37 protein-coding genes and 1 tRNA gene are annotated in these 41,423 nt (G+C 47.1%); 16 read left to right on the forward strand and 22 right to left on the reverse strand.

The window, feature by feature from the left end; translation table 11 throughout:
* Nucleotides 1–67: 67 nt before the first annotated feature.
* From A3750_RS17535 to A3750_RS17555, 5 genes are all read right to left on the reverse strand, one after another.
* A complete protein-coding gene (locus A3750_RS17535) occupies nt 68–820 on the reverse strand; it encodes a transporter substrate-binding domain-containing protein (protein WP_068454652.1) in 753 nt (250 codons plus the stop codon).
* Nucleotides 821–973: 153 nt separating this feature from the next.
* On the reverse strand, nt 974–1,744 hold the full coding sequence (locus A3750_RS17540) for an ABC transporter ATP-binding protein (RefSeq protein WP_068464953.1): 771 nt from the start codon (nt 1,742–1,744) through the stop codon (nt 974–976).
* Between the two features lie 86 nt (nt 1,745–1,830).
* The gene (locus tag A3750_RS17545; RefSeq protein WP_068454059.1) at nt 1,831–3,189 is read right to left on the reverse strand and encodes a D-arabinono-1,4-lactone oxidase; all 1,359 of its coding nucleotides are present in this window, start codon (nt 3,187–3,189) and stop codon (nt 1,831–1,833) included.
* Between the two features lie 31 nt (nt 3,190–3,220).
* Entirely contained in the window at nt 3,221–3,583 is a 363-nt protein-coding gene (locus A3750_RS17550) for a cytochrome c5 family protein (RefSeq protein WP_068454056.1), read from the reverse strand.
* Between the two features lie 85 nt (nt 3,584–3,668).
* Nucleotides 3,669–4,601 carry a class I SAM-dependent methyltransferase gene (locus tag A3750_RS17555; RefSeq protein ID WP_068465781.1) on the reverse strand — a complete coding sequence of 311 codons (933 nt, stop codon included), beginning with the start codon at nt 4,599–4,601 and terminating at the stop codon, nt 3,669–3,671.
* Nucleotides 4,602–4,735: 134 nt separating this feature from the next.
* On the opposite strand from A3750_RS17555, the gene A3750_RS17560 reads away from it, so the two are divergent.
* Entirely contained in the window at nt 4,736–6,253 is a 1,518-nt protein-coding gene (locus A3750_RS17560) for a methyl-accepting chemotaxis protein (protein WP_068452686.1), read from the forward strand.
* A 93-nt stretch (nt 6,254–6,346) separates the two neighbouring features.
* On the opposite strand, the gene A3750_RS17565 is transcribed toward A3750_RS17560, so the two are convergent.
* The 3 genes from A3750_RS17565 to A3750_RS17575 all read right to left on the reverse strand — a co-directional run bounded on the left by A3750_RS17565 (nt 6,347) and on the right by A3750_RS17575 (nt 9,889).
* Nucleotides 6,347–7,621, reverse strand: a complete 1,275-nt coding sequence (locus tag A3750_RS17565) for a mechanosensitive ion channel domain-containing protein (protein WP_068452684.1) — start codon at nt 7,619–7,621, stop codon at nt 6,347–6,349.
* An 81-nt stretch (nt 7,622–7,702) separates the two neighbouring features.
* A complete protein-coding gene (locus A3750_RS17570; protein WP_068452683.1) occupies nt 7,703–8,614 on the reverse strand; it encodes a sterol desaturase family protein in 912 nt (303 codons plus the stop codon).
* Between the two features lie 72 nt (nt 8,615–8,686).
* Complete coding sequence (locus tag A3750_RS17575) at nt 8,687–9,889, reverse strand: EAL domain-containing protein (protein WP_068452682.1); 1,203 nt, start codon at nt 9,887–9,889, stop codon at nt 8,687–8,689.
* 366 nt (nt 9,890–10,255) lie between these two features.
* On the opposite strand from A3750_RS17575, the gene A3750_RS17580 reads away from it, so the two are divergent.
* Entirely contained in the window at nt 10,256–10,909 is a 654-nt protein-coding gene (locus A3750_RS17580) for a PEP-CTERM sorting domain-containing protein (protein ID WP_068452679.1), read from the forward strand.
* A gap of 205 nt (nt 10,910–11,114) precedes the next feature.
* On the opposite strand, the gene A3750_RS17585 is transcribed toward A3750_RS17580, so the two are convergent.
* On the reverse strand, nt 11,115–12,362 hold the full coding sequence (locus A3750_RS17585) for an OmpP1/FadL family transporter (protein ID WP_068452676.1): 1,248 nt from the start codon (nt 12,360–12,362) through the stop codon (nt 11,115–11,117).
* A 129-nt stretch (nt 12,363–12,491) separates the two neighbouring features.
* On the reverse strand, nt 12,492–13,697 hold the full coding sequence (nhaA, locus tag A3750_RS17590; protein ID WP_068465863.1) for a Na+/H+ antiporter NhaA: 1,206 nt from the start codon (nt 13,695–13,697) through the stop codon (nt 12,492–12,494).
* A gap of 227 nt (nt 13,698–13,924) precedes the next feature.
* Between nhaA and A3750_RS17595 the strand changes: the two genes are divergently transcribed.
* The 5 genes from A3750_RS17595 to A3750_RS17615 are packed head-to-tail and all read left to right on the forward strand — an operon-like array spanning nt 13,925 to nt 17,996.
* Nucleotides 13,925–15,067 carry an S-(hydroxymethyl)glutathione dehydrogenase/class III alcohol dehydrogenase gene (locus tag A3750_RS17595; RefSeq protein ID WP_068456544.1) on the forward strand — a complete coding sequence of 381 codons (1,143 nt, stop codon included), beginning with the start codon at nt 13,925–13,927 and terminating at the stop codon, nt 15,065–15,067.
* 51 nt (nt 15,068–15,118) lie between these two features.
* Nucleotides 15,119–15,967 (forward strand): S-formylglutathione hydrolase, encoded by an 849-nt coding sequence (gene fghA / locus A3750_RS17600; RefSeq protein ID WP_068465864.1) that lies wholly within the window; start codon nt 15,119–15,121, stop codon nt 15,965–15,967.
* A gap of 53 nt (nt 15,968–16,020) precedes the next feature.
* Nucleotides 16,021–16,635 (forward strand): glutathione S-transferase family protein, encoded by a 615-nt coding sequence (locus tag A3750_RS17605; RefSeq protein WP_068456293.1) that lies wholly within the window; start codon nt 16,021–16,023, stop codon nt 16,633–16,635.
* A 33-nt stretch (nt 16,636–16,668) separates the two neighbouring features.
* Nucleotides 16,669–17,544, forward strand: a complete 876-nt coding sequence (gene yghU, locus A3750_RS17610) for a glutathione-dependent disulfide-bond oxidoreductase (RefSeq protein ID WP_068456296.1) — start codon at nt 16,669–16,671, stop codon at nt 17,542–17,544.
* Between the two features lie 5 nt (nt 17,545–17,549).
* Complete coding sequence (locus A3750_RS17615; protein WP_068456299.1) at nt 17,550–17,996, forward strand: thioesterase family protein; 447 nt, start codon at nt 17,550–17,552, stop codon at nt 17,994–17,996.
* Here the strand turns inward: A3750_RS17615 and A3750_RS17620 are convergent.
* Nucleotides 17,993–18,715: a spermidine synthase gene (locus A3750_RS17620; protein ID WP_068456302.1), complete on the reverse strand. Its 723-nt coding sequence runs from the start codon at nt 18,713–18,715 to the stop codon at nt 17,993–17,995. The genes A3750_RS17615 and A3750_RS17620 overlap by 4 nt on opposite strands.
* A gap of 194 nt (nt 18,716–18,909) precedes the next feature.
* On the opposite strand from A3750_RS17620, the gene ccoM reads away from it, so the two are divergent.
* Entirely contained in the window at nt 18,910–19,044 is a 135-nt protein-coding gene (gene ccoM, locus A3750_RS27145; RefSeq protein ID WP_255374890.1) for a cytochrome c oxidase subunit CcoM, read from the forward strand.
* A gap of 424 nt (nt 19,045–19,468) precedes the next feature.
* Entirely contained in the window at nt 19,469–20,500 is a 1,032-nt protein-coding gene (locus A3750_RS17625) for a putative solute-binding protein (protein WP_068456311.1), read from the forward strand.
* Nucleotides 20,501–20,567: 67 nt separating this feature from the next.
* Here A3750_RS17625 and A3750_RS17630 read toward each other — a convergent pair whose 3' ends face one another.
* The 4 genes from A3750_RS17630 to A3750_RS26325 all read right to left on the reverse strand — a co-directional run bounded on the left by A3750_RS17630 (nt 20,568) and on the right by A3750_RS26325 (nt 22,889).
* Nucleotides 20,568–20,795 (reverse strand): hypothetical protein, encoded by a 228-nt coding sequence (locus A3750_RS17630; protein WP_068451054.1) that lies wholly within the window; start codon nt 20,793–20,795, stop codon nt 20,568–20,570.
* A gap of 129 nt (nt 20,796–20,924) precedes the next feature.
* Nucleotides 20,925–21,905, reverse strand: coding sequence for a D-2-hydroxyacid dehydrogenase (locus A3750_RS17635; RefSeq protein ID WP_068456304.1), 981 nt, complete (start codon nt 21,903–21,905; stop codon nt 20,925–20,927).
* 49 nt (nt 21,906–21,954) lie between these two features.
* The gene (locus tag A3750_RS17640; protein ID WP_068465865.1) at nt 21,955–22,500 is read right to left on the reverse strand and encodes a heme-binding beta-barrel domain-containing protein; all 546 of its coding nucleotides are present in this window, start codon (nt 22,498–22,500) and stop codon (nt 21,955–21,957) included.
* A gap of 77 nt (nt 22,501–22,577) precedes the next feature.
* On the reverse strand, nt 22,578–22,889 hold the full coding sequence (locus A3750_RS26325) for a DUF411 domain-containing protein (RefSeq protein ID WP_197475120.1): 312 nt from the start codon (nt 22,887–22,889) through the stop codon (nt 22,578–22,580).
* Between the two features lie 415 nt (nt 22,890–23,304).
* Between A3750_RS26325 and A3750_RS17650 the strand changes: the two genes are divergently transcribed.
* Both A3750_RS17650 and A3750_RS17655 read left to right on the forward strand, forming a co-directional pair.
* On the forward strand, nt 23,305–24,441 hold the full coding sequence (locus tag A3750_RS17650) for an efflux RND transporter periplasmic adaptor subunit (protein WP_068465866.1): 1,137 nt from the start codon (nt 23,305–23,307) through the stop codon (nt 24,439–24,441).
* Between the two features lie 14 nt (nt 24,442–24,455).
* A complete protein-coding gene (locus A3750_RS17655) occupies nt 24,456–27,572 on the forward strand; it encodes an efflux RND transporter permease subunit (RefSeq protein ID WP_068465867.1) in 3,117 nt (1,038 codons plus the stop codon).
* Nucleotides 27,573–27,737: 165 nt separating this feature from the next.
* Here A3750_RS17655 and A3750_RS17660 read toward each other — a convergent pair whose 3' ends face one another.
* Nucleotides 27,738–28,568, reverse strand: coding sequence for a mechanosensitive ion channel family protein (locus tag A3750_RS17660; RefSeq protein WP_197466227.1), 831 nt, complete (start codon nt 28,566–28,568; stop codon nt 27,738–27,740).
* 148 nt (nt 28,569–28,716) lie between these two features.
* Nucleotides 28,717–31,086 carry a hypothetical protein gene (locus A3750_RS17665; RefSeq protein WP_156492323.1) on the reverse strand — a complete coding sequence of 790 codons (2,370 nt, stop codon included), beginning with the start codon at nt 31,084–31,086 and terminating at the stop codon, nt 28,717–28,719.
* A 493-nt stretch (nt 31,087–31,579) separates the two neighbouring features.
* Between A3750_RS17665 and A3750_RS17670 the strand changes: the two genes are divergently transcribed.
* On the forward strand, nt 31,580–32,053 hold the full coding sequence (locus tag A3750_RS17670) for a peroxiredoxin (RefSeq protein WP_068453987.1): 474 nt from the start codon (nt 31,580–31,582) through the stop codon (nt 32,051–32,053).
* Nucleotides 32,054–32,156: 103 nt separating this feature from the next.
* Here the strand turns inward: A3750_RS17670 and A3750_RS17675 are convergent, their stop codons facing one another.
* Nucleotides 32,157–33,209 (reverse strand): hypothetical protein, encoded by a 1,053-nt coding sequence (locus A3750_RS17675; protein WP_068453985.1) that lies wholly within the window; start codon nt 33,207–33,209, stop codon nt 32,157–32,159.
* Between the two features lie 143 nt (nt 33,210–33,352).
* Complete coding sequence (locus A3750_RS17680) at nt 33,353–34,270, reverse strand: DUF808 domain-containing protein (RefSeq protein ID WP_068453984.1); 918 nt, start codon at nt 34,268–34,270, stop codon at nt 33,353–33,355.
* A 246-nt stretch (nt 34,271–34,516) separates the two neighbouring features.
* Between A3750_RS17680 and A3750_RS17685 the strand changes: the two genes are divergently transcribed.
* On the forward strand, nt 34,517–35,368 hold the full coding sequence (locus tag A3750_RS17685; protein WP_068453983.1) for a S1 RNA-binding domain-containing protein: 852 nt from the start codon (nt 34,517–34,519) through the stop codon (nt 35,366–35,368).
* Between the two features lie 9 nt (nt 35,369–35,377).
* Here the strand turns inward: A3750_RS17685 and fabR are convergent, their stop codons facing one another.
* Nucleotides 35,378–35,998: an HTH-type transcriptional repressor FabR gene (gene fabR / locus A3750_RS17690; RefSeq protein ID WP_068453982.1), complete on the reverse strand. Its 621-nt coding sequence runs from the start codon at nt 35,996–35,998 to the stop codon at nt 35,378–35,380.
* Between the two features lie 268 nt (nt 35,999–36,266).
* Between fabR and A3750_RS17695 the strand changes: the two genes are divergently transcribed.
* The 3 genes from A3750_RS17695 (at nt 36,267) to A3750_RS17705 (ending at nt 39,860) form a co-directional block, all read left to right on the forward strand.
* Complete coding sequence (locus A3750_RS17695) at nt 36,267–37,442, forward strand: flavin reductase family protein (RefSeq protein WP_068490242.1); 1,176 nt, start codon at nt 36,267–36,269, stop codon at nt 37,440–37,442.
* Nucleotides 37,443–37,619: 177 nt separating this feature from the next.
* On the forward strand, nt 37,620–38,744 hold the full coding sequence (locus A3750_RS17700) for an acyl-CoA desaturase (RefSeq protein WP_068465868.1): 1,125 nt from the start codon (nt 37,620–37,622) through the stop codon (nt 38,742–38,744).
* Nucleotides 38,745–38,783: 39 nt separating this feature from the next.
* Nucleotides 38,784–39,860 carry a hypothetical protein gene (locus A3750_RS17705; RefSeq protein ID WP_068457321.1) on the forward strand — a complete coding sequence of 359 codons (1,077 nt, stop codon included), beginning with the start codon at nt 38,784–38,786 and terminating at the stop codon, nt 39,858–39,860.
* Nucleotides 39,861–40,048: 188 nt separating this feature from the next.
* Here the strand turns inward: A3750_RS17705 and A3750_RS17710 are convergent.
* Nucleotides 40,049–40,125: transfer RNA gene (locus A3750_RS17710), tRNA-Met, on the reverse strand.
* Nucleotides 40,126–40,239: 114 nt separating this feature from the next.
* Entirely contained in the window at nt 40,240–41,334 is a 1,095-nt protein-coding gene (gene ychF, locus A3750_RS17715) for a redox-regulated ATPase YchF (RefSeq protein WP_068457320.1), read from the reverse strand.
* Nucleotides 41,335–41,423 lie beyond the last annotated feature (89 nt).

The raw sequence follows: 41,423 nt of genomic DNA on the forward strand, positions 1-41,423 counted from the left end.
AATCGATCATGTGTGTTGTCCGTTTTGTTGAAAAATGGAGGCCAGAGGCCTCCATTTTCGTCGTTACTTAAATCTTGATGCTGTAAGCGAAGTACTTCTTCATGATCTCATCATAAGTACCGTCTTCTTTCAGCTTTTTAAGTGCAGCGTTGAATTTCTCCGCAAGCTCTGTATCGCGCTTACGAAACGCTACGCCAACACCATCACCAACTTGCACGTTTTCGCCAATCGCTTGGTAGCTTTCGTCTTTAAGGATGGTTGACTCACCAACAGGGAAATCTAGGAAAACTAGATCTACACGGCCGCCTGTCAAATCAAGAACTAGATCGTCAGCAGTCGTGTATCGCTTGATATCAACAACATCAGCGCCAACTTGGTTAGTGACGTAATCATCTTGAAGTGTTCCTCGCTGAACACCTACACGCTTGCCCTTAAGCGCGTCTTTGTTCGTAACGTCTAGATCCATGCCTTTCTTACCGAACCATGCGGACGGCGTATTGTAGTAACCGTCAGAGAACAATACTTTTTCTGCACGCTCTGGAGTGATCGACATAGAAGAAAAGATAGCGTCGTATTTACGCGCTAGAAGGCCGGGAATGATACCGTCCCAAGCTTGAATAACCCATTCGCACTCTGCTTTGATTTCAGCACAAACCGCGTTGCCCAGATCAATTTCGAAGCCAGTGAGTGTGCCATCTGGCGCTTTGTATTCGAAAGGCTCATATGGGACATCAACAGCCAGTTTAAGTTTGTCTGCAGCGAAGCCAAGACTGCTTGTTGCAGCTAGGACACAACCTAGAAATAGCGATAGTTTTTTCATGAGGATTTCCCCTTATTGTTTATAGTGACTCTTTACGAGTTCCGTTAATGACTCTTGATTACTTCCGTTAATGACTCTTGATTACTTCCGTTAATGACTCTTTACGAGCTCAGTCAATGACGCTTGATGAGGTCAGTGATTGTGTACTGATAACTAGTACTTCGGTTGAAGAAACTGTCTCACACGTTCGGAGTCAGCATCTTCAAATACTTTTTTAGGATTACCTTGTTCTTCAATGCGGCCTTCATGCAGAAATACGACCTGTGATGAAACATCGCGGGCAAAGGCCATTTCGTGGGTTACCACAATCATGGTTCTCCCTTCGTCGGCCAAGCTGTGCATGACTTTAAGAACTTCACCAACAAGCTCAGGATCGAGCGCTGATGTTGGCTCGTCGAATAGCAATACCTCAGGTTCCATAGCCAATGCTCGCGCTATAGCGGCCCTTTGTTGCTGGCCTCCGGACATCTGGCTGGGATAATAATCACGGCGTTCGTAAATTCCGACTTTATTGAGAAGCGCAGCGGCTCTTTCGGTGGCTTCCTTTTTAGAAACGCCTAGGACGTGTACAGGCGCTTCGATGATGTTCTCCATGACCGTCATATGCGACCAAAGATTAAAGCCTTGAAATACCATCGATAGCTTGGAGCGCATTCTTTCCACTTGCTTTACATCAGCAGGTGTCCGCTCGCCGTGTTTGTCTGTTTTGAATTTAACGGTTTCCCCGTGAAGAGCAATTTCACCAGCACTCGGTGTTTCAAGCATGTTGATGCAACGAAGGAAGGTACTTTTTCCTGAACCGGACGAGCCGATCATGGAAATAACATCGCCTTTTTGTGCTTCGAGTGAGACACCTTTTAATACTTTGTGGGCATTGAAATTTTTGTGAATGTCCGTCACCACTAAAGGTGCAGCTTGACTCATATCGGGCTCCGTTGCCGACGAAGGGAAATTACGTGAGCTCTAAAAATAAACCAGTCTGTTACCTGAAGCAAATTTATGTTTAAGGATTATGAATCCTTGAAAACCGAGGCGAGATACGCATTCAACAATTGGTTTTTTGGATCCATTTCTTGGCGAATTTTTTTAAAATCATCCCAGTGCTCGTAAGCGTCTCTGAATTGTTTGCCGGTAAAACTGTTAAGTTTGCCCCAATGTGGTCTCCCACCATACTTTTGAAAGATTGGTTCGATCGCTGAAAACAGCGGTTTGTGGTCTTCCTCAAAGTAACGGTGTACCGCGATTGAAATGCTATCTCTTTTGTAGAATGGCGAGAGCCAGCAATCATCCGCTTTTACAAAGCGGCATTCGAAAGGGAAGAATACCTGCGGAAACTCTTTTTCAATCAATACCTTAATTTCATCGAGAGCTTTTAGTCCAATACTGGCCGGGAGGTGGTATTCCATCTCATTAAAGCGCACGTTTCGCTCTGTCGCATAAATCTGATGGCTATGGTCGATGTTCGTTTCGGTATTCAGCGTTTTCATGTATGTGCCAAGCACTAACTCGCGCAGCTCGTTATTCCAGCCTAAATAATCTCGAGCAAGTTTCAAATCCATCAACCCATCGTTACCGTCTAGCTCTTCTTTCACCGACGGCGCTTCTGAGGTTTCGTCGAGGGCATCACTCAAAATCATTCCGGTGAAGGGAATAACATAAAACTCAAAATTACGGTGTTGCTGCGCTAAAGCCTCGGCTGCTGCTAAACCCTCCGAGTACTTATGCCAGCGAGCGAGGCGTTTTAAACGGAAGGGTTCTCGGTTGCGCATACGGATTCGGGTCATCAAGCCAAGGCTACCTAAGCCTACTTGCGCGGCTTTGAACAGCGCTTGATTGTCTTGCTCGTTGCAAACGAACAGCTCCCCACTCGGCGTAACGAGTTCGATCTCGCTGACATAGGCCGACAAGCATTGCAGTGTTTGCCCTGTGCCATGCGTCGCGGTGCTGATGGCACCTGCCATTGTTTGACGGTCGACATCGGGCATGTTGATCATCGCCTGACCCATATCATTCAGAGCAGGGCCAATGGCGCTTAACTGCGTGCCAGCGCCAATGTCGGCCTCGTACTTGCTGCCAGAGACGGCGCTCACCCCGCGGATATAACTGGTACTGATAAGCGTATCGTTGGTTGGCACTAGCGCAGTGAAAGAATGACCCGAGCCGACCGAGCGCATTTTTCCAGAGTTATTCCGCATCCATGCCTGAACATCTAAAGTTGACTTTGGGGCGACGCGTTGGCTTGGAACGCACCGTTGGTTGCCGGACCAGTTTTGCCATGGCAGTGGCTTTGACCCAACGGCAATGTTTGGGACAGAGCTTGCCAGACATGCGGCAACGATAGATTTGAGAAGATCTCTACGATACATCATGGCGTTTCTTATTATCCGTTTAGTTTGTGCCTTAATTTTTGGGCGTTGCTAAATAGTAGACGAGGGATTCCAAGTCTTGTTGATCGCAGTCAAAACATTGTCCTAAGGGTGGCATGCCCTGATAGCCGTTAACGACTTTGTTGATAATGTCGTCAATAGGCTGAATGAGTATGGCGCTCCATGCTTCAGTGTCTCCGCGGAGCGGGGCGCCAGCACCTTCCACTTCGTGGCACGCTTTGCAGCTCGCTTCGTACTTAGCGAGTTGGCTCTCGCTAAGATTAACACTTGGGATTTGAGTGTTGCTGTCCGGCTTGCTGGTGCAGGCGCTGAGACCTGCTATTGCGAACATTGTCATCATGATCAACAAAGCGTTGCTTATTTTTCGGTGGCTCATGTTTTACTACGTCGCTATCTTTTCGCTAATGAATAGCTACTATATTTACACTCGTGCTTGCATCCCTAGTGCAAAATGGCCATTTTCAGGGTCTTACTGCGATAAGTTTCAAACCTTTTGAGTTATCCAGCTCTTCTATCTCTGGCGCACGTTCAATTACTTCCAGATCAGCATGATCTCCGAAGTGTTGGCTAAGATCATGCTTGAACTCATCAATGCTGATCTGCGGGTTGTTTAGGCAGCAGAGCATGGTTCCATCTTCCGCTAAGGCATGACGGCTGTGGTCAAGTAACTTCAAGTAGTCCTTCCAGCCTTGAAATGCTTTCTTCTGATAGGGCGGCGGATCGAGAATGATTAGATCATAGGGCTCACGACTTTCAAACCAACGTTGCGCTTTCAGAATATCTCTTTTGTAAAATGCTGAGCAGCCATCATGCAACTGATTACTTTGATGATTTTTTTGCGCGATTTTTAAGACGTTTGCGGCCATGTCTACGTTGTCGACTCGACGTGCACCGCCATGCAGAGCAAACAGTGAAAATACTCCGGTGTAAGAGAACAGATTGAGCACTCGCTTGTTGTGCGAATGGGCTTTTACCCAAAACCAGCCGGCACGCATGTCTAGAAAAACACCGGTGTTACGGTTCTTACCGAGCTTAATTTCGCAATGGAGTCCATCATCTATCATTCCAGGGAAAATTAAAGGCAACTCGAGCGGGTTGCGCGAGGCAAAAACGCTGGTGACAAAATCGGGCCACTCGCGCGATTGAATGAGAATAGCCTCAACAGTATCAAGCGCATCGAACACATGCTCGAGAGCGATGCGCAGTTGCTCTGGTAGTGCGTCACCAAAATTCTGGACAAACAAATAAGGCGGGTACCATTCAATATTAATCCGTTCTAAAGCTTCGTAACGCTTGCCCCTGCCGTGAAGAACGCGTTGGCACAAAGAATTTGTGTGGATTCGTTGTTTGATGAGCTCGAATAACTCATCTTCTGAGGTGGTTATGGGGTGCATCGTAACTCCTGTAAATTTCCGCGCATCGTATCAGCTTAGCCGCGTAAGCGTAAGTTTTTACAGGGGTTTCTTGTTGTTCTTGAATGAAGACCTATTCTTAGAATTGAGACACATTTTTTGGAAGAGCATTCACAATGAAGTTAAAGCTTTCTGCCCTCACATGGGTGAATACCGCGTTACTCGCATCGGTTGTTGTTAGTTTGTTGTTCGCCGTATGGTGGGGGTTGGCAGAGCTTCGCAAGCCTTACGATAACATGCGGAATTTTATGACGCTCGAGCGCCTTGTCGAAACGGAGCTGATGCAAACGGTGACGAACTTTCTGGATGAAGGTGAAGATTTTCATCTCGAGCGAGCTCAGCGGGAGGTTGTCGGAATCGGTGATTTGGTAGATCAGCTTGCGGCTGATCCACAAAACGATGTTCAGGCAGTGGCAGATAAGCTTTCGGGTATTCCCCAGTTAATTGATGAGGCGCTCCAAAACGAAATGCGAGCGTACGCGCTGCGTGGAGAGGTTGAGGCATTCAAGGTGACCGTCGCTGAGCACAGATCTCAGGTAGACGGGCAGATAGAATTAGCATTTTCGACGGTCCAAAGCATATTGCTGATGACGGTTGCCATTGTCATTGTTGTCGCGATCGTGGTGGATTTGATGCAGCGTATGGTTGTTAATCGTCTGCGTGATTTTGTCCCCGTGTTTGGCCGTTTTGCGAAAGGTGATTACAGTCAAGAGGTCAATATTAACGCTCGAAGCGAGGAGCTTCAGGTTCTCGCAGCATCCGCTAACGGAATGCGAACAGGCGTCGCTGGACTTGTCGGAGAAATGCAAACCAAGGCGGGAGAGGTAAGTAACGTTAGTCAGGAGTTGCTCGGTCTGGCGCAAAGTCTAAATACGCAAAGCGAATCGCAGTTTCAGCAAACCTCGTTGATTACGGTGGCGATGGAGGAGATGACGGCCTCTTTTAGAGAGGTTGCCGAGAGTGCAGCTGGCGCAGCGGTTGCGACGTCACAGGCGAGCAATTCTGTCGCAGAAGGCAATTCATTGGTGCAGAGCTCAGTATCGAGTGTGAGAAACCTTGTATCGGAAGTGCAACGAACATCCGAAAGTGTGGATGCACTCAGCCTCGATGCAAACAATATTGGTGAGGTTGTTACGGTGATCGAAGGGATTGCAGAGCAGACAAATCTTCTTGCCTTAAATGCAGCGATTGAAGCGGCGCGCGCTGGGGAAGCTGGTCGTGGGTTTGCGGTTGTAGCGGATGAAGTGCGGAGCCTGTCAGTCAGAACCTCTGAATCAACCCAGGAGATTAAAGATATTATTTCACGGCTTCAGAGCTCGTCGAAAAATTGCGTGAGCGTAATGGCGGAGCAGAGCGGTTCCGCAGAGCGTGTGGCAGAGCAGACGGCAGTCGCGGGAGAGCGACTGGATGAGATTGTTGCTGCTATTGCGAATATTCAAGACTTAAGCGCAACCATTGCATCGGCAACCGAGGAGCAGGTATCGGTAGTGAATGAGGTTGCTCAGAATATCAACAGTATTCGAGAGTTGAATGAGACGAGCAATACGATTGCTCAAAAGACGGATGAGACTGCTGAGAGCCTTAACCATGTGTGCGATGATTTGAACACCTTATCCCGTAACTTTAAGGTTTAGCACAATAAGTTTGTGGAAACGGGAGCCTAAGCTCCCGTTTTTTGTTTGCGGTGCTATCTTGTTACTGAGTTAAATCAAGCGCTCTTCGGCGTTCTAAGCCATATTGTCTGGTGCGTTTTTTAGATCCGTTGGCTGAGTTTGCTCTTCACCCGCACTGGGCGTATTTCTCATATTCTCGACGCTAAGGCTGTCGTTAAACGTAATATTGGCAAGATCTGGCGTAGCCAAGTCGATATCTTCAAAAATAGAAGCCTTATACACCGCTTGGTTTACTTTATAGGCTGTACCCATCAAATGTTTCCGTGCGGTGGCGGTGACCTTGGTGTTTGGAATGCGATTGAAGTAGAACCACATGGTGAATTCGAGCGCATAGTCGCCAGTTTGTGTCAGCGCCCATTCAAACGGCTTGTTGGTGTTGATTTGAATTGTCTTTTCGTTGCTTGCGCATTCTTCAAACGCTCTGCTGAACATGTTATCGATCTTTTTCATGAAGCTTTCAAATGCCTCGACCCGCTCGCTTCCGCTTCGACCTTCTAGCTTTGGATAGCCGATGTTGTAGCTTAGCTTGGCTCGCATGCCCTCTGTGCTAGCGATTTTTGAGAGGTTGTCGATTTTCCCTGATAGAAAACGGCTGTTCTTCACGAGTGCCCGATGATTGTTCCGCACGTCGTAGAGTGTGACATAAACAAAGGATACTTTGCTGATGATGTATTCGTTCGGGAATCCATCGATAACGACAACATCGCCATCTTCGAGCATTTGGCTGTTGAGGATAATCAGACCAGAAATAATATCGGGAGCCCAAACGGGCGCAGTAAATGCTAAAAAGCCTACAAGTATGCCCATCAACCCTGTGGTTTCTAAAAGGCTGTCTGCTCCCCAAACTTTAATGATGATGTAGAACGTACCAAACGTGGCGCATACAACAAGCAAAAGATTAATAATCCGCGTGGAATAGGTTTCAACGTAAACGGAGCGATTGTCGATAGTTTTTTCTGCGCCGAACCGCTTAAACGTATGAAAGCTCGCTAAAGAGTATAAGTAGATGGCTGAATATGTTGTGAACAGCGATAAGCCGATTTTCGATAGTAGTTGTTCGTAATTCTGATGAAAGCGAAGAAGAAATAGATCCAGCAACATCAGAATGATCACTAGAAAGTTGAGAGAACGAAACGCTTTCATCTTTAACATGGTGCTGCTGGTATTTTCGACCATGGTGAACAGTCGACCAGAAAAAATGACCATCATTGCAGACCAAAGAAGAATGGCAATGTGGCCAGTCCACTCAATGGTATTTAGGTTCGGTAGAAACCAGCCAAGAATTCGCTGACCCCATCCGGCGACAAACTCAATATATGGATCTTCCATGTGCGCGTTCCATAAAATCGCTGTGAATGTAGTCTAGGTAACTTTTTGGGTCGCAGCCAAAAAGTTTAGTTAGAAAACATGTCAGCTTTGAGATTTGCTTTGTTTTGGCTTGCTGGGAGCGGCTAAGTAGCGTTGATAGTCGAAACTGAAGAAGCGCTTCAGCGCGCTTGTCTCTTCTATCTCTGATTGACGCCATCCGTACTTCTTGGGTACTTCGGTTTCAATCACAAGCGTGCGCCATAACAGCCAATCATAGAAGGCAAACAGGTTGTGTAGATTCTTCGCTGAGTTTCGACCACGAGCATGGTGGTGATGATGCTGAGTTGGGAAGATTAGAATATGGCACAAAGCACGCATGGTTTTGCGCACCCAAGCTTGTGGATGATTTAAGAAATACAGGTCGTAATGCCAATTAACGTGGTTGTGCACAGACCACAGGCCCTTAATGGTAATGCCGATGATGAAGCTCTCATAGAGTCCTAGATAGAGCCAAATATATTGGAACCAATAATTTGGCATGACGAACCAATACGCCCAGCCTTCTACGAATGTCTGGGTCGCAGTCACTTGCCCTGCTTGCTCGTTACTTCCACTAAAATGATGAGGTCTGTGGGCGACTTTATAAAAGGCTTGAATCCGCCTTAAAAAGGGATTTTTGAACGCGCCTGTGTGACAGATCCAATGGCCAAATCCATGAAATAAATCTTCAAGTAGTAGAAAAGCGATGACCGCGAAGAACAGAGATTGCTCCTCTAGAAAATGGAGCACGCCCATCGCTTGAGGAAAAAGAAGTGTCATCGCAGCAAAGCTGAGTAAATAGACGGCAGGGCGCTGAACTAAAACCATTGCGCCGATACACAGGCCGGACATTTTCCAGTCCATGGTGGATTTTTTGTCCCGCGTCGCTCTGCCTGAGAGGATCTCAAAAATGGTCGCAGCGATCAGAAACAAAGCGACAATCGTGTTTTGAATAACTGGGGCGGATTGCTCCATGGTTGGCCTCTGTTTTTATTTTTTTGCAAGGCCCGCCAAGATGCTTGATTTACTGCATTTGGCAGGGGCTCTTTAGGCTAAAGAGTATAGGCTATTTTCAATCCAATCAACAAGCTGTTCAGCGCTGACCGCTTCGCACAAATAATGGCCTTGGAGGCACACGTTTCGGTGCTGTTCGGAGTAATGCAGTTGATTGCTGTGCTCAATACCCTCGAAAACCACTTCAGCGCCGACGACTTCGGCCATTGAAAGAATCGATTCTACGGCTACCTGACAGAAACTGTCTTCAGTAATGTTATGTAGAAGTTGTCGATCAATCTTAAGTTTGTTGAAAGGGATCGAATGTAGGTTCTCGATATTCGTATAACCGGACCCGAAATCATCGATCGCAATATCGTAGCCCCTTAGTCGAAGTATGTTGATTGCTTCGAGTTGGGCATCCTGATTAATAGGCGACTGTTCTGTTAGTTCAAAGATAACCCTCTCAGGCTTGATCTTCGCATGCTCGGTAAGCGCGTGCAGTGTGGTTGGAAAAGCGCGTGATAAAAGCTGCGTTGGCTCTATGTTCATTGCCAGTTTAACTGTGCTCGACGCGAAGAAAGGCTCGTTTAGCATGTTAAGGGCTTTGCCAAACAGTCGAAGTGACAGATTGTCTAGGAACGCCATTCCCATGAGTGGGCCGATGAATGACACGGGGCTAAGTACCTTGGTTCCATCCTCGGAAATGACGCGAGCCAGACACTCCAGCATCGTGATTTCTCGTGTCGCCATATTTATAATTGGCTGGTAAAACGGCGTAATTCGGTCTTCATCAAAAGCTCGGTGAATGGCGCTTTCATCGAGTAAAACATGGTCTGCATGCACTGCGCGACGCGAATAGGGCCCTTGTACACATCGTCTCAGCAATTCCTCGAGGTGCTCTAATGTGTAATCAGGCTTGAGTGCACCAATTAGGCGAATTCCTGAGTTGGCAGCGATATTGACGGCAGTCTGAACGATTCGTGTCTCGCACAAACTGTTAATAATCACAAACCCTTTGAAGCGATTTCTTGCAAGGTGCTGAAGAATCTCTTGCCCGCTTATATCCGGCAGCATGAGATCCAAGAACAAGACAGATTGATCATTTGCACTCGACAGGTGCTTTAGGCCATCTTCGCCCATCTCAAACGAGCGAATCTGCTCAATGCCAAGTGTGCTAAGCATCGTTTGTAGAATTGCCGATTTTGCTGGCGTATCTTCGATAATCGTCGCGGATACTGCGTTAAATTGGCTCAAAGTCCTTCCCCATTGGGATGCGTTGTGTTCATTGACGCGAGCAGAGTCTATGAAGCGGGTAAGACATCAAAGGGCTGACTTTCGTTACTTTTCATTTTTCACGAGAGTGACATTGATCAGCATATTCCTAAACTTAACAAAACGATTGTTCATTATTTGAACTTGGTATTGTTGTCTTGCCGGCTTCTATGCTTAAATAAGTGTAACGAATTGTAAGTTATAGTAACAAAGCGTTTCTTTCAACTTTTGCAACGAATTTAAGCTTTAGACGCTGTTATGTTCAAAAGTCGATGCGAACGCATTCGTAGTTTAAGAAAGAAGAAAAACGAAAGAAGAGAAGATATTCATTAAAGGGATGGTGGCAGTATGAATGTATTAACCAAAAGTGTGCTGGCGTTCGGCGCTAGCGTGTTGATCGCTGGGCAGGTTTCAGCGTATAGCTTTACTCAAGACCCGAACTGCACGGTGGCGGTAACGTCTCCAATGTATGCTGAATGTAGCGGCTCGTATGAACTTGGTAACGGAGAAAATGACGTTACCAATGGTGACGCGACGGACATCGTTAGCCATTTGTTAAACGAGGGCTTAGATAACAGCGGTGTTGGTGTTTTTGGCGAAGCGGACTGGACGTTTGCGGCGAAGCAAGATGTGAATGGCGCGAACGATTACTTCAGTATTTATGACATTGATAACACGTCTGGCAGTCTTAATTTGCTATTCGGCACGCTGAATTTAACCTCTGATTACGAGGTCGTGTTGAGTTTCAAGGCGGCGAAGAGTTTCAGCTTATATCGTTGGGACGCGCCGTTAGGAAATATCGATGCGATCAACTGGCAAACAAATGGTACAGCGACGAATTCCAGTGAAAATCCGCAAGGCCTTTCTCACGTATCTCTGTACTATCGTTCCTCCGTCGTACCGGATGATGAGCCGCCTACTGATGTGCCAGAGCCAGCGACACTTGCGTTGTTAGGTCTTGGTCTCGCAGGTTTGAGATTAGCAAGAAAGCGCAACTCATAATCTCTCTCCTCAGACACAAAAAAACCGCATATTAGAACCATGCGGTTTTTTTGTGTCTGTTAGTTGAGCGTTATTTCAAGGGCAAAGTAGAGAAGGACGTAACGATTGGTTGTGTTTGACCAAGAAGAACAAAGAGCCACCGTCGGCGTTTAAGGCGAAGGCAGCGCTTTGTGTTTATGACGCAGCTTTTCGACTTTGCGGTCAGCTAGAAGTTAGCCCCAAAGGTCAGTTCGATTTGAGACATCTCAAGTTCGATGGTTTGTTCTTGACTACCTAGCAAGGGATTACGACCTTTCACCGACTTGCTTGGTGAGTACATCAATGCGAATGCGTAATCCACATCATTCACCCCAAACTCATAGCCCGCAGTAAAGTGCCACTCCTGAACGCCTGGCGCGAGAATATTAAAAAGCACTTCAGAGCTTGGTATTGGTTGTTCACCATAGCTGACACCAAATCGATAGGTGTTGTCGCTTGCACCATCAATCGCAAACCCTAGCTCATAAACGTTCATGTCTTGCCAGCCAAAACCGGGGCCGCCATCGGTACCGAGGCTTCCTGGAGCCAGTGCGGGCAGCATTGGATTTCCGACAGATTGAATATCCGAATAATTGATTCGCTGATAATCAAATGCGACTGTGTAGTTGCTGCGTTTGAACTCCAAACCCAGGTTGTAGGTTTCAGGAATATTAAACGCGCCGTTTTCAGCGAAAAGCCCTTCGTATTTTTCGAACTCTTGGAACTTGGTTTCTGTTTGATAGCTCGCGCCAAAACTCCAGTTCTCGTTTAGACCATGCCAGACCCCAAAGCGAGCGCCATAGCCAAAGGAATAATCGTATTGGTTATCGCTTAGCTTTGTTGGGTCTTGAGAGAAGCCTGCAAAGCTGTTCAAACCGCGCGCTTTGAAACGTTGGCCTGCAATGATCGGTGCGATACCAATGTGTGTGGTCTCGGCTACCTTGTAGGCAAACGAGGTGCTGATAAACATCTGTGAAAGATCGACACCCGTCTCGCCTGCATAAAATACTGATTCGCTATAGTCGGTGTTCATTCCACCATTGGCGTACACATTGACGTTGATCGCAAAGTCTTCATCGATGATGCGGTTATAACCAAAAGAGGGGATCACAAAGTAATGGCTGTCAGACGAGGTGTCTTGTTGTTGAAGACCAAACTCAGGGGGTGCCGCTGGACCGCCACCTTCGACTGTAAAACCACGATCCGGAGCAAATAGACTCACCGCTGCAGTAAAGTTCGTGTCGATGTTCAATGCCAATGCAGGGTTGCTTGCCCCTGCCATTGCATCTTGTGCTGTTGCTGTTGAAGCGCCTCCCATGGCAATACTATTTGCGCTGTAGCCCAAGCGAAAATAGCCGTTTGTTGCATCTGCAGTCCCTGACGCAAGTGAAATGGATGCGACAAGCGTCGCATAAGACGTTTTTTTAAAGCTCATGAGATACTACCCTTATAATTTCGGTGGGCAGTATACCCACCAAAACGTAAGTAGTATAAGACTAAAAAGTTTGTCTGAAATTATTTTCAACTATAAGGCGAGCGGTTAGCCCCCAATAAGGGCTTGGTCTCATGTGCTTGCTTTTATGGCTGATTTATCCGGCTCATGTGTGTTTTTTCCGAACTTCACCAAGATAATCGAAGCTGCGATCACCGATAACAGAGAACCCACAAGTACGCCAAGTTTCACTGCGTCAATGTATTCTTTCGCCATGTTTTCGAATGCGAGCGAACCGATAAATAAACTCATGGTAAAGCCGATACCACATAGAATGCTCACGCCGTATAGTTGCACGAAGTTGGCACCTGACGGCAGCTTGGCCAGTCCGAGTTTGATAGCAAGCCAACATGCTCCAAAAATACCGACTTGCTTGCCGACAAACAGGCCAAGCACAATGCCCAGAGTAATCGGGTGGGTTAATGCTTCCATACCAACGCCACTTAAACTGACACCCGCATTCGCGAAGGCGAAGACTGGAAGAATGAAGAAGGCGACCCAGGGGTGAAGATCATGCTCTAGCTCGCGCAATAAGCTGTTTCCATTGTCATTTTTAACGTGAATAGGAATAAACCAAGCAATCGCGAAGCCGGCAAGCGTGGCATGCACGCCTGATTTAAGAACGGCAGCCCACACGACTACACCAACTAGCAGGTAAGGCCCCACCTTTTTAATACCGAGTCGATTTATCACAAAAAGAATGACAAGACCGGCACTGGCAACGATCAACGATAACTGAGACAGGTCTGATGAATAGAAAACGGCGATAATAATAATCGCGCCAATGTCATCAAAAATTGCTACGGAAAGTAAGAAAAGCTTTAACGAAAGCGGAAGATGTTTTCCAAATAAGGTAAACAAACCAAGCGCAAAGGCGATATCGGTTGCCGACGGAATTGCCCAGCCGCGCATAGTAATCTCATCACCAGAATTAATTGCGGCATAGACGAGCGCAGGGATCGCAATACCCGCTACGGCGCCGATTGCCGGAAGAACGATCTGGTCGACGGAAGAAAGATGTCCCTCGATGATCTCACGCTTTACTTCAAGACCAACCACCAAAAAGAAGATCGCCATTAAGCCGTCGTTGACCCAGAGTACCAGAGGTTTGTTAATAATGAAGTCGCCAAACGAGACTTGAATCGGAATATCCAGAGTCCCTGTGTAAAACCCACTCAGTGCCGAGTTCGCAAAGATCATCGCTATAATTGCAGCGATCACAAGCAGGATGCCGCCAGCTGCATCATGCTCGATCATTTCTTTAAATACTTTTGTCATGAAGAACGTCCTTCGAGGGTCTTAATATTTCGAATAGTGATGTTAGTTTCTACGAATGATCAGGGATAGTCGATTATTTAGAATCTAACCATCCATTTTATCGAGTGTTTAGGCTTTTAATTAGGGTAGACCGAAAATCTATGATCTTCCTTAACTTCAGTATCGTAAACTCAATCCAGAGCATGTAATCTAGATTTATAACATTAAAAAACTTCAGGAAGAAACCTATGAAAGCCTTGAATGCCAATGGTCGAATCGAGTGTAAAGCTGCTGTCGCATGGAAAGCAGGTGAACCGCTGAGTATCGAAACCATCGAAGTAGAGATGCCAAAAGCGGGAGAGGTTTTAGTCAAAGTGCTTGCCTCGGGTGTGTGTCATACCGATGCATTTACGCTCTCCGGAGAAGATCCTGAAGGCGTGTTTCCGGCAGTTTTGGGGCATGAAGGGGGTGGCATTGTTGAGGCTGTTGGCGAAGGAGTAACCTCCGTCGCTGTTGGCGATCACGTTATTCCGCTCTACACACCAGAATGTCGAGAATGTAAGTTTTGTCTGTCGGGCAAAACCAATCTTTGCCAAAAAATTCGGGCGACACAAGGGCAAGGTTTGATGCCAGATGGTACCAGCCGGTTTTCAAAAGACGGTCAGATCATTTATCACTACATGGGCACTTCAACCTTTTCCGAGTACACCGTATTACCGGAAATTTCGCTCGCTAAAGTGAATAAGGAGGCCTCACTACATGAGGTCTGTTTGCTTGGCTGCGGCGTGACGACTGGAATTGGCGCCGTCATGAATACGGCCAAAGTAGAAAAGGGTGCCACCGTTGCTATTTTTGGTATGGGCGGCATTGGCTTATCGGCTGTGATTGGTGCGAAGCAAGCTGGCGCTGCGCGAATTCTCGTGATTGATATTAACGAGTCTAAATTTGAGCTCGCTAAAGAGCTGGGCGCGACCGACTGCATTAACCCGAAAAAATACGACAAGCCGATTCAAGAGGTGATTGTTGATTTAACAGAGGGTGGCGTTGACTATTCGTTTGAGTGTATCGGCAACGTTGATGTGATGCGATCTGCGCTTGAATGTTGCCACAAAGGTTGGGGTGAATCCGTCATTATTGGTGTTGCCGGTGCGGGCCAAGAGATCAGCACCCGGCCGTTTCAGCTGGTAACCGGACGAGTTTGGCGAGGCACCGCGTTCGGTGGTGTGAAGGGAAGAACGGAGTTGCCAGATTACGTCGAGAAATACTTAGCTGGTGAAATTCCACTCAAAAAGTTCATCACGCACACGATGAGCTTGGCAGAAATCAATGAAGCCTTTGATTTGATGCACGAGGGAAAAAGCATACGTTCAGTCGTCCACTTTGACGATTAGCGGTCAAATTTTTTTCAAAATAATAACCCTGCTTGATAGAGGAGTGAGTTCGTGGAGTTACTGAGTCAGCAGTCATCGTTTGAGGGGCGATACGTGCGTTACAGGCATGCCTCGGCGGTGAATCATTGCGACATGATTTTTTCCGTGTTTGTTCCGCCTTGCGCTCTAAAAAACGAGGAAGCGTTAAAAAATACGCCTGTTGTTTATTGGCTATCTGGGCTGACGTGTACCGACGAGAATTTTATGCAAAAAGCAGGTGCGCACCGAATTGCCTCAGATCTGGGCTTGATTCTTGTTGCACCTGATACGAGCCCGCGTGGCGAGGATGTGCCCGATGATGCAGATAAATCGTATGATTTCGGACATGGTGCGGGGTTTTACGTGAATGCGACACAAGCGCCGTGGAATCAGCATTATCACATGTATGATTATATCGTCTATGAGTTGCCCGAACTACTGTCTGGCCAGCTAGGAATGCAAGGTAATGCTGCGATTATGGGGCATTCCATGGGCGGACACGGTGCCTTGACCATAGGGCTCCGTCATCCAGATCTTTACCGCTCTATTTCCGCTTTTAGTCCGATTTGTCATCCTGTAGAGAGCCCATGGGGTCAGAAAGCTTTTTCTGGCTATCTGGGAGACGATACCGAAGCTTGGGCCGAGCATGACGCAACTCTGTTGCTAGAACGAGTTGAAAGTCATTTGCCGATATTGGTGGATCAGGGCTCTGAAGACCAATTTCTCAAAGAACAGCTTGGTACGACGCAACTGCAAGCAGCCTTAAAGAGAAACAAGGGCTACTCTCAGGTCAACATGCGTGAAACGTATGACCACAGTTACTTTTTCATTGCGAGCTTCATCGAAGAGCATCTGCGTTTCCATGCAGAGCATCTCAAATAGCCGGCTTCACTTTCTTTATCAACAACAGTGCGATCAGCAAATAAGGAATAATAATGAAAATTTACGAACAGAAAATTGCTCCGAACGCGCGTCGAGTGCGCTTATTTTTAGCCGAGAAAGGCTTGCTTGATTCGGTCGAGTTTGTGGAGCTCGATTTGCAGAAAGGCGAAAACCGCAACGCGGATTTTCGTGACAAAAATATGTTTGCCAAAATTCCTGTTTTGGAGCTGAATGATGGCACGTGCATTTCTGAGTCTGTGGCGATCTGTCGTTATTTCGAAGCGTTGAATCCAACGCCAAGTTTGTTTGGTGTTGAAGCGCTAGAACAGGCGCAAATAGAAATGTGGCAACGTCGTTGTGAGATGTACTTTTTGAACATGGTGGGCTTGGCGTTTCAGCATACCTCTGGTTATTTCGCAGATCGTATGACGCCCAACAAAGAATGGGGTGAAGATTGCTTCAAAAACGCCAGCAAGTTTATGCATATGCTTGATAAGCATCTTGCTAACTCAGAATTTATCGCAGGCGACACGTTTTCCATTGCCGATATTACAGCATTAATTACAGTTGATTTTGCGCGGGTCATAAAGTTGCGTCGTGGAGAGGATCAACACAATCTTAATCGCTGGTATGACCTTGTTTCGGCTCGTCCTAGCGCGAAAGCGTAACCAATCAATTTATCATCACTAAAGAGTGAGTGTATGTCCGCTAAAAGCACGAGCAACAACGTTTACACACCGCCAAAGGTATGGACGCCCAACACGGAGAACGGGGGCAAGTTCGCAAGCATTAATAGCCCGACCGCAGGCGCGCGTGAAGAGAAAGAGCTGCCATCTGGTACGCATCCTTTCCAGCTTTACTCTTTGGCCACGCCAAACGGCGTGAAGGTGACCATGATGCTTGAAGAGTTGTTATTGGCTGGATTTAACGAAGCTGAATACGACGCCTGGCCAATCAACATCATGGAAGGTGATCAGTTTGGAAGTGGTTTTGTTGCGGTTAATCCTAACTCCAAGATTCCCGCACTGTTTGACCAAAAGTCGAATGTGAGAATTTTTGAATCAGGTGCGATTCTGTTTTATCTGGCTGAGAAATTTGGTGCATTTCTTCCTGAGTCGGGTCAGCGCCGCGCCGAGTGCATGAGCTGGGTAATGTGGCAGATGGGAGCAGGGCCTTTCCTCGGAGGCGGTTTTGGTCACTTCTACGCCTATGCGCCGGAAAAGCTTGAGTATCCGATTGATCGTTACACGATGGAGGTGAAGCGTCAGTTAGATTTGTTAGATCAGCATTTGGCCCAGAACCAATTCATGGTGGGGGATGAGTACACCATTGCTGATATGGCAATTTGGCCTTGGTATGGGGTATTGGCTCAAGGCAAGCTTTACGATGCCGCGGCGTTTCTTGATGTAGAGTCATATCGTAACGTGCAGCGGTGGACGGCCGAGGTCGCTGCGCGAGAAGCGACTGAGCGAGGTCGCATTGTTAATCGAGCATGGGGTGAGCCCTGGGAGCAATTGCCGGTTCGCCGTTCTGCTGACGATATTGATCGTAAGCTCGACTCCAAGCCAAGCGAGTAAGCGTGATGGCTCGGTTTACGCTACGTATCCGCGTTCGCTATAACGAGTGTGATGCACAGAATGTGGTCTTCAACGCGCGCTATGCAGATTATGTCGACCTCGCCTCTACGGAGTTTTTGCGTGCCGCACTTGGAGGTTATCAGGAGTTACTCGCGCAAGGTTATGAGAATCAAATCGTAAAATTGTTGATCGAATGGAAGGCGCCTGCGCGCTTTGACGATGTGCTCGATCTCAATGTCTCTGTAGGCCGAATAGGTAACAGCTCGTTTTCTCTGCACACTGAAGTGCGCAGTTCAGCTGGACACGCGCTGATTGCAACCGCTGAAGCGGTGTATGTTTTCGTGAATGCTGCTGATTTTTCTAGCTGTCCTATACCGAATTTTGTCCGCGATAAATTCGATCAAAACGGTAATTTTGGAATGATGGATCAATCTGGGACAAGCACACGCTAAGATGCAACGCACACGTAAACGGAATTTGTTTCCTCTCGGCTCCTGAAAGGATTAAAAAACGATACGATGTGCGATTCAACTTTCGGAAATACCGTGTTTAACAGTTCTTCAAACTCGGTCTCCGGCAGGTTTTGAGACCACATGGCAAATACACCATTCGGTTTTAATTGTGCCGCCATCTGGCGCAAGTTTTCGCTAGTATAAAAGTGGGCATTGGCGCTATTTAGAAACTCTGTTGGAGAGTGGTCTATGTCTAACAATATCGCGTCAAATTGCCTGCCTGGCTGTGTTGGATCGAATCCCGAGTTTGGCTCGACGGCTAGGTCAAAGAAGCTGCCACTGATATAGCGATTTCTCTGATCAGCGTTTAGTATTTTCCCCAATGGCACGAGTTCGTCTTTGTGCCAGTTAATAACCGTATCAAGCGCATCAACCACCAGAAGCTCATTTACCCGTGGGTCTTTAAGCGCTTCTACAGCCGTGTAACCTAAGCCTAGACCCCCAACCACAACATCCAGAGAGTTGCCTGTTAGTGCTGCAAGCCCGAGTGTTGAAAGTGCTTGTTCTGCATCGACGAACATACTGGACATTAAAAACTCGTCGCCAAGTTTCACTTCGTAGATGTCCCGTTCGCCAAAAGCAGGCAGACGCCGCCGTCTGAGGGAGATCTCTCCAAGTGGCGAGGTCTGACTATCAATTTCTTCGAACATTAAAGACATGGGCTTGCTTGCAAAGTGGTTAGCGAAGCGGGAAGTCTGTTCTAAGTGCGTGTAATGAGCAAGTGTGATTGCCAATTGCCGTAAAAAGCGTGATGCAATCCATAACGAACAAAGGCAACTTAGTTTGATGTATGTCAATTGCTTGAGATTAGGCTGGTGCTAATCTGGGCTCAACAATTGAGGAGGAACAAACAATGTATTTTGATGAAACTATCGCCGCTAGCTTACTCGTAATCGGTGGCACAATTGCATTTTTAGGTGGTTTTGCTTGGTTCGTTTACAAAGACCTGCAAAAGTCAAAGCAGGTGAAAGTAAAAAACGAATCCTAAGTTTACTTCTGATATGGAGGAGTATCTTCTTTGCTCTTCCTAGCGTGTCTGCACGCTTTGGTCGACGGTTTCGCCGACGCGCATAAAGTATGCGTTTTAGAGCGGATCAAGTGCTAGAGCGAGAGGCGAGGGTTGGATAGCGCGCATTCTGCACGTAAGAATCTGGTATCAGGCCTTTGTTTCACCGGCGCACTATGCGTATGGGCAGAATTTAAAATAAACCCGTTTGCTTGTCTTGCTCTGCCCTTTCATCTCTTCCTTTTTAACTAATTCTCATCCCTGTGAAACAGTGCGCTTAAATAACGCGTTAATTTCTTTTCTCGGCTGTATTTGACCGTTTTTAAAAAGAGATTACGCCTCAAAGCCAGTATGCTCTTCGACCTCGTTTATGCGAGTTTTAAAGCAATTGTCGAGAGATGTAGAGATGTATAAAAATAAGTTTGCTATTGCTGCCGTGAATGCGGTTTTTCTATTCACTTTTTTGATTGGCGGCGCGAGTATCGCAAGCGCCAATGCGAAAGCAAAAGTGCCCGTCAAGTTTTGCGTTTGGGATCCAGTGGGTAGGACCGGTCCTTTTATGAATTTTTTTAAGGGTACTGTGGCCGAGGCGTTTCGCTGGGGCTATGACCTGCAAATGGAAGCCTATACCGATGAAAGCGTCGCTGCGAATGACTTTAAGTCTGGCCAGTGCGACGCTGTGTTACTTACCAACATTCTTGCCAAAGACTTTCTACCCTTTACGGGCGCATTTGGTGCGCCGGGCGGTATTCGCTCACTCGATGAGCTAAAGACGCTCTCGGCTTCATTAAACAACCCTAAAGCGGAGCCGCTCATCACCAATCACGATTACGAGTTAGGTGGCTTGTACCCGATTGGAGAGATTTACACATTTGTCCAAGATCGTGCGAATGTGCGCATTGAAGATGTTAGTGGCCGTAAAGTCTCCATCCTCAATAATGATGTCGCTAGCATGAAGTTTGTCGATATGGTTGGTGCATCGCCGGTGCATACAAGTCTTGCGACGTGGGCAGGCCAGTTTAACAATGACAATGTGGATGTGATGTTCGCACCGGCGTTGGCCTATAACACCTTTGAGCTTTATAAGGGGCTTGGAGAGAAAGGCGGCATCATTGATCACAGTATTCTTTACGCGGTGATGGAGGTTGTCGTAAACAATAGGCGAGCACCAGAAGGGTTAGCTAGCCATATGCGAGAGCATGCGCTAACTCGTTTCAATGAGTTGCAGAATACGGTTGATCAAGCTTTTAGCGAGATTCCTGCCAAGTATTGGGTCAACATTGATGGGCCGATCAAGGAAGAATATGAAGATATGATCAAGAAGGTTCGTTTAGCACTGAGGGATGAGAAAGTGTACGACCAAAAAGCGATCTCGATTCTTTGGAAAATCCGTTGTAAATATGATCCTTCAGCCAAAGAATGCTCGGTGAAAGAGTAAGCGCTGTAACTTAAAAATAGAAGAACGAAAAAAGCGCCTCATTAGGCGCTTTTTTCGTTCTTAACACTTAGAGCTTTCTAAGTTCTTTTTCGAGTTCTCTATCAAGCTTGGCCTTTTTGCCATCTTTGTTTAGTAAAGCAGGAAGATTGCTGAACAAAAGGATGCCCGCGATACAGACGATCGACCAGATGAACTGCTCGGCCCATGCAAAATAGACACATACAGCAATGAGTAGGTGGCTGATGAGCTCGCAGGCTCTCTTGAGGTTCTTAGATGAATTTGTTGGCTCGGTCACGTGTCACTCTCCTTTAATTGCCCCTGCATTCTAGCGGATTGCCAAGCTCATGAGAGAGACATAGGCGACAGTTCTATGAGCGCAGCCTCGCTTTCGTTTCGAAAAGGGCAAAGCAAAAGTACGCGCTGCTTAATTTACAGCGTTCTTTGGGCTGCCATTGAGAAAGGCTTTGATGTTTTGGGTTACGCCATCCATTAGGCGCTGTCTGCATTCTGTAGCAATCCACGCGGAGTGCGGCGTAATGAGAAGGTTGGGTAGCTTGGCAGAAATGAGAGGGTGGTTCGTTGCCGGCGGCTCTTGTTCGAGTACATCCAGCGCAGCGCCTCTGAGGTGTTTTGAGAGAAGCGCCTCGAGCAAGTCCTCTTCATGAACAATGCCCCCGCGCGCTGTATTGATCAGCAGGGCGCCTTGCTTCATGCAAGAGAGCGTTTCTTGGTTGAAAAGGTACTTTGACTCGGGTGTCAGCGGACAGTGTATGGAAATGACATCGCACTTTTCTAAAAATGTGCTCCAGGGCGTTCTGTCTTGAGTCTGTTGATCTCTCCATGGGGGTTGAGCGACGAGCACCGTCATTCCGAGCGCTTCAGCCATCTTTGCCGCGGCTTTTCCCAATGAGCCAAAACCGACAACACCGAAAGTTTTTCCCGAAAGTTCAAATGCAGGATAATCGAGAAGGCAGAAAAAAGGCGATTTGCTCCAATCTCCGTTTTGCACGGCGGCGTTGTATTGATTGAGCGAGGTGGCAAGAGATAAGAGTAAAGCCATCGTATGTTGGGCAACGCTTGCGGCCGCGTAACCAGATACATTACATACGGTGATACCGAGCTCTCGCGCTGCATCGAGGTCAACATTGTTGGTGCCGGTGGCGCAGATACAGATAAGTTTGAGCGATCGCGCTTGCTGAAGAAGCGGCTTATCCAAGACGACCTTGTTGGTGATGATTAGCTCAGCCGTCTCCATTCTTGCCAAGGTTTGTTCAGGGCGCGTTGATGCATGGAATGTCCATGAGTCAGCAAGCGGCTCCAGCGCGGTCAAGTCTAGTTCGCTGGGCTTGATGGTCGCGGCATCTAAAAAAACGGCTTGTTTGAAGCGGGCGTTGTTAATGATCATTCATCCTTGGGCGCGGGAGGGCTTGGTTTCGCGTCATAGCCTTTCTGGACTACGCCTTTTTCGTAAGGGTCGCTTTATCTAGATGATCGAAAGTGCGTCCATAGATTTCTAGGTCCATGTCCAAGTCATAGCTGAGCGTATCGTCATGAACTTCCAGGGTCATACTCATTGAGGTGGTTCGGGCCTTTGCTTTCATGAACTCGCTCTGAGCAATTTTTCCCTCATTGTCTCTCCCTCTTAAACGCAGAATATAGCCGCCATCGACTTCCTCAACGTCGCCCTCGAGTACCACTGAAACGCCGCGAGGAATCGACAAATTGTGTATGACTTTTTGATTGGCTTTGTCCCACATCCAATAACCACACTGATCATGCAAATGCTTGCTATCTCGGATGCGATGCACGACCTGATGGTAATGAACACCAACGAGCTCTTGTTCTTCTGCATTGTCGACGTCGCCAATAGGCGTGTATGTCACAGTTTCTCTAAAGTAATTGATCTCGGTACCATCTGGTTCTGGAGAGGTGTCGATACCTTTATCTCCGGTCCATGTTCCAACCAATAACGCGAGGGGGCCCAGATATTCGTGATGCATATTGTTTGTTCCAGATTCTGTAGGTCTATTCTGTAAATCGATAACGCAAAGGACTTAACGCTTATCGAAACTTTATATTAAAACTGTTCGCGGTAGGTGTCGATGGAAGCATACTCTTCGAACTCGCCGTCGGTGCGCATTAGCCACACCTTGTATGGTTGAAAACGATCCCCATCCTCCATGCCGGCACTGCCTATTGGCATGCCTGGCACGATGAGCCCCTTGGCGCCGTCGGGTGGGTTTTGTATGAATGAATGTACGAGTGCTGGTGGCACATGGCCTTCAAAGAAATAGTCGCCCTTTACCGCTGTGTGGCATGAGCGCGCTTCGCTTGGAAGATCGAAGCGGTTCTTAATGGATGCCATGTCTGCATCTTCTAACGTCGACACGGTTATTCCCGACTTTATTAAATGCTCAACCCACGCTCCGCAGCACCCGCAGCTAGGCGATTTGTATACGGTTAATGTTTGATTGGCCTCTGATTCGGAGGGCAGATCTGTCTGCTGGTCGGCGCTTACGCTGGCCGCGATCATACTCATTAGGAAGATTGTTTTGATGCGTTCTAACATGACGTTTTTGACTCAGAAAAAAGTGGAAGAGAGAAAAATCTTAACGTTGGAACAATCATGATAGCGCGTTTGTTTCGATTCCGCATTGCGTTGTTTTCTGCGAACGAGGTGTAAATCGCAAGAGTCCGTAGACTTTGGAGTAAACGGGTTATATTCTCTGTGACGGAAAGCGCCATGTGATGGAATACGAACATCGGCGTCGGGTTTAAAATTGATCAATCTCACGGATTTTAATATGAAATCGAGTCATCTCATTCTCTCTATATGCGTTTCATTTTTGCTTGCTGCTTGCTCTGAAAAGCCCGCAGAACAGGCTGCAAATGCACCTTTACCGAAAGTAAGCGTTTATTCGGCTGAATTTGAATCGATTGTGAACAGCAACGAATTTGTAGGGATAACAGAGCCAAAGGAAGACGTTAAAATCCAAGCGCGTGTGAGTGGATATTTGGTGGAGCAACATGTTGCCGACGGCGCGCGAGTGAAAGCGGGTGACCTGCTATTCGAACTGGATAAAGACACTCTTCAGGCGGAAGTTGCAAAAGCGAAAGCAAAGCTGGCTGCAGATCAGGCAGCGCTTGATGAATCCACTCGAAATTATGGCCGTGGAAACGAGTTGATCGGCAAGGGAACCATTAGTCAGTCGCAGATGGATCAGTTGTTGAGTAAAAAGTTACAAGCGGAAGCGGCACTGCAATCCTCGAAAGCCGCACTTAAAGCCGCGACGCTCAACCTGGATTATGCATCGATTCACGCACCGACAGATGGGGTCTTAAGTCAGGCGAATGTTAGTAAAGGTGACTTTATTTCTCCCTCTACTGTTTTAGCGAATTTGGTCTTGTCAGATCCTATCTATGTCAGCTTTCAGGCGAGTGAGCGAGAATTTTCGAAAAGAAGATCTGAGCGACAAGAGAAAATTCGCAATAATGGTGAGACACCACCAGAGTTGATCGCAAAGCTCAAGTTTTCCTCGGGCAACATATACGACAAAAATGGTGTTTTTGACTTTGTCGATAATCGGGTTGATCAGTCTACTGGAACCATTAAGATTCGTGCCGCTTTTGAAAACCCAGAGGGTTTCGTGCTGCCGGGGCAGCATGTGACGATTATCGTTGAAAGTGGAGAGGCTAAATCTGCATTAGTGGTGCCCCAAAAGGCGGTGCAAGAAGACCAGGCCGGCAAGTTTTTGTTGATTTTGAATGACGAGCAGGTAGTGGAGAAACGGCCCGTTACCACCGGTTCAAATGAGGGTGTCAATATCGTCATAAAAGAAGGTTTGAACGAAGGCGACAATGTCATTATCGACGGATTGCAAAAAATCAGGGTCGGTAGTAAAGCCGAAGGCACGCCCGCTCAAATCCCTACAGCAAGCTAGCGCGGAGTTCTGACATGTTCAGCCAATTTTTTATCAGTCGCCCTAAGTTTGCGTTTGTTATTTCGATTGTTATTTCTCTTGCGGGCTTTCTGGCCCTGCAAGTTTTGCCGATAGCCGAGTTTCCGAAAATATCGCCTCCGGTTGTAGAGGTTTCTGCATCTTATCCGGGCGCAGATGCTCAGGTGGTCCAGCAGACCGTTGCCGCCCCGATTGAAGATGAGGTGAACGGTGTAGAAGGCATGCTTTATATGTCTTCCAAAAGCGCTAATGATGGTTCGTACGTTCTCACTGTAACCTTTGAAATTGGAACCGATGCCGACCTTGCCCAGATAAATGTTCAAAACCGTGTGAGCAGGGCGAATCCGTCTTTGCCTGCCGATGTGGTTAAGCAGGGTGTGAAGGTTGACAAGAAGTCGACAGAGATGGTGCTCGTCGTAAATTTGTTCTCGCCGAACGGAACCTATGACGGTTTGTTCCTCTCTAACTTTACTAATATCAACGTCTTAAGCGATATCGCACGTGTTAACGGAATCAGCGATGCATCGATTATGGGCGGTCTAGACTATGGCATGCGTATTTGGCTTGATCCGCTTCGAATGGCCTCGCTTGGCGTGACGACAGCCGATTTGCAGTCGGTGATTAACGAGCAAAATGTGCAGGTACCTGCGGGGCAACTGGGTGGTGCGCCTTCGCCTGCTGATCAACAGTTCCAATATACCTTGAAAACTCAAGGGCGTTTAGAAACGCCAGAGCAGTTCGAAAACCTTATTGTGCGCTCTAGAAGCGACGGATCAAGCATACTGTTAAAAGACATTGCCCGTATTGAGCTAGGTTCTGCTAGCTATAGTTGGTATGGGGAGCTGAATAACAAACCTGGTGTGGTGCTCGCTGTTTATCAATCTCCGGACGCGAATGCGCTACAAGTCGCGGAAGATGTTTATGCCTTGATGGATAAGCTCTCAGAGCGCTTCCCAGATGATATTGAATACGAAATTCTTTACGACACAACGCGTTATATTCAGACGTCGATTGACGAAGTAGTCACGGCTCTGGTGCAAGCTGTTCTGCTGGTGATCTTTGTTGTCTTTATCTTTCTGCAAGACTGGCGCTCTACACTTGTGCCTGCGATCGCGATTCCGGTCTCATTGGTTGGCACATTTGGTGTTATGTTGGCGATGGGTTTTTCGATCAATACCGTTAGCTTGTTTGGCTTAATTCTGGCTGTGGGCGTGGTGGTAGATGATGCCATTGTTGTTGTAGAGAATGTGCGAAGGCATATCGAAGACGGTCTAGATCCGGTTGAGGCAACGCGGATTTCTATGAAAGAGGTGAGCGGACCGGTTGTCGCGACGACGCTCGTGTTGCTCGCAGTATTTGTTCCTGTTTCCCTGATGCCAGGCATCACCGGGCAAATGTATAACCAGTTTGCGGTAACGATTTCTGTTGCTGTTCTAATTTCCTCTCTGAACGCGCTGACTTTGAGCCCGGCTTTGTGTGCAACCTTGCTCAAGCCAAGCACTGGTACGACTAATGTCTTTTTTGCCGCGTTTAACCGTTATTTTGACAAGATGACGCATGGCTACTCCCGCTTGGTCTCATTGAGTGTTCGAAAAATAGCGCTTGTTGCGCTGTGTCTCGTGGTTGTTTTTGTCTCGATTGGTGGCGTGTTCACCGTGCTTCCAAAAGGCTTTGTCCCGAATGAGGATAAGGGCGCATTTATGGTTGATATTCAGCTTCCTGCGGGAGCGGCTTTGCTTCGAACGGGTGAAGTGATGAAGCAGGTGACGGACATCGTCAACGAAGAGGCGGGTGTGAGTGACGTGATGACCATCAGCGGATTTAGCTTGATTTCAGGCGCCGTTTCATCGAATGCCGGTTTGGCGATCGTTACGCTTGATCCTTGGGATGATCGTAAGGATCCCGCTCTGCATCAGGCCGCGATTGTGAATAGTGTGCAAGCTAAATTGAGTGCCATCTCCAGTGCGAACGTTCGAGCTTTCTCTACGCCCGCCATTCCAGGACTTGGCGGTACTAGCGGCTTGGAGATGGTGCTTACGGACTTACAGGGAAGAGACTCGGCATCACTTGCCTCGGCCATGGGCGGTTTTATTCTCGCCGCGAATGCGCGCCCAGAAATTGCCTTTGCTTTCAGTACTTTCTCGGCTGATATTCCGCAGCTATACGTAGATGTCGACAGAGTGAAGGCGAAGAACCTAGGTATCCCGCTTTCAGAAATTTTTATGACGCTTCAGACCCAACTTGGTTCTCTCTATGTGAATGACTTTAATAAGTTTGGTCAGGTGTATCGTGTGATGATGCAGGCCGAGGCGCAGTACCGAAATGACGAATCAGACCTTTCCAAGCTGCACGTGCGCTCCTCTGGTGGAGAAATGATTCCGTTAAGTACGCTGGTTCAAACCAAGCCGATATTGGGGCCTGATGTTACGTACCGCTATAACACCTCAAACTCCGTCACCGTGAATATTATTCCCGCCCCTGGTGTGAGCTCGGGAGACGCAATGGCGGCGGCTGTCGAAGTGGCCAAGACGAGCTTGCCTGATGGCTACGAAGCGCAATGGACGGGTATGGCGTATCAGCAAATTCTGGCAGGTAATTTGGCGCCCTTGCTGTTTAGTTTGGCGATTATATTCGTTTACTTGTTCCTTGTTGCTCAGTACGAGAGCTGGAGTATTCCTATTTCCGTTATTTTCTCGGTGCCTATCGCCATCTTAGGGGCAGGCGTGATGCTGCTTGCGATCAATAACCCTCTCGACTTGTACGCTCAAGTCGGACTGGTGTTGTTGATTGGTCTCGCGACCAAGAATGCGATTCTGATTGTTGAGTTTGCTAAGGAGCAGCGCGAGAAGGCAGGGCAGAGCATTATTGAGTCGGCAGAAACCGCAGCGCGAATGCGATTTAGAGCCGTACTAATGACGGCTTTGTCTTTTGTTTTGGGTATTCTGCCGCTTATCTTTGCGGTGGGCGCAGGTGCTGCAAGTCGCCACTCTATTGGCTATACCGTATTTGGAGGTATGTCGGTGGCGACGGTTGTGGGTACACTGTTGATTCCGGCATTCTACGTGATGATGCAATCTCTTAGAGAAAAAGTGAAGGGTTCGAGTAAGGTGTGAACTAAGAGTTTATGATGAGTTGGTATGCCATGCTATTTGCATAGAAAGGCGTTTTCAGCGACGTCGAGCGTATCAAGACCTAACATCTATTCGACTAGCCAGATGAAGTGTCATGGCTCTGCGTATGATTGGCACGTGAGACCGAGGTGCCAATCATTGTGATACTTACGTCGGCTCTGTTTTTACAGCCGCTTGACTCATCAACACCGAATTGCGAATGACCGGCGGCAAAATTCCTTGCTTTTTGAACTCGCTCATTACTCTTAGAGTGACATCTGTCTCAAATAACTTCTCGTATTGCGTATCTAGCACGTAGGCTTTAAGGGTCAACTGCAGGGCGAAGTAGGTGTCTTCAATGTGCTGTTTTACTAATACAACGATCGGCTTAGGTAGATGAATGTAGCGGCTTGAAGCAGCCGCTTCTTGGATGATATCGCGCGCGAGAAGAATGTCTTGATCAAGACCGATATAAAAAGGAATGTTGATTTGCATATCCAACTCGCCGAAGTTCCCGCTTGTCACTACATCGCTTAAGAACTTGCTATTTGGTATGGTGATCATGTCATCCGTTAGGGTCTGCATTCGTACTGAGCGCAAACCAATTTTAACGATATCTCCATAGTGCTCTTCAAACGTAACGCGATCGCCCACCTGAAATGGGCGGTCTACCATTACTGTTAGCCCAGCAATAAAAGATGCTGCAAGATCTTTCATCGCAAAACCGACTGAGACTGCCAGTGTTCCACCGATCACTGCAAGCACGCGATCATCGACATGGAAGCTGAGCATGAAAACGATGATCGAGGTTGCGACGTAGACAAAAAACTGGAAAAACGACTGAAGTTTTTGTGCGAGCATACGGCGCTGAGCCAATTGGCTGCCAATTGAATCAACAAGGTTTTGAGTGAAACGTAGCAATGCCCAAGCAACGCCAACAACTAAAACGGATAATAATAGGCCTGACCAGCGTATCAGGCCGGAAAGGTTCTGTATCACATTAAGATCGGCTGTTGGTTCGGCGAGAGCTTGAGAACAAAAGAGTAAGCCGAAAAGAGTGATTAGAAAATGTTTAGCTGCACACCCACAATATAATGGACTGCGCTTATTTGAACTTATCATTTTAGAATTCCGCATATGTAGGCCATTACTTCACTAAAAGGTGCTGGTTGTGCAAGGTGTTCGTTACAAAGCGATACCAGTGATCTGAGATTTTTGCTTTATCATCAATCATTGTAATAAACCCTCTGTTCTGAAAAAAACGCAGAGTATTGAGTACTTCGATGTAGCTAAGTTGGGTGCATTCTGAGAGCTCCTCCGCCGACGCAAGCTCTAGTTGCACAATGGCGCGCAGCACGGCGAGCATAGGTTTTGGAAGTAGCTCTAATCCTTTGTCTTCTGGTGCTTTGAATATTCGAGCAACAACGCGCTTTTTTTCTATATCTTTAAATAAAGACATCCGGAAAAAACGTAACGCGACACTTGGGTTGCCGTCTGAATAGTTCCATAAGATTCGGAAAAAGCCATTTTGCGCTTTTGCGACTTCATCAAGTTCTTGATCATCCCATTGCTTTGGTATTTTTAAGTCGTCGAAGTGGATCGCATATTGTTCATCGGTATTGATACGCGACTTCATGAGCTCTGTTAATTGTTCTTCTGTCCATCGCGGCAAGCGAAGCATTCGATCTAGAATTAATCTTTCCCCTCTAGCGCGCTCGACAAAGCGCCATGCAGATTGCTCTAAGCCCAACACCACGCCATGATTGCCGCGTCCGCGTCGTATAATATTGATGAACTTTATGAGGCTGCTGATGCCATTCACTTTTGGGCTGACTAGACGCTGAGAGTTGTCGATGCAGAAAAGATATCGGCTTTCTGCTTTTCTTAGCGCTTGGACGAACTCGCCTTCGCTACTATCTTCACTTAAGCCGATCTCTAGGCTTAGTTGCTTGATGAGTTCTGTAAGCCCACCGTGTGGACAATCGATGTAGAGGGATTGTTTATTTGACGATCTGACCACCAAGCGCCTTAAAAATGTCGTCATGCCACAACCCCGCTCACACGTAACTACAGTCATGGCGGGAACAGGTTTTAGTACGTGGCTGCATAGATCATCCAACTGCTGTTGTCCGTAGGATTCAATGAGATAGCTGTCGGCTTGTCCAGGAAGTACGAACTTAAACGTCTCCTCCTGATTCATTTTCGCGAGATTGTGCTTTTGGCGCTCCTCGATTGTTTGCTTGATGACTTCAATACTGAAAAAGTAGGCGATGATTTGTTTGAAAAAATCATACTTGGATAGGTGCGTGAATAGTATTGTTTGAGCTCGAAGTATGCTGAGGTGAATCATGCACAGGACGGACGCAATTGGAGAAATAAGTAGATGCTCTTTCTGAGTAAGAGACCATGCTACATAACTAGGAACCGATGGAAGGTTGGATGCACCTTCAAAGACAAAAGGGCGCCATAACCGAATGACTCGGATGATCTCGATGAAGATAAAAACAATCATCAATTGCTGAGACCAGTAATAAATTGCGCCTTCATAAAGGCTAAAGCTAATTGTTTTCAATACGACATACGTTAATGCGGTGATGCGAATAAGCATAAACAATGATTTTTTGTTCAGCTGTTTTCTTGCATTTTGATCGTCGCTGCCATGGATATCTAACCATGTTGCGCAAAGTCGATATGAAGCAATCGCGATGATGCAGCCGGTTACAGCAGGTTGCGCATATTTGATTGCGTCTAACAGCATCAAATCTTGCAGTAGAGATATCAATAAACTCAAGAAGAGGAACCATCCAAGTGGAGCCGCGATCTTCTCTAAGTAAGGAGAGAGTTTTTTGATGGTTCGCCAGTTATCATCCAACTCTCGCTGGCTGCTTAGGTGGAAAAAGCGAGGAACATTGCGTAGCCATAGCGTTAAAATGTATGCCGCCGCGATGAGCTTCAGTATTGAAATGATTAGTCCAATAAGAACCTTGCCGATAGTGTCACTAAAATTCGAAAACAGTCTGATTTCTCTATTCAACCAAATGAGACTTTCTATCTTGATGATCTTGGCTTCTAGCTTTACGAGTTGAACGGCATCTCTACCGTAAGCGGTGTATTTCTCTCGGACTTCATTCTGACTGAGTTTTAGTAAGCTCGCCTTGCTCAAGCTGAGTCGATTCACTAGATCTTTTTGTTTTGATATGGCCTGCCAGTGTGAGTTGCTATTGCGCTGTGATTTTTCGCTTTGCACTAGGCGTTCAAGTGCCCCAAGCTCTTTTTTTAATAGGCTTATGTTCCGGCTTAACAGCTCTGCGATATCGTCTTGTTCAAGCAGGAGCGCCTCTCGGCCGATTGGGAGTTGTTCGATTTCTTGTATGAATTGTTCGGTCTCTCCAGCTCTCTTCTCAGCATTGCTGTCAGCAATTAACGGTAAGCTAAGAGACAGTAAGGCAATTGATGAGACTAAGAAAAATAGAATGCGTGTTACTGTCCGAAAACAAGTAGGAACCATAATAGTCAAAAGACACTCCTTTTTTCTTATCTTTATAATCGGCGAATATCGCCATTGTAAGGGGGTAATGTGCACGTCAATGTTGCCGCATTCGAGACTCGTCATTCACCTCGCTTAATACTATGCAGGCAACACGCTCATTAAACCCTTAATGGCTTTTTAAGGCCATAGCGAGGTTAGTGTAACGAATATCTGAATTTCACGCGCGATTGTCGTATTTTTCGTGCCTGATCGCGGTTAAAGTGCTTTTTCGTTTGAAGGAGCTTGTTGCAGAGAAGATCCTTTTGTTATGGATTGTCGTAAAGAAAGACGAGCTGCAAAAGGCTTGATCCTGCATGAGCTGTCATCCAACAACAGGGTATTGAATACAACGGGTGAAATCCCCGTTTATAACCGCTCAAAAGAGTGTGTTTTGATTAACTGGTAATGTTAGATATCGGATCTGGTGAAAACCATTTTCATTTTTACGCCGCAGGGCGCTCTTAAATAAGGATTTTTATTGATGTTAAAAGTAGGCGATAAAATACCAGCACATACCTTTCAATACTTGGCTGAAGATGGGATGCAAAGCCCAACGACAGAAGCGTTGTTTTCCGGGAAAAAAGTCGTTCTGTTTGCCGTGCCTGGAGCATTTACACCGACATGTTCCGCGGCTCACTTGCCGAGCTATGTTGTTCATGCTGATGCAATCAAAGGGCAAGGTGTCGATGCCATTATTTGTACCTCCGTAAACGACGCGTTTGTTATGAAGGCTTGGGGAGATAGCGCGAATGCTGAACATCTTGTCATGCTTGCTGATGGCGATGGGGCGTTTGCAAAGGCGATCGGTATGGCTGTCGACACAGGTGCGTTTGGAGGGCTGCGGTCTCAACGCTACTCTATGGTTGTTGATGACGGGGTTGTTAGTGCGTTGAATGTAGATGAGCCGATGCAGTACGAGGTGAGCGGCGCTGAAACGATCCTAGAGCAGCTTTAAGCTGGTCTAGGTGGTATTTTCAGAGGGCTAGCCGCGAGCTTTTGCTAATATGCCTCACCGAGTGGCGATCATTTATTTCTGGCCACATGCAAGCGCACAAGCGCTAAAAGGGAAGCGGCTTGATGAAGCCAGCGACTTCCCCTTCCTCTACGAGCTGCGCAAATTGTTCGGCCAACCGCTCAGTCTCTGAAAGTACTTTCCTCCAGTAGGTCATGCGAGTCTGGGCATCCAACTCCACAAAATCGGTTCTGTCGGGAATCTTCCCGTAGGGTAATGACGCTACGAATTCGCTTGATGGGCAAATGATCACCGTCCTGTCGTAGTGAGCGTTTCGTGCCACACGCTTGGAGCTTTTATCAAACCAGCCAGGTTTAGGTATTGGTCCAAAGTGTGGATAAAGCGTCAAGCCCTGGTTCTTAATGTCTACGTCAAAATGATAGTCAATCACGCCACCATCTCGATACATTCCCAAAGGTGCTCCGGGGATGTTTTTGATTCCTGCCATCACCATGGGAATCGACCCCGAAGCGAGCAGGGCAGGCATCAGGTTTTCTTTTGATAGGCGCACATGGCGAGTTGGTATGCCATCCGGATCGTCTAAAACTAGGGCGCTACTCGGCGTATGAAATATAAACCGTTCATACTGATTTTTAAGGTGTTTTCTATCTAGCCTGTTGCCGATGTAACTTTTTGCGAGCCCTAAGCCTTGCAAAAACTTGTTCTCGTACTGAACAAGCCCATTGGCTTTTGCGACGATAAAATGTGCTTTAAATATTCGGTTATTTACGATCTCGTCTACACCGTTTTCCGCAAGAACTTCTTGCAGCAATAGTTCTGCTTTATCCGTGATGTCGCGCGGTTTTGGTTTTTCGGGATAAACCGTTTCTGAATAGCTTTTCGCGAACCTCTCGATGGCAGCGATAGGATCTTTTTGCGCAAAACAGGCGGCTCTAAACGCGCCTGCACTGGAGCCAATTAAGTTGAGTTCTGTCTCTCGTTCTTTAAAGAACTCGCCAAACAAGTACTTGTCCAATCCGTACAAACTAAACCATTTCGGTCCGCCCGATGCGCCTAATAAAGAGGTGAATAAATCCGCATGAAAGCCATTCTTTGCAATGGCTGTTCGAGCGCGCTCGCCTGCGTATATTTCTAACACGATCTGTCCTTTTTTGAGGTGGCTCGGTTAATCTCAATGCGACTGCGCGTGTTTGCCTGTATCGACGTGGCCAACCTTCGCTGTCTCGCCATAACGACGAATGAATCAAGTGCGTAAAAATCCGCACACTCAATGGCTTGCGCTCACGAGTGTTTTTTGCATGACTTTACCCCATTTAAGGCGAGTAAACACGCTGCGCCGCTGAGTAGTCCGACGAATAAGTTAAGTACCAGGCCGCTGAGAGTCGGGTAACCGATAAATGAAATAATGTGTTCTGATAGATGATGCACAAAGGGCAAACCGTGCGCAATGATACCTCCTCCTACGAGAAACATCGCAAGCGTTCCGAATAGGCTTAGTGATTTCATGAGCCAAGGGCAAAACCAGAGTATTGCATTGCCAAAAGCACGTTTCGCTCGGCTAATCACCGTGTTTTTCAGGTTAGACTTTAGGTAAAGCCCTACATCGTCGAGCTTCACAATTGCGGCCACCAAGCCGTACACGCCGATGGTCATCGCGATCGCAATAAGGCAAACAACACTTGCTTGTTTCGCAAACGTTTCGCTCGCAACTGTACCAAGGGCAATAACGATGATTTCGGCAGAGAGAATAAAGTCGGTTCGTATCGCTCCCTTGATTTTGTCGCGCTCAAAGTCTGCCATGTTAATCGTCGGATCAGTGAGCGCCTCTCTTAGCTGTTCTTTTTTGGCTTGTTGGTCGTTTGTGTGCATCAGGTGATGCCAGATCTTCTCAAAGCCCTCAAAGCAAAGGTAAAGTCCTCCAATGATTAACAGAGGCGTGATCAGCTGAGGAACTAACGCGCTCAAGGCGAGGGCGGTCGGCACTAATATCAGCTTGTTCTTGAAAGAACCTTTGGCGACGGCCCAGACAACGGGGAGCTCTCTGTCTGCCTTTACTCCACTAACCTGCTGGGCATTGAGTGCAAGATCGTCACCGAGCACTCCTGCGGTTTTCTTTGCAGCGACTTTGGTCATCAAGGCGATATCGTCTAATACGGTCGCGATGTCGTCGATGAGTGCGAATAAGCTGGTGCCTGCCATGAGCGTCCTGTCGGTGAAGAGTATCGAAGGGATTCTTCTAGCAAGATAGCAAATCAACATGGCAGATGTAAGCGATGCAATCACCACTATACCGCCACTATATCGTCATTAAGTCGTTATATCCCCTAAATATTGGATGAACTAAATCGACCAGCCTTCTTTAAATGCTCAATTGCTTTACAATTGAGCATACTTTATTTGGCTTGCAGTGACGTCATTGCCGGCGATCATTTTTTTGGAGTTGTCATGGCCTATCTTGGGCGCTTTAACCGTCTTACAGTCAGCAAATTGGAAGACCATGGTGTTTATCTTGATGCCGCATGGATGGGCACGGTTTTGTTGCCTAAGAGTCAGGTGCCAATGCAATGTCAGGTCGGTGACAATCTTGTTGTGTTTATTTACCTAGACTCAAAAGATCGTTTGATTGCCACAACGAGTAAGCCTCTAGCGCAGGTGGGTGAGGTCGCCTTTTTGAAGGTGTTGCAGGTCAATAGCGTGGGTGCGTTTTTAGACTGGGGATTACCCAAGGACTTGCTCGTTCCTTTTAATCAGCAGGCCGCGCCAATGGAAGTTGGGCGATCCTATCTTGTATATCTTCATGTTGATGATGAGGGTAAACGCATACTCGCGTCGGCTCATCTGAATAAGTTCATTGAAAAAGAGCCTCTAGGTTATAAGCCGGGTCAAGCTGTGGATTTGGTGGTCTCGGAGAAAACCGACTTGGGATATGCCTGCGTGATCGATCATCAGTTTTGGGGCTTACTATTTTACAGTGATGTCGTTAAGCCGCTTCGAATCGGTCAAAACATTAAGGGCTACATTAAGCGCGTTCGCGAGGATGGCAAAGTAGATTTGAGTTTGCAGGCGCCAGGTTTTGCGAAAGTAGATGATCTAAGTAAGCGGGTATTACGAGCCCTGCAGGAGAATAATGGGTTTCTCGGCCTGTCCGATAAAAGCTCGCCCGAAGCGATCGCTGAGGCATTTGGGGTGAGTAAGAAGTCATATAAAATGACGATTGGTAACATGTACAAAAACAAGCTGATCCAGATCGAGCCTGCTGGTATCCGACTGCTGAAGTCAGAAAGCAACTCGTCTTAAGTCGATCATTTATTTGCTTTGCCAGTGCATGGCGCCAAGCCAGATTAGGCGTAATTTTTTTAGTGTTTGTTCTGTATAGGTATCGATATAAGCGGGATCTTCTTCGGCTTGGTCGAGTAAGTCGATGGTGTTCTCGAACACTGTATCGACGATGAGCTGGCAGATGATCATTAAGTCAGCATCGCTCGCATTAGAAAACTCTTTTAAAGGCCGTGTGTCTGATGCGAGCTCATTGGCAAAGTAATTGAGCTCCTTACGGATTGCCTTTCTTAATGTGGGTGTTCCGCCTGTTTTAACTTGCTCCATAAAATAAAAGTAGTTTTTATGAGAGCACACATACCTTGAATAGAACTCAACTGAGTTTCGAGCGCGTGCATCAAAATACCCTTCGTTCTGTCTTGCCTGACGCATGAGCTTGCGTAGCAGCAGCCCTAAATCGTCAATGATATTTAAACCGAGCTCTTCCATATCGGTAAAGTGACGATAAAAGGAGGTAGGCACAACCCCAGCGTTCTTAGCGACCTCTCGAAGGCTAATGCTTGCAAAGTTACGGCCATTGCCCGTTAAGTTGAGCGCCGCATCCATTAGTGACTTGCGTGTTTGTGCTTTTTTTTCGTCTCTTGTTTGCATGCATTCCGCTTAATGAATAAAAGATACAAAAGTTTAGCATCTTTAGTGTTCACCTGTGCACTGTTATTTCATGAGTTTTTGCGTGCGTCTGCATCAAGAATACCGCTCTTTTTCAGGAGCTTATCCTATCTAAAGGCTGTTTTGTAAGTGGTCTCTTTGCTGTGGAATAAGATTTGATTATGAAATTTGAGTGTACAAGTGTTGACTGAAAAGATGTCCTGCTGTACTTTGGTGAACATATGTACACCAAAGTATTCGGGAGCTTCTTATGGGCGCGCTACACCAAACTAACTTCACTCACCTATCGGCCGCTATGTACCGTTGGGCGTCAAAAATGTCGCCATTGGCATTAAGTGCGCCTGTCGATTTTTTCATGACCGAGTTCGAGCCTTTGTTCGCAACAAAACGCATGGCAGCGGAGTTGGTCTCGACGAGACATGAGACGCATGACACGACCACCTTTGTTTTGCGTCCATCGATACATTGGCAAGCCTTTGTGCCAGGGCAATATGTGGCGATTGAGGTCGATATTGCGGGTGTGCGGTATCGTCGAAATTACTCGATTTCGTCATCGGTACGGATGTTTGAAGAGCAATCCCTGATCAGCATTACGGTAAAGCGTGTCGAGGGCGGTATTGTTTCTAACTATTTAGCGGATCATCTGGAGCTAGATGGCTTATTGCACATCAGCGAGGCGCAAGGTTCATTCATCATGGACCCAATCATCAACTCTGAAGAAACAGCAATCGAAAATGCCGTTGCTCCAGTATTTGTCGCCGCAGGAAGCGGTATTACACCGATTATGGCGATGATCGAATCCATGGCTCAGAGCTCCACCTTAAACAAGGCAACGCTTATCTATGCTGCGCGTAGTAAGGATGATGTGATTTTTGAGCAGCGTCTGATGGAGTTAAAAGCAGCGTATCCTGATTTTGTCATGATCACACATTTTGCGACTGAAGCGTCGGGCCACCTCAATCAGCAGTGTCTGGTTGACTATTGCCCCGACCTCGCAAACCGAGCTGTATATACCTGCGGAGCTGAAGGCTTCATGTCGACAGTCAGAGCGGCGTCAAAAGCGCTTGGTGTTGATATTGCGGCCATTAAGAGTGAATCCTTTGGTGTGCCAAGGAAACAGGACACGTTGGCGAACCTTGCTCAATTGCGAAGCATGTCAGGGCGTAACGAGGTCAATGTGACGTTGTCGAAAACGCAGCAGACCTTAAACGCTAGCGGTGAGAAAACGCTGTTGGAAATCGCTGAAGAGGCTGGACTAAAACCGAAATTTGGTTGCCGTATGGGTGTTTGTCACGAGTGCAAGTGTACGAAGTCGTCTGGTCAGGTCGTCAACGCACTGACAGGAGAGCTTGTTTCAGAAGAGCAGACCCAGATCCAAGCCTGTATTTCCATTCCTGTGGGTGATGTCGCCATTGAAAACTGGTAAGCGGCGCGGGCTTGACCGCTGACGAAAAATTGAGAAAACGACCATGCTCGGCCGAATCTAAAAAGGCGTGCGTGGTACATCTAATCGCAAAAGAGAGTCGTGAAAGCATAGAGTTACGTTAAACCGGCGCCAGTAAACAGGCTTAACGCATGCGCTGCGACCTTGAGGAGAGTGACTATGGATATGAAAACGAAACCGCACAAGCTAATGATGGAGCATGACTTCGAAGCATTTGGCCGCGGCTTGGACGAGATTCGCCAAGAGGTCGTGGACGATCTCGGCCAGCGGGATGTTGCTTACATTAAAGGTATCATGCACAAACAGCGCTTAACTGAGATGGTCGGCCGTGGATTGATTCACTTTAGCCTAAACCCCTTAAGTTGGTCGGTGGGTGTCAGCTTGTTGTCTGTGTCCAAAATTCTGGAGAACATGGAAATTGGACATAATGTGATGCACGGTCAGTATGACTGGACCAATGATCCGGAATTGCAAGCCCAAAACTATGACTGGGACAATGTGTGCGATGCGGAGTCATGGCGAAAAACCCATAATTTCGAGCACCACACATATACCAATATTCTCGGAAAAGATCGTGACTATGGCTATGCCGTGCTCCGCCTAGATGACGGCGTCGCATGGAAGCCGTGGCACTTGGTTCAGTTTATCCAGTATGGGGTGCTGAGTTCTTTTTATGAGTACGGTGTTGGGCTGCACGAACTCGAGTTTGATCGCATCAAAAGTGGTGAGGTGAAGCTTAAAGACAAAATTCCTTTTCTAAAACGCTTTGCTAACAAAACGGCAAAACAAGTGACTAAGGATTATATTGCTTACCCTTTGCTGGCGGGACCATTTGCGCCAAAAGTGATTGCGGGCAATGCGCTAGCGAATCTTGGTCGGAACTTATGGGCGTCGACGATTATATTTTGTGGGCACTTTACTGAAGATGCGCAGACGTTTCGGGCGGAAGATTGTGAAACGGAAAGCCGCGGGCAATGGTATTACCGTCAGCTATTGGGCTCTAGTAATTTTACCGGTGGCAAATGGCTACACATCATGAGCGGACATTTGAGCTATCAGATTGAGCATCATATGTTTCCAGATATTCCCGCACATCGATATCCTGAAATAGCGCCGAAAGTGCAGGCACTCTGCGAAGAATATGGGATACCATACAATACCGGTTCGTTTGGCAAGCAATATAAAACGGTCTTGCAACGAGTTGGTCGATATTCACTTCCGCCGGAAACAAGCGTACTTTCGGCGTTTATTCCAAAATCACTTAAAACAGCATTTGGAGCTTAATGTGCGGTTTATGCGTCATCACGTTGATAAGGTGTTTTTATGACAGGCTCCAAAAAAAGCAAAGTAAAAAAGGCAGACCAACAAGTGCGTGAAGAGCACCCGCAAGCGGCAGCACTAATGGAGCTGCATCTTGCGCATGAGCTGGCTTTGTTTGAGCGTGAAGCCTTTTTGGCATGGTTAAAACCAGAGCTTGAGTTGCATCTGTCCGTTGCGCGCGAGATGCCCTTGAGCGCGTTTGTCGACGCAGACCAAGTGAAATCGGTGATTGCGCGGAATGTTGTGGATAATGAAATACCGGGTGCGGTGGCTGAACTAGCCGGCGATGCAGCCGCTCAGCTGTTTAGTTCTGAGATGCATAAAAGTACACCTCTGCGCGACATCTTACCAACGGCGCACTTTGAAGAGTTTGTCGATAAGTTGCTTGAATTACCTGAGCAGAGAAAGAACGGCATTAACCATGTTATTGAGCTGCCGGTATACAAAGACCTGATTTCTGGAGTGCTCTACCAGGCCATTATCCGCTATATCTACGAAGAAAATGTGCTCAGCAAGAAGGTTCCCGGTGTTGCATCCATGCTCAAGTTTGGGAAGCAAATGCTTGATAAAACAGCCCCAAACCTAGACGGTGCCGTCGAAGAAAATGTACGTCACTATATCGCAAAAAACCTAGTCTTTATCCTGAAGGAGAGTAAAGCGTTTCTTGAAAACTCCTTGACCGAAGAAGACATCAAGACATCGACCATGGAGTTATGGGATGTGTTGGAAGATAAGACAATGTCTGAGTTTCAGCAAGGTATGGATAGCATCGATCTGTCAGAGTTTGTTGTTTTAGGATACGAATTTTGGAAGACATTCCGAAGCTCTGCCTACTTTAGAGAAAGTTACGAGCTAGTGGTTGACTACTTCTTTCAAGTCTACGGCGAAAGCCCGCTAGGAACCTTGCTTGATGACTTAATGGTCACTCCAGATCTCATGATGCGTGAGGCAGAAGTGTTTGCGCCAAAGGTACTAGAAGCCTTAAAAGAAAATGGGCAAATCGAGCAATTTTTAAGGCGGCGACTGGAGAGCTTTTACTTCTCCAAAGCTGCGCTAGATTGCATGAGCGCTTCGTCTTAGTCGCATAGCTGGGGCGTTCATTCGAATAGGGCGGGCGATATACCAGTGTTTATTTTTTATTCGAGCGTAAGCGAGTCTTATGGGCCTGCTATTTAGTGTTAGAAATTTTTGACAATGAGGGCTGACTGCGAGCAAATAAAAAAGGCCTAGCAATGATCACTGAAGATCGGCTAAGCCTTTGAAAGAAGTGGTGGCTACACCTAGATTCGAACTAGGGACCCCATCATTATGAGTGATGTGCTCTAACCAACTGAGCTATGTAGCCAACGAGTAGAAAGAGTGCCTACTCAAGAAGGCGCGTATTTTGTTGTTTTTGACCTACTATGTCAAGCCTGTCTCAATAAGAAATACGTAAAATTTTTTGGTGTATTTTTAGGCTTTAAACATTGAAGCGGAAGTGCATAACATCGCCGTCTTGAACGATATATTCCTTGCCTTCAAGGCGCCATTTTCCAGCCTCTTTGGCGCCATTTTCTCCGTTATATTGAATGTAGTCGTCATAGGCGACGACTTCAGCGCGTATGAAGCCTTTTTCAAAATCGGTATGGATAACCGCGGCAGCTTTAGGCGCTGTATCGCCTTCTTTCATGGTCCAGGCGCGCACTTCTTTTTTGCCTGCAGTGAAGTAGGTTTGAAGGCCGAGTAGCTCATAGCCAGCGCGTATAACGCGGTCTAGGCCGGGCTCTTCCATTCCAAGGTCTGCGAGAAACTCGTCGCGCTCATCGTCTTCAAGTTCGGAAATTTCCGCTTCAAGCTTATTGCAAATCGGCACAACGATTGCGCCTTCCTTCTTTGCGATCTCGTTCACGGCGTCGAGGTGAGGGTTGTTTTCAAACCCGTCTTCGTCAACGTTGGCGATATACATCGTTGGCTTGATGGTGAGGAGGCATAGCTCACGAATCATCTTTAATTGATCTTCATCTAATCCAAGAGCGCGAACCGGTAAGCCTTCGTTCAAATGCGGAAGCAGCGTATTTTCAAGAAAGTCTAAAATCTTTTTAGCGTCCTTGTCTCCGCTTTTAGCGGTGCGTGTGTAGCGCTTAACGGCTTTTTCGACTGTATCTAGGTCTGCTAGTGCCAGTTCAGTATTAATGACATCAACATCCGCTTGTGGATTTACTTTTGCCGACACGTGCACGACATTCTCGTCTTCGAAGCAGCGTACAACGTGTGCAATCGCATCTGTTTCTCGAATGTTCGCCAAAAATTGGTTGCCTAAACCTTCTCCCTTAGAGGCGCCCTCGACGAGGCCGGCAATATCGACAAACTCCATGGTGGTTGCAATCGTCTTTTCAGGTTGCACGATTGAAGAAAGCGCATCCAGGCGAGGGTCTGGCATCGCAACAACACCCGCATTTGGCTCAATCGTGCAGAACGGGAAGTTCTCGGCACCAATGCCTGCTTTGGTTAGTGCATTAAAAAGCGTTGATTTGCCGACGTTTGGAAGGCCGACGATGCCGCAGTTAAAACCCATGATCGTAATCCTGAATAAGATGGTGTCTAAAAAGTCGGCGTATTATATAGATAAGACCCGTGAGGGTCACGCTGCGCGATTGGGCTTTT

The sequence above is a fragment of the Oleiphilus sp. HI0079 genome, assembly GCF_001635105.1.

Coding starts and splice junctions, on each gene's coding strand:
- A3750_RS17535 (WP_068454652.1), bottom strand. CDS start 820: ATGAAAAAACTATCGCTATTTCTAGGTTGTGTCCTAGCTGCAACAAGC.
- A3750_RS17615 (WP_068456299.1), top strand. CDS start 17,550: ATGGCTCGGTTTACGCTACGTATCCGCGTTCGCTATAACGAGTGTGAT.
- A3750_RS17700 (WP_068465868.1), top strand. CDS start 37,620: ATGGATATGAAAACGAAACCGCACAAGCTAATGATGGAGCATGACTTC.
- A3750_RS17655 (WP_068465867.1), top strand. CDS start 24,456: ATGTTCAGCCAATTTTTTATCAGTCGCCCTAAGTTTGCGTTTGTTATT.
- fabR (WP_068453982.1), bottom strand. CDS start 35,998: ATGCAAACAAGAGACGAAAAAAAAGCACAAACACGCAAGTCACTAATG.
- A3750_RS17595 (WP_068456544.1), top strand. CDS start 13,925: ATGAAAGCCTTGAATGCCAATGGTCGAATCGAGTGTAAAGCTGCTGTC.
- A3750_RS17560 (WP_068452686.1), top strand. CDS start 4,736: ATGAAGTTAAAGCTTTCTGCCCTCACATGGGTGAATACCGCGTTACTC.
- A3750_RS17680 (WP_068453984.1), bottom strand. CDS start 34,270: ATGGCAGGCACCAGCTTATTCGCACTCATCGACGACATCGCGACCGTA.
- A3750_RS17635 (WP_068456304.1), bottom strand. CDS start 21,905: ATGATCATTAACAACGCCCGCTTCAAACAAGCCGTTTTTTTAGATGCC.
- A3750_RS17555 (WP_068465781.1), bottom strand. CDS start 4,601: ATGCACCCCATAACCACCTCAGAAGATGAGTTATTCGAGCTCATCAAA.
- A3750_RS17685 (WP_068453983.1), top strand. CDS start 34,517: ATGGCCTATCTTGGGCGCTTTAACCGTCTTACAGTCAGCAAATTGGAA.
- A3750_RS17650 (WP_068465866.1), top strand. CDS start 23,305: ATGAAATCGAGTCATCTCATTCTCTCTATATGCGTTTCATTTTTGCTT.
- ccoM (WP_255374890.1), top strand. CDS start 18,910: ATGTATTTTGATGAAACTATCGCCGCTAGCTTACTCGTAATCGGTGGC.
- A3750_RS17620 (WP_068456302.1), bottom strand. CDS start 18,715: ATGTCTTTAATGTTCGAAGAAATTGATAGTCAGACCTCGCCACTTGGA.
- A3750_RS17545 (WP_068454059.1), bottom strand. CDS start 3,189: ATGATGTATCGTAGAGATCTTCTCAAATCTATCGTTGCCGCATGTCTG.
- A3750_RS17625 (WP_068456311.1), top strand. CDS start 19,469: ATGTATAAAAATAAGTTTGCTATTGCTGCCGTGAATGCGGTTTTTCTA.
- A3750_RS17705 (WP_068457321.1), top strand. CDS start 38,784: ATGACAGGCTCCAAAAAAAGCAAAGTAAAAAAGGCAGACCAACAAGTG.
- ychF (WP_068457320.1), bottom strand. CDS start 41,334: ATGGGTTTTAACTGCGGCATCGTCGGCCTTCCAAACGTCGGCAAATCA.
- A3750_RS17570 (WP_068452683.1), bottom strand. CDS start 8,614: ATGGAGCAATCCGCCCCAGTTATTCAAAACACGATTGTCGCTTTGTTT.
- A3750_RS17605 (WP_068456293.1), top strand. CDS start 16,021: ATGAAAATTTACGAACAGAAAATTGCTCCGAACGCGCGTCGAGTGCGC.
- nhaA (WP_068465863.1), bottom strand. CDS start 13,697: ATGACAAAAGTATTTAAAGAAATGATCGAGCATGATGCAGCTGGCGGC.
- A3750_RS17640 (WP_068465865.1), bottom strand. CDS start 22,500: ATGCATCACGAATATCTGGGCCCCCTCGCGTTATTGGTTGGAACATGG.
- A3750_RS17550 (WP_068454056.1), bottom strand. CDS start 3,583: ATGAGCCACCGAAAAATAAGCAACGCTTTGTTGATCATGATGACAATG.
- A3750_RS17580 (WP_068452679.1), top strand. CDS start 10,256: ATGAATGTATTAACCAAAAGTGTGCTGGCGTTCGGCGCTAGCGTGTTG.
- A3750_RS17540 (WP_068464953.1), bottom strand. CDS start 1,744: ATGAGTCAAGCTGCACCTTTAGTGGTGACGGACATTCACAAAAATTTC.
- A3750_RS17695 (WP_068490242.1), top strand. CDS start 36,267: ATGGGCGCGCTACACCAAACTAACTTCACTCACCTATCGGCCGCTATG.
- A3750_RS17585 (WP_068452676.1), bottom strand. CDS start 12,362: ATGAGCTTTAAAAAAACGTCTTATGCGACGCTTGTCGCATCCATTTCA.
- A3750_RS17565 (WP_068452684.1), bottom strand. CDS start 7,621: ATGGAAGATCCATATATTGAGTTTGTCGCCGGATGGGGTCAGCGAATT.
- A3750_RS17670 (WP_068453987.1), top strand. CDS start 31,580: ATGTTAAAAGTAGGCGATAAAATACCAGCACATACCTTTCAATACTTG.
- yghU (WP_068456296.1), top strand. CDS start 16,669: ATGTCCGCTAAAAGCACGAGCAACAACGTTTACACACCGCCAAAGGTA.